34 protein-coding genes (2 of these 34 running past the window's edge) are annotated in these 57671 nt (G+C 66.7%); 15 read left to right on the forward strand and 19 right to left on the reverse strand.

All coding sequences use genetic code 11. From position 1 onward, the window contains the following. The 4 genes from A0J57_RS03330 to A0J57_RS03350 all read left to right on the forward strand — a co-directional run. Positions 1-677, forward strand: the 3' portion of a protein-coding gene (locus tag A0J57_RS03330; RefSeq protein ID WP_061936695.1) for an SDR family oxidoreductase. The gene continues 130 nt to the left of window position 1, outside the view; 677 of the gene's 807 nt are visible here — the last part of the coding sequence; its start codon lies off the left edge, out of view; it ends in the stop codon at positions 675-677. A 135-nt stretch (positions 678-812) separates the two neighbouring features. Then, positions 813-1421 carry an autotransporter outer membrane beta-barrel domain-containing protein gene (locus A0J57_RS25165; RefSeq protein ID WP_235600783.1) on the forward strand — a complete coding sequence of 203 codons (609 nt, stop codon included), beginning with the start codon at positions 813-815 and terminating at the stop codon, positions 1419-1421. 164 nt (positions 1422-1585) lie between these two features. Next, positions 1586-2389, forward strand: a complete 804-nt coding sequence (gene xth, locus A0J57_RS03345) for an exodeoxyribonuclease III (protein WP_048576207.1) — start codon at positions 1586-1588, stop codon at positions 2387-2389. Then, on the forward strand, positions 2386-2856 hold the full coding sequence (locus A0J57_RS03350; RefSeq protein WP_201030919.1) for a GFA family protein: 471 nt from the start codon (positions 2386-2388) through the stop codon (positions 2854-2856). Before xth ends, A0J57_RS03350 begins: the two co-directional genes overlap by 4 nt. Positions 2857-2969: 113 nt before the next feature. Here A0J57_RS03350 and A0J57_RS03355 read toward each other — a convergent pair whose 3' ends face one another. From A0J57_RS03355 to A0J57_RS03365, 3 genes are read right to left on the reverse strand one after another with little or no spacing between them, the layout of a single operon-like run. Beyond that, positions 2970-4520 carry a sulfatase gene (locus A0J57_RS03355; protein WP_082718679.1) on the reverse strand — a complete coding sequence of 517 codons (1551 nt, stop codon included), beginning with the start codon at positions 4518-4520 and terminating at the stop codon, positions 2970-2972. After that, positions 4520-5938: a sulfatase-like hydrolase/transferase gene (locus A0J57_RS03360; protein ID WP_061936704.1), complete on the reverse strand. Its 1419-nt coding sequence runs from the start codon at positions 5936-5938 to the stop codon at positions 4520-4522. The genes A0J57_RS03355 and A0J57_RS03360 overlap by 1 nt, the downstream gene beginning before the upstream one ends. A gap of 6 nt (positions 5939-5944) precedes the next feature. Further along, a complete protein-coding gene (locus A0J57_RS03365) occupies positions 5945-8389 on the reverse strand; it encodes a TonB-dependent receptor (RefSeq protein WP_064232582.1) in 2445 nt (814 codons plus the stop codon). Between the two features lie 259 nt (positions 8390-8648). Here A0J57_RS03365 and treF point away from each other — a divergent pair, with 259 nt between their 5' ends. The 7 genes from treF (at position 8649) to A0J57_RS03400 (ending at position 18936) form a co-directional block, all read left to right on the forward strand. Further along, a complete protein-coding gene (gene treF, locus A0J57_RS03370) occupies positions 8649-10229 on the forward strand; it encodes an alpha,alpha-trehalase TreF (RefSeq protein ID WP_076605712.1) in 1581 nt (526 codons plus the stop codon). Positions 10230-10356: 127 nt separating this feature from the next. Next, positions 10357-10569: a DUF2934 domain-containing protein gene (locus A0J57_RS03375; protein WP_025550207.1), complete on the forward strand. Its 213-nt coding sequence runs from the start codon at positions 10357-10359 to the stop codon at positions 10567-10569. Between the two features lie 30 nt (positions 10570-10599). Beyond that, on the forward strand, positions 10600-12705 hold the full coding sequence (glgX, locus tag A0J57_RS03380) for a glycogen debranching protein GlgX (protein ID WP_061936706.1): 2106 nt from the start codon (positions 10600-10602) through the stop codon (positions 12703-12705). After that, positions 12702-14408, forward strand: coding sequence for a malto-oligosyltrehalose trehalohydrolase (gene treZ / locus A0J57_RS03385; RefSeq protein ID WP_061936709.1), 1707 nt, complete (start codon positions 12702-12704; stop codon positions 14406-14408). Before glgX ends, treZ begins: the two co-directional genes overlap by 4 nt. Further along, on the forward strand, positions 14405-16120 hold the full coding sequence (malQ, locus tag A0J57_RS03390) for a 4-alpha-glucanotransferase (protein ID WP_061936712.1): 1716 nt from the start codon (positions 14405-14407) through the stop codon (positions 16118-16120). Before treZ ends, malQ begins: the two co-directional genes overlap by 4 nt. After that, positions 16117-18534 carry a malto-oligosyltrehalose synthase gene (gene treY, locus A0J57_RS03395; RefSeq protein ID WP_061936715.1) on the forward strand — a complete coding sequence of 806 codons (2418 nt, stop codon included), beginning with the start codon at positions 16117-16119 and terminating at the stop codon, positions 18532-18534. The genes malQ and treY overlap by 4 nt, the downstream gene beginning before the upstream one ends. Positions 18535-18624: 90 nt before the next feature. Then, complete coding sequence (locus tag A0J57_RS03400; RefSeq protein ID WP_061936718.1) at positions 18625-18936, forward strand: hypothetical protein; 312 nt, start codon at positions 18625-18627, stop codon at positions 18934-18936. Between the two features lie 36 nt (positions 18937-18972). Here the strand turns inward: A0J57_RS03400 and A0J57_RS03405 are convergent, their stop codons facing one another. The 5 genes from A0J57_RS03405 to A0J57_RS03425 all read right to left on the reverse strand — a co-directional run bounded on the left by A0J57_RS03405 (position 18973) and on the right by A0J57_RS03425 (position 26038). After that, positions 18973-19740 carry an SDR family NAD(P)-dependent oxidoreductase gene (locus A0J57_RS03405; protein ID WP_061936721.1) on the reverse strand — a complete coding sequence of 256 codons (768 nt, stop codon included), beginning with the start codon at positions 19738-19740 and terminating at the stop codon, positions 18973-18975. A gap of 126 nt (positions 19741-19866) precedes the next feature. Then, positions 19867-20712, reverse strand: coding sequence for a metallophosphoesterase (locus tag A0J57_RS03410; protein ID WP_061936724.1), 846 nt, complete (start codon positions 20710-20712; stop codon positions 19867-19869). An 82-nt stretch (positions 20713-20794) separates the two neighbouring features. Further along, on the reverse strand, positions 20795-22639 hold the full coding sequence (locus A0J57_RS03415) for a cytochrome c3 family protein (protein ID WP_061936727.1): 1845 nt from the start codon (positions 22637-22639) through the stop codon (positions 20795-20797). Between the two features lie 7 nt (positions 22640-22646). Then, on the reverse strand, positions 22647-23525 hold the full coding sequence (locus A0J57_RS03420; protein WP_061936730.1) for a hypothetical protein: 879 nt from the start codon (positions 23523-23525) through the stop codon (positions 22647-22649). Next, positions 23525-26038 (reverse strand): cyclic nucleotide-binding domain-containing protein, encoded by a 2514-nt coding sequence (locus A0J57_RS03425; protein ID WP_061936789.1) that lies wholly within the window; start codon positions 26036-26038, stop codon positions 23525-23527. Before A0J57_RS03425 ends, A0J57_RS03420 begins: the two co-directional genes overlap by 1 nt. A 138-nt stretch (positions 26039-26176) precedes the next feature. Here A0J57_RS03425 and A0J57_RS03430 point away from each other — a divergent pair, with 138 nt between their 5' ends. Further along, positions 26177-27112, forward strand: coding sequence for a tetratricopeptide repeat protein (locus tag A0J57_RS03430; protein WP_235600773.1), 936 nt, complete (start codon positions 26177-26179; stop codon positions 27110-27112). A gap of 8 nt (positions 27113-27120) precedes the next feature. Here the strand turns inward: A0J57_RS03430 and A0J57_RS03435 are convergent, their stop codons facing one another. From A0J57_RS03435 to A0J57_RS03475, 9 genes are all read right to left on the reverse strand, one after another. Beyond that, complete coding sequence (locus A0J57_RS03435) at positions 27121-31098, reverse strand: LVIVD repeat-containing protein (RefSeq protein ID WP_061936736.1); 3978 nt, start codon at positions 31096-31098, stop codon at positions 27121-27123. Between the two features lie 104 nt (positions 31099-31202). After that, positions 31203-33026, reverse strand: a complete 1824-nt coding sequence (locus A0J57_RS03440; protein WP_061936739.1) for a hypothetical protein — start codon at positions 33024-33026, stop codon at positions 31203-31205. Positions 33027-33029: 3 nt separating this feature from the next. Beyond that, a complete protein-coding gene (locus A0J57_RS03445; protein ID WP_061936742.1) occupies positions 33030-35003 on the reverse strand; it encodes a heme-binding protein in 1974 nt (657 codons plus the stop codon). Then, a complete protein-coding gene (locus tag A0J57_RS03450; protein ID WP_061936745.1) occupies positions 35000-36391 on the reverse strand; it encodes a multiheme c-type cytochrome in 1392 nt (463 codons plus the stop codon). Before A0J57_RS03450 ends, A0J57_RS03445 begins: the two co-directional genes overlap by 4 nt. 111 nt (positions 36392-36502) lie before the next feature. Then, the gene (locus tag A0J57_RS03455) at positions 36503-43618 is read right to left on the reverse strand and encodes a hypothetical protein (protein WP_062017019.1); all 7116 of its coding nucleotides are present in this window, start codon (positions 43616-43618) and stop codon (positions 36503-36505) included. Next, complete coding sequence (locus A0J57_RS03460; protein ID WP_061933836.1) at positions 43618-45423, reverse strand: ShlB/FhaC/HecB family hemolysin secretion/activation protein; 1806 nt, start codon at positions 45421-45423, stop codon at positions 43618-43620. Before A0J57_RS03460 ends, A0J57_RS03455 begins: the two co-directional genes overlap by 1 nt. A gap of 232 nt (positions 45424-45655) precedes the next feature. Beyond that, complete coding sequence (locus A0J57_RS03465) at positions 45656-46405, reverse strand: hypothetical protein (protein ID WP_061933838.1); 750 nt, start codon at positions 46403-46405, stop codon at positions 45656-45658. Continuing rightward, entirely contained in the window at positions 46392-48431 is a 2040-nt protein-coding gene (locus A0J57_RS03470; protein ID WP_061933840.1) for an adenylate/guanylate cyclase domain-containing protein, read from the reverse strand. Before A0J57_RS03470 ends, A0J57_RS03465 begins: the two co-directional genes overlap by 14 nt. A 5-nt stretch (positions 48432-48436) precedes the next feature. Further along, complete coding sequence (locus tag A0J57_RS03475; RefSeq protein WP_061934118.1) at positions 48437-51508, reverse strand: CHAT domain-containing tetratricopeptide repeat protein; 3072 nt, start codon at positions 51506-51508, stop codon at positions 48437-48439. A 361-nt stretch (positions 51509-51869) separates the two neighbouring features. Here A0J57_RS03475 and A0J57_RS03480 point away from each other — a divergent pair, with 361 nt between their 5' ends. The 3 genes from A0J57_RS03480 to A0J57_RS03490 all read left to right on the forward strand — a co-directional run bounded on the left by A0J57_RS03480 (position 51870) and on the right by A0J57_RS03490 (position 55617). After that, on the forward strand, positions 51870-54299 hold the full coding sequence (locus A0J57_RS03480) for a TonB-dependent receptor (protein WP_061933842.1): 2430 nt from the start codon (positions 51870-51872) through the stop codon (positions 54297-54299). A 127-nt stretch (positions 54300-54426) separates the two neighbouring features. Continuing rightward, positions 54427-55350, forward strand: coding sequence for a formylglycine-generating enzyme family protein (locus tag A0J57_RS03485; RefSeq protein ID WP_061933844.1), 924 nt, complete (start codon positions 54427-54429; stop codon positions 55348-55350). A gap of 24 nt (positions 55351-55374) precedes the next feature. Next, the gene (locus A0J57_RS03490) at positions 55375-55617 is read left to right on the forward strand and encodes a hypothetical protein (protein WP_025546665.1); all 243 of its coding nucleotides are present in this window, start codon (positions 55375-55377) and stop codon (positions 55615-55617) included. A gap of 65 nt (positions 55618-55682) precedes the next feature. Here A0J57_RS03490 and A0J57_RS03495 read toward each other — a convergent pair whose 3' ends face one another. Together A0J57_RS03495 and A0J57_RS03500 are read right to left on the reverse strand one after the other, a co-directional pair. Beyond that, positions 55683-57077 carry an efflux transporter outer membrane subunit gene (locus A0J57_RS03495; protein WP_061933846.1) on the reverse strand — a complete coding sequence of 465 codons (1395 nt, stop codon included), beginning with the start codon at positions 57075-57077 and terminating at the stop codon, positions 55683-55685. After that, a protein-coding gene (locus A0J57_RS03500; protein ID WP_061933848.1) for an efflux RND transporter periplasmic adaptor subunit crosses the window boundary here: on the reverse strand, positions 57067-57671 show its 3' portion. 589 nt of this gene lie beyond the right edge of the window; the window shows 605 of its 1194 coding nt (coding positions 590-1194); its start codon lies beyond the right edge, outside the window; the stop codon is at positions 57067-57069. Before A0J57_RS03500 ends, A0J57_RS03495 begins: the two co-directional genes overlap by 11 nt.

The following is a 57671-nucleotide window of genomic DNA, read 5'->3' on the forward strand; positions in this document are numbered from 1 at the left end:
ATGCGCTGGCCGAAAGGCTGCGCGGCGAAGCGGGCGTGGACGTGGAGGTCATCGCGGCGGACCTGACCGCCGAGGGCGACCTGCAACGGATCGAGGAGCGTCTGGCCGCAGGCGACGTCACCATGCTCGTCAACAATGCGGGCATGTCGCTGAACGGCGGCATATTGGACAATGACACGCCGCAATTGTCGCGGATCATCGCCCTCAACGTGACGGCGCCGACCCGGCTCGCCTCCGCGGCGGGCAAGGCCTTCGTCGCAGCGGGCCGTGGCGCGATCGTCAACCTGTCCTCCGTGCTCGCCCTCGCGCCCGAGATGTTCGATGGGGTGTATAGCGGAACCAAGGCCTTCATCCTGAACCTCAGCCAGTCGATGGCCACACAATTGCGCGACAAGGGCGTCCGCGTGCAGGCCGTCCTTCCGGGCGCCACGCGAACCGAAATCTGGGCGCGGTCGGGCAAGGATGTCGATGCCTTTCCCGCAGGCTTCGTGATGGAAGCGGGCGATATGGTGGATGCCGCCCTGCTCGGCTTCCACAGGGGGGAGACCGTCACCATTCCGCCGCTGTCCGACGAACAGCAATGGCTGACCTTGCAGGAGGCGCGCCTCGCCATGGGGCCGAATCTGTCCAAGAGCGATGTCGCGCCCCGTTATCGGGACGCCCTTCTTACCGCCTGAACGGGCCGCCGATGAGGGAAGCGGCTTCCCTTTGCTTCAGCCGTCCCGATCCTTGGCCGGCACCAGTATCAGCTCGCGTCCTTCCACCCGCCAGGACGCGAGCTGCGTCAGAAAGTTCATGCCCAATATGTCGACATTTCCCAGCGCCGGGGAAATGATCACCTTGAGGTTGCGGGCTTCCATTCCGCCGACCTTCAGACGCGCGACGGTGCCGGTGCACGCCGCTCGGTCGCCTTCGCCGGGTTCGCGGATAGCCTCAGCACCCGGTACCGCGCCACGACGACCCAGGCCTTTGCCGAGGCGGCCCATCGCTTCGCCCTGTCCGCCGGAGCGCTGGAACCCTTCATCAGCATGGCGCATGTGCAGCTTCGCGTCGGAAAAGGGCAGGAAAGCGGCGGCAGCGCGGCGCTGGCATTGGGCGGGGATTCGATGCGGACCAGCTTCGCGACCGCCGGTCTGCGCGGCGACACCCGGCTGCAATGGGGCGCTTCATCGCTGACCCTGCGCGCATCGGCCGGTTGGCAGCATGCTTTCGGAGATCAGCTTCCGGTGGTGGGAGTCGCTCTGGGCGGCCAGCGTTTCCATGTGACGGGCCTGCCGATCGCCCGCGACACGCTGGTCAGCGAGATCGGGCTGGAAGCGGCGGTGGGATCGAACATGCGGATCAATCTCGGCTACAGCGGCGCGCTCTCGCCGGCCAGTCAGAACCATGCCGCGCGGGCGGGGCTGCTATGGCAATTCTGACGAAGAAAGCCGCGCCGCATGGATAATGGCCGAAGAAGCGACATGAGGGCGGAACGAGTCCCGCGGACGGGCGTCTCCTGAATCACCATGAAGACAGGCGACGATATTTTGGCGCGAGATGCGGCGGTCATGGCCCATGACGCCCGCCGGCAGCCGCCCGGGCCGTGAAGGTCGCGACCTACAATGTGAACGGGGTCAACGGCCGGCTCCCTGTCCTGCTTCGCTGGCTGGCCGAGGCGCGGCCTGACATCGTCTGCCTTCAGGAACTCAAGGCGCCCGACGAGAAGTTTCCGGAAGGGCCGATCCGTGACCTTGGATATGATGCGGTCTGGCATGGCCAGAAAAGCTGGAACGGCGTGGCGATCCTCAGCCGCGTCGGCGAAATCCACGAAACCCGCCGCGGCCTGCCCGGCGATCCCGACGACAGCCACAGCCGCTATATCGAGGCGGCGGTGAACGGCATCCTCATAGGCGGCCTCTATCTTCCCAACGGCAATCCCCGCCCCGGCCCCAAGTTCGACTATAAGCTCCGCTGGTTCGACCGGCTGATCGACCATGCCGCCGGGTTAATCGACCAGCGGCTGCCGGTCGTGCTCGCCGGCGACTTCAACGTCATGCCCACGGACCTCGACGTCTATAAGCCGGAACGCTGGCGCGACGACGCGCTGTTCGCGCCGGAGGTCAGGGCGGCCTATTTCCGCCTGCTCGACCAAGGCTGGACGGATAGCCTCCGCACGCTTCATCCCGATGAAACCATCTATACCTTCTGGGATTATTTCCGGAACGCCCATGCGCGCAATGCGGGGCTCAGGATCGATCACCTGCTGCTCAGCCCGGCCCTTTCGAACCGGCTCGTCGCCGCCGAAGTGGATCGCGACGTGCGCGGCTGGGAAAAGACCAGCGACCATGCGCCGGTCTGGATCGAACTGGCGGATTCGCCGCCGCCGCGCGCCAGGGAGAAGGGATGATGAACGCCTCTGCCATGCTTTCCGGCGGCTGCGCCTGCGGCGCGGTGCGTTATGCGCTTCATTCCCCGCCCTTCGATGCAGGTTATTGCCACTGCCGGCTATGCCAGTTGACGAGCGGCGCGCCGGTCATGGCGTTCGCCACGGTTCCGGTCGGGGACTTTCGCATCGTCGCGGGCGAACGCGCCGTCCGCCGGTCCTCCGACTTTGGCGAGCGCGGTTTTTGCGCCGCGTGCGGAACGCCTCTCACCATGCAGGTCGATCACCAGCCCGACACGATCGACTTCACGATTGCCACGCTTGACGATCCCTCCGCCCTTGCCCCTCAATTCCATATCTGGGATGCCAGCCGCATTGCCTGGTTCGAAATGGCCGATGCCTTGCCGCGCCATGCCGGTTTCCGACCCGATACGGTGGGACTGGACGATGGCGTTTCCGGCAGCGATTCCTCCGCTGGCAGAGGTGCATAGCTGTCGTCGAGCGCAACGAGTTCGGGCGCGCGGTGATGGAGGCGTCGGCAAAGGTTCGATGACCAATTTCATCTTCCGGTCTCTTCCGTCCGCCCTGCCGTATCTTCGCGTCGCTATCTTCCCGATGGTCGATAGAAGCGCGGCGGGAAAGGGGCGGCCGGCGAGCCTTTGGGATCGCGCAGTTCGTTCCGCTCCCCGGCATCCGGGCTGAGCGGAATCTGCATGCCGCCCGTTTCCTCCAGCATCCGGAACAGCTTCGCGCTCATCCGTTCGGCCAGTTGCTCATGCCCCGGCCTGGCCAGCAGATTGTCGCTCTCCTGCGGATCGGCCGCCAGGTCGTACAGTTCGTCCACGTCCCAGATGCCGTGGAAATGGATATATTTATACCGATCCTCGCGCAGGGCATGGACAGTCGGCGTCTGCGGGAAGTTGCGTTCCCAATAATATTCATAAACCAGATCCTTGCGCCACGGGACCGCCCGTCCCTGCGCCAGCGGCAACATGTCCATGCCAGCAAGCCCATCCGGCGCCTCCAGCCCCGCGGCGGCGAGCATGGTGGGCGCAACGTCGAGATTGGCGACGATGTCCTCCACCGTCCGCGGGCCGAAGAGGGAGGGGCAACGCATCAGCATCGGCACGCGCATCGATTCCTCATAGGCGGCGCGCTTGTCGATCAGCCCATGTTCCCCGAACATGAACCCGTTGTCGCCCATATAGAGGATCAGCGTGTCGTCCAGATCGCCCCTTCGTTCCAGCAGGTCCATGATACGCGCCAGTCCTTCGTCGACGGCCAGCAATGTTTCCATATAGCGCTTGTAATAGTCGGCGATGTCGAGCTTGCCGTGATAGGCATAGTCGACGCCGTGCCAACTGTTGCGCTGGTTTTCGACCCACATCGGCCGGCCCGGAACATCTGGCTTCATCGTGTCCGGATAGCGGAACGTCTCCCCGGAATAGCGCCCTGCATGCCGCTCGGCCGGAATGAACTCCGAATGGACGGCCTTGTGCGCCAGATGCATCATCCACGGGCGCTTGCCGTCGCGCTTGCCGATCCAGTCCATCGCATAGTCGGTCAGTTCGTCGGTGATATAGCCCCTTTGCGGCACCTTGCGGCCATTGACGTTCAGGCCATCCTCGCCCGGCAGATAGGTGCCCTGCCCCTTGAAGCTGACCCAATGGTCGAAGCCGGGCTGGGGCTGGTCCGTTTCCTGCCCCATGTGCCATTTGCCGATGAAGGCGGTCTCATAGCCCGCCTGCTGGAGATATTCAGGATAGTAGATGAGGCCGGCCGGTATCGGATGATTATTGTCCACCACCCTGTGCTGATGCGCATAGAGCCCGGTGAAGATCGTGGCGCGACTGGGCGAACACAGGGCGGTGGTGACGAAGGCGTTCCTGAAATGCACCCCCTCCCGCGCCAGCCGGTCCAGCGTCGGCGTCTCCCCGAAGGATTGCGCCTTCATGAAGCCGATCGCGTCGTAGCGATGATCGTCGGTGAGGACGACCAGGATATTCTTCGGCCTGGTCCCTGCGCGGCGGCGCAGCTTCAACCGCTTCTTTTTGGCCGGAACGGCCGCGGCATCCGCCGCCGTCCAACTGTAAAGGCCGAACGCCCCCGCGCTGCCGGCCAGCAACAGGCCGCGCCGGTCCAGCTCGTCCGCCATCACGGCCGTCCCATATGCGAATAGGGATTGGTCTGTCCGGCCAGCCAGGGGTCTTTGGTCGCCGCCCGCATGGCATGCAGACGTTCGGCCAGCATCCGCTTCACCCCGGCATAGGCGGGATCGGCGGCGACGTTCCCCAGCTCATCCGGATCGCGCGTCAGGTCGTAAAGCTCCTCCGCGTCCCGCTTGAGATAGGCTGCCTGCGTCCTCTTCCCCAGGCGGATGGCGGGATCGGCGCTGATCGCCTTCCACGCCGGAGAACCCGCCACGTCTCCGGCGATGGGATAGTCCAGCGGGGAGGCGAGGTTGAGAATATAGCTGTGCGTCCGCGTGCGGATGGCCCGCATGGGATAATATTGGTTGATCTCATGAAAGTCGTGGCTGGCGAACACGGCGTCGCGTTGCGGATCGGCGCGACGGCCCAGCAGCGGCAGCAGCGAACGGCCGGAAAGCGCATAGGCGGTCGGCGCGGCGACGCCGGTCCATTCCAATATGGTCGGCGCGATGTCGACCCAGCTCACCATCGCATCGTTGACCGCGGTCGCGCTTCCCGGGGCGCGGATGATCAGCGGCAGGTGCAGTCCGGCGTCGTAGAGATTGGTCTTCGCGCCGGGAAAGGGCCGCCCATTGTCGCTGAGGAAGATCACCAGCGTATCGTCGGCGCGGCCGGTCGCGGCAAGATCGTCCAGGACCATGCCGACCCCGCTGTCCAGGCGGCTGACGGACTCATAATATTCCGCCAGGTCGGCTCTGACGGCCGGCAGATCGGGCAGATGGGACGGAACGGGCACTTTGCGCGGATCGTAGCGGGCCGGCTTCACGCCCGGCCACGGCCGGTCATTGCCATAATCGACGGCGGCGCGATGCGGATCGCTATAGGCGATGGTGACGAAGAAAGGCCGATCGTCCGTGGAGCGGATGAAGCTGGAGGCCGCAATCGCCAGTTCGCGGACATCGCGGATGCCCGACCGTTCGGGCACAAGTTCCGCCTCATAGGGAAAGGCCGAGTCCGGCCCCACATGCTTCTTGCCCACAAGCGCCGTCGCATAGCCCGCCCGCCGCAGGAGCGAGGGCAGCGTTTCTATTCCCGGCAGCAACGACTGGTGATGGATGTCGTGCTGGAGCCCGTACATGCCGTTCTGGTGCGTGTAGAGCCCGCTATTGATCACCGCCCGGCTGGGACTGCAGGAGGATACGGCGGCAAAGCCCTGGGTGAAGCGCGTCCCCTCCCCCGCCAGCCGATCGATGCGCGGGGTGCGGATCGGCACGCCATAGCAGCCGAGGTCCAGGCCCTGATCGTCGGAAATCAGCAGCAGCACGTTGCGCGCCCTGCCCCGCCGCGTCTGGGACAGGCCGGCCGGGGCGACGGACGCTGCCGCCGCCCCGGCCATTCCCTTCAGAAGGTCGCGCCGGTCCATCAGCGGTCAGAAATTGACCGCGGCGCTGAACCGGAAGGATCGGCCCAGGATCGGGCGCGCCAGGATCGGGCCGGAGCCTTGCCCGCCGATGATGCGCGGATTGCCCTCCGTCAATCCGATCTCGTCGGTCAGGTTGTTGCCCGTGACGGCCAGGCGGATGCGGTCGTTGACGGTAACGGCCACGCCCGCGTCGAGCTGGTAGAAATTCGGCAGCAACTGGTTGTTCTCCGGATCGGAGAAGCGGTCCCCGGTATATTGCAGCGTCGCGAAGACGGAGGGTTTGAGGCTGCCCACCGTCACTTCATAGGCAGGGGTGACGCGCCAGACCCATTTGGGCTGCCGCTGCACGCGGTTGCCGGTGTTGTCGATCGTGCCGCCGCCGCTGAAAAAGCCGCGATAGGTGGCGTCCAGCCAGGTCAGCGCGCCGGAAATGCTGAACCCCTCGAACGGCCGCAGCGCGCCTTCCAGTTCCACGCCCGTCGCCTTCGCGCCGCCATTCGAACTGATCGGCACATTGTTGATCAGCGTCGTGGTGGCAAGACCATCGAACTTGTTGTGGAACACCGTCGCATAGAGATTGGCGAAGGCAGTCGATATTTTCACGCCCGCCTCATAGGTATCCACCTCGGCAACGGCGGCAAGGCCGGTCTTGTCTGCAATATTGGTGGCGGACGCCTCGCGCAGATTGTCGAATTGCGGGAAGCTGTTGCCCCGGCTGTACCGGGCGAACACACCGATCTCCCGGCTGAAATCGTAATTCGCGCCGACGGTCCACGACCAGGCCGAGTCCCGGTAACGGATTGAGCGCGGCGGCCCCAGCCGAGTAATCGCATTGTCGTACAATGTGTTGGGATTGCCGTCCAGATTGAACGAACCGCCATCGGCCGATGTGCTGAGCGTCGCATCGACCACATGGCGCTGCCACCGCACGCCGCCATCCACGCGCAGTTCGGGCGTGATCTGCAATTCATCCACCGCGTAGAAGGCATAGTCCTTGCCCTCATAATTGCCGCGCACCTGGAAGGCGGGCCCGCTGGAGAAACCGTTGAGCGTCGCTGCCTGCAACACCCCGGCTCCACTGGTCAGCGTCATGTCGAGCCGCCGCGCATTGGGTTCCGCCTGCAACAGCACCTGATTGCCCAGCACCCATTGGTCGCGGGTGGTGTAGTCCGCGAAATAATAGCCGCCGGTCAGCTTGTTGTTGCCCGATGCCCATTCCAGCGCGCTGTCCGCGACGAAGGAGGAGATCTTCTTGCGCACTTCCCAGATGCCGGCGCGCAGCACCTGCGTATTGGCTCCCGTCGGAACCACGCCACCGCCATTGGCATAGGTGAGCGAGGCCAGCGTCGCGCCCGTTCCGCCCAGCGTCTGCGCCATGGCGGAAGCGGCCACCGGCGCCGCCACCGGCACCAGCCCCACCGTGTCGGCGCGCCCGCCCAGGAAGCTCATGCGCTCGCGGAAACGCAGCCCGTCGACCAGTTCGTAGTCGAAGGTGATGCCGGTGTTGATCACCTTGGCCCCGCGTCCGTCGGCCAGATCGACGGCGCGCCCGACCAGATTGGCGACGCGGCGCGTATCCGGACCGTTCAGCGTGTCCGTCCCCGCATCGAAGCCGGGATAGGCGCTGATCTTGCCGCCGTTCGAGACGACGGGGATCGGCAGCAGCCACTGGCCGTGATCGTTGAGATAGCGGGCATATACCTCCACGGAACCGCGGCCGCCAAAGTCATGATGGATGTTCGCGGTGATCTGGCCGCCCTTTTCCGCCCGATAGCGCGGATCGCGAATGCCGTTGCCCTGCGCGTAGAAGCCGCCGACCATGAAACCCGTGTCGGGACCGAGCGGGCCGGAGACCCAGGCGTCGCCGCGAATCTCGTCATAATCGGTATAGGAAATCTTGGCGGAACCCTTGAAATCCGCCCCGCCGATCCGCGGCACGACGTTTACGGTCAGGCCCGGCTGACCGCTGGAGAAGAGGGAGCCGGTGCCGCCGCGCACCGCTTCGACGCGCTGCACCGTCTCGTCCAGCCGGATGAGTTGCGAGTTTTCCAGGAAGGACAATGTCGGCGGCGGAAAGATCGGCACGCCGGCAAGCTGGAAGGTCACGAACTGCGCGTCGCCACCCGACGGATAGCCGCGCACGAAGATATTGGCGCCGTTCTGGCCACCGGAGCTTTCCGCCATGACGCCCGGCACGGTGCGCAGCAGGTCGGCGGTGCTGTTGGGCGCCGCCCGCGTGATCGCTTCGCTATTGAGCGAGGTGACGGCGAAGGACGCATCCTGCCGCCGCGTGCCCGCGCCGGCGGTGCCGACGACCACGATCTCGACGTCGCTGGCTTCTTCCGGCGGAGCGGCGCTGCTGCCTGCAACCTGGGCCAGGGCGGGAAAGGCGGTGAAAAAGGCGCTGACGGTAACACCCGCCATCAGGCGGCGTTGAAGGCTTTTCGGCATGACTTCCTCCCTCATCCGAAGTCGGCGCGATCGATGCCCCGCCGATCTGCCGCTGACATACTGCATCTGTTTTCGATGACGGAATGGAAAGTGCATCCACAGCCGCTATGCTCTTCTTTTTTCCGCGCAATCGTTGCATTAATGTCTCAATGGAGAGAGGTTTTCCTTTGATCCCTCCGGTGAAGAGAGCGAGAAGAAGCCGGTCCGCGCGGCACGGGGGCGCATCATAATAAAGTCTTCGGTCAAGGAGAGAGGAACCATGCACGTCCGATCGGCCATGAAGTCGTCGCCCTGGCGGCGTATCGTCATGCTGGCTGCAATATTGACGCTGCCGGCGTCGATTTCGGCCCAAACCTCCCCGGCGGAGATTTATGGCGACCTGTTTCGGGCCGTGCAGACGCAGCGGCTGTTCCCCGACGGCAAGACCTTCGTCGACGCAGTGCCCCGGCGCGCGCCGGAAGCGATCATGGCCGATTTCCGAAGCAGCAGGCCGCAGGACAAGGAAGCGCTGCGCAGTTTCGTCCTCGCCAATTTCGCCGTGCCGGGCGTCAATGACCGTAACGCCGGCACCCTGCGCCGGCACATCCGGACGCTCTGGCCCACGCTGGTGCGCGAGCCCGAAGCGGTTGCGCCGGGCAGTTCCGCCCTGCCGATGGAGGCGCCCTATGTCGTGCCGGGCGGCCGCTTCCGCGAAATCTATTATTGGGACAGCTATTTCACTATGCTCGGCCTGGCCGTCGACGGGCAGCAGCCGCTGATCGAATCCATGCTGACGGATTTCACGGCGGCCATCGAGCGCTATGGCCATATTCCCAACGGCATGCGCAGCTATTATCTGGGCCGGTCGCAGCCGCCCTTTTTCGCGCTGATGCTGGGCCTGTCGAAACAGGGCGATCATGCGGTCGACGCCCGACGGCTTGCCGCGTTGCGCCGCGAATATGATTATTGGATGACGGGCGCCAGCTGTGTCGACGCCGGCGGCGCATGCGCGCGGGTCGTCAAAATGCCGGACGGCACGCTGCTCAACCGCTATTGGGACGATGTTCCGCAGCCCCGCGACGAATCCTATGCCGAAGATGTGGCGACGGCGGCAGAGGATCGGACGCGCCCCGCCCAGGCGCTCTACCGCCATCTGCGCGCCGGGGCGGAAAGCGGATGGGACTTCAGCAGCCGCTGGCTGGCGGACCCGCGCCGGCTTTCATCGATCCGCACTGCCGACATCGTGCCCGTCGACCTCAACAGCCTGATGCTGATCGTGGAGGAGACCATCGCCCGCCGTTGCGGCGAAGCGCGGGACGGCGCCTGCGCCGATCGCTTCACCCGTCTGGCAAGGCAGAGGCGCGGAGCGCTGGACCGCTATTTCTGGGTAGCGCGCGAGGGCCGCTACGCCGATTGGGACCGCACTGCCCGCAAGCCGACGCCGGTTCTGTCGGCCGCCACGCTCTACCCGCTGTTCGCCGGCGCCGCTTCGCCCGCCCAGGCGAAGGCGGTCGGCGCGACCGTGCGGAGCCGGTTGCTGGCGGCCGGTGGGCTGCGCACAACGACGCTGCGCACCGGCCAGCAATGGGATACGCCCAATGGCTGGGCGCCGCTGCAATGGATCGCGATTGCGGGACTTGAGCGGTCGGGCGAAGCCGCGCTGGCGCGCGAAATCGCCAGGCGCTGGCTGGGCACGGTGACGGCCGCCTATGTCGAGACCGGCCGGATGCTGGAAAAATATGATGTGGAGGAACGCAAGCCCGGCGGCGGCGGCGAATATCCGACACAGGACGGCTTCGGTTGGACCAATGGCGTGACCAGCGCGATCATGGAGAAATATCCCGAACTTACGCCGGAATGAAGCGCACTGGCGCTGGGCGGGGCTGACGTCCGGGCTGAAATTTTACTGATCCAGATCAGACCGCGCATCCTATTCGCGTCCCGCGCATTTGACCGAGGCAGCCATCAGGGCCGCCGAGGGAGGCTCCATGCCGGACGATACCGAAGACAGAATTCGAGAGCGCGCCTATGCCATATGGGAGGCGCAGGGCCACCCCGAAGGATTGGCCGAGGATCATTGGCGGCAGGCCGAGGCGGAGATCGGCGGACTTCCGGAGGACAGCACCCTCCCCAATCCGCTGGCGACCGGTGCCGCCGCCGAGCTGCTCTCCAGGCCCGCCTCCCGAACGAAATCGGCCTGATCCGTCCATTCCAGCATAGCCGGAGCCCGCTTGAGCCAATATCCCGACCGCCTTGAGGGCGGATCACCCTACCCCCTGGGCGCCACCTTCGACGGGTTGGGCGTCAATTTCGCCATTTTCTCCGCCAATGCAGACCGGGTCGACCTTTGCCTGTTCGATCCGAAAGGCCGCAAGGAAATCGCCCGCCTGACCCTGCCGGAATGCACGGATGAGGTCTGGCACGGCTATTTGCCCGATGCGCGGCCCGGCCTGCTCTATGGCTATCGCGTGCACGGGCCCTATGCGCCGGAACAGGGGCATCGCTTCAACCCGAACAAGCTGCTGCTCGACCCCTATGCCCGGCGCCTGTCGGGCAGCCTGCGATGGAACGATGTGCTGCACGGCTATCCGGTACGGGGGCGACGCGCGGATCTGGGCTTCGACCGGCGGGACAGCGCGGCGGCCATGCCCAAGGCGGTGGTGACTCATGACAGTTTCGACTGGTCCCGCGACGTGCGGCCCAACGTGCCCTGGTCGGAAACCGTCATCTACGAAGCCCATGCGAAGGGACTGACCAAATTGCTGGAGGCCGCGCCGCCGCAGGAACGGGGCACCTTCGCCGCGCTCGCCCACCCCAGGGTCATCGACCATATGAAGCGGCTGGGCGTCACGACGCTGGAGCTGATGCCGATCCACGCCTTCGTGCAGGACCGCTTCCTTCAGGAAAAGGGGCTGCGCAACTATTGGGGCTATAACACGCTCAGCTTCTTCGCGCCGGAGCCCAGCTATTTCGCCGGGGATACGCATGATGAACTGCGTGTCGCCGTGCGCCGGCTGCATGCCGCGGGGATCGAGGTCATTCTCGACGTCGTCTATAATCATAGCTGCGAAGGGAGCGAACTGGGGCCGACCCTGTCCTGGCGCGGTATCGACAATGCGACCTATTACAGGCTGGTGCCGGGCGAGCCGCGCTATTGCCTGAACGACACCGGCACCGGCAACACCTTCAAGCTGACCCATGCCCGCGTGATCCAGATGGTGGCGGATTCGCTGCGTTACTGGGCGACCAGCTTCGGCGTCGACGGTTTCCGCTTCGACCTGGGGCTGACGCTGGGGCGCACCGACCATGGGTTCGATCCCAATGCCGGGCTGTTCGACGTGCTGCGGCAGGACCCGATATTGGGCCGGCTGAAGCTGATCGCGGAACCGTGGGACGTCGGCATGGGCGGATACCAGCTCGGCAATTTCCCGCCGGGCTTTGCCGAATGGAACGACCGCTTCCGCGACACCACCCGCCGCTTCTGGCGCGGCGATCCGGGGCAGCGCGCCGATCTCGCGGCGCGGCTTTCCGGGTCCGGCGACCTGTTCGACCGCCGCGCCCGCCGGCCCTGGGCCAGCGTCAATTTCCTCACCAGCCATGACGGCTACACGCTGGCCGACCTCATTTCCTATGAGGAGCGGCATAATGAGGCCAATGGAGAGGATAATCGCGACGGGCATGACAATAATCTCTCGCGCAACTGGGGCGCGGAGGGACCGACGGACGATCCCGCGATCAACGACACGCGCAACCGGGTGCGGCGGGCCATGCTGACGACGCTGCTCGCCTCGCTCGGCACGCCGATGCTGGTGGCGGGGGACGAGTTCGGGCGGACCCAGGGCGGCAACAACAATGCCTATTGCCAGGATAATGAGATAAGCTGGCTCGACTGGTCGATGATGGAGGGTGAGGCCGGCCAGGCCTTGTTCGACTTCACCGCCCGGCTGATCGCCCTGCGCAGGAGCCATCCCGTGCTGCGCGCATCGACCTTCCTCTACGGCCAGGACGGCCCGGGCTCCGGTGTGGGCGACATCGAATGGTGGGACGAGCGCGGGAACCCGCTGAGCGAGGAGGACTGGAACAATCCGGAGGGGCGCGCGCTGGCGATGCGCCGCGCGCACCGATTGGAGGACGGGCGGGTAGAGGCCCTTTCGTTGCTGTTGAACGCCAGCGATGCGCCCATCGACTTCCACCTGTCGGCGCCCTCCGCTTCGCATGAAGTGCTGATCGACAGCGCCCAGCCCGAGCGGGAGCCGTTCGAGATCGCCGGCGATTATGGCGTGCAGGCCCATTCGGCCGTGCTGGTGCGCTGGGTGGGCGAGAAGCCGGACGCATGACGCTCTGGGGCCCTGTCGAACTGGAAGAAGGCCGCTGGCGCTTCCGCCTCTGGTCACCGGACCGGGATGCGGTGACGCTGGAGATCGAAGACGCGGCGCCGATCGCCATGGCCGCGCAGGCGGACGGATGGTTCCTTGCCGAAGCGCCCGCCGGGCCCGGAACGCGCTACCGCTTCCGCCTCGATCCGGAACGGGCGGTGCCCGACCCCGCCTCCCGACGGCAATCCGGCGGAGTCCATGGGTGGAGCGTCATCACGGCGCTCGACCCGCCGGCCGAAAACTGGCGCGGCCGTCCCTGGACCGAAACAGTCATCTATGAAATCCATGCCGGTCTTGCAGGGGGCTTCGCTGGAGTCCGGGCCCGGTTGCCGGAACTTGCGGAACTGGGCGTGACGGCGATCGAACTGATGCCGGTCAATGCCTTCAGCGGGGCACGGAACTGGGGTTATGACGGTGTCCTGCCCTTCGCCCCGGCCGAAGCCTATGGCTCGCCGGAAGACCTGCGCGCGCTGGTCGATGCCGCCCATGGCCATGGCCTCATGATCTTCATGGACGTGGTCTATAATCATTTCGGGCCGGACGGAAATTATCTCGGCGCCTATGCCTCGCCCTTCTTCCATGCGGAGCGGCATACGCCGTGGGGTGGCGCGGTCGCCGTGGACCGTCCTCCGGTCGCCGCCTTCTTCCGCGAAAACGCGCTGATGTGGCTCAACGACTATGGCTTCGACGGTCTGCGCTTCGATGCCGTCCATGCCATAGGCGACGACCGGTTCCTCGACTGGCTGGCGGGTGAAATCCGCGGCGGCATCGGCCCCGAACGCCATGTCCACCTGATGCTGGAAAATGAACGCAACGATCCCGACCGGCTTATGCCCGGCCGCTATGACGCGCAATGGAACGACGATTTCCACAATGTCCTGCATGTGCTGCTGACCGGCGAGCGGGACGCCTATTATGCCGACTTCGCCCGGCAGCCTGCGGAAAAGCTCGCCCGCTGCCTCGAACAGGGCTTCATCTATCAGGGCGAAGCCTCGCCGCACCAGCAGGGCAGGACGCGGGGCGCACCCAGCGGGCATCTGCCGCCGACGGCCTTCATCGCCTTCCTCCAGAATCACGATCAGGTCGGCAATCGGGCGATGGGCGAGCGGATCATCGACCTGACCGATCCGGCGCGGCTCAGGGCGGCGACGGCGCTGTTGCTGCTGATGCCGCAAATCCCGATGCTGTTCATGGGGGAGGAGGTGGGGGCGCGCAGCCCGTTCCTCTTCTTCACCGATTTCCATGACGAACTGGCCGATGCCGTGCGCGAGGGGCGGCGGCGTGAATTCGCCGGTTTTGCTAGCTTTTCCAGCGCGGAAGCCCGCGCGCGCATTCCCGACCCCAATGCCATTGAGACTTTCGGGCAATCCCGCATCGCCGCGGGCGAGGACGCGGAGGAATGGCGCACCCTCTACTGCAATCTGCTTGCCCTGCGCCACGCCTATGTCGTGCCCGGTCTGGAAGGATGCCGCGCAATCGGCGCCCGGGCGCTGTCCCCGAACTGCGTCAGCGCCCGGTGGCGGCTGGGAACAGGCCGCCATCTTTCCATTCTGCTCAATCTGGGCGACGCACCCGTCGATCCGATCCTGGCCGATCCACCCCTGTTCGCCACCAATTCCCCCGGCGCCCCTGCCAGCTTCGCCGCCTGGATCGAGGAGCCATGAGCGACCTTCATCGCCTTGCCGCCGAAGCCGGGCTGATGCGATGCTGGACCGATGCCGATGGCGCGGGGCAGGAGGTCAGCGACGGCAGCCTGCGCGCCATATTGACGGCGCTGGACCTGCCGGCTGGGACGCCGGAGGAGATCGCCAGAAGCAGGGCCTCGCTCCGCCACCGGCTGGATCGCCTGCCGGCCATGATCACGGCGGACCGGAACAAGCCCATCCCCCTGCCCGACCGGCTGCACAACGCGCAATTGCTGGACGAAGCAGGCCATGCCGTCGACATCGGCATGGACAGCCTGCGTCGATCCGGCTTGGCGGAACCGGGCTATTACCGCCTGGAATCCGCACAGGGCAGCATCCGCATCGCCATCGCGCCGGATTGCTGCCCGCCGATAGGCCGCCGTTGCTGGGGTGTCGCCATCCAGATCCCGTCCCTTCGCGGCTCCGGCGATTTCGGGGATTTCGGCACGCTGTGCGAGGCGGTGCGGCTGCTGGGCGCGAAGGGCGCCGATGCCGTGGCGATCAGCCCGGTCCATGCGCTGGACGACCCTGCCCGCTTCGCGCCCTATTCCCCTTCCAGCCGCCTTGCCCTCAACATCCTTTTCGGGGAAGCCGAGCCCATAGCCGCAGCGGATGGATCGGACCTGATCGACTGGAGCAAGGCCGGCCCGGCCAAATTGGCGGCGCTCCGCCAGACTGTCGGCGGTGACGACGCCGGCTTGTTGCAATCCCATGCCCGGCGTGGATTGGATGCCGTCCAGCAGGCGGCGCGGGAGGCGGGCATGGCCATCGGCCTCATCGCCGATCTTGCCGTCGGCGTCGATCCCGGCGGCAGCGACGCCCGATCCGATCCCGCCGCCTTTCTTCAGGGATTGCGGATCGGCGCGCCGCCCGACCCGCTCGGCCCCCGGGGGCAGGATTGGGGGCTGACGGGCTATAGCCCGCTGGAGCTGGTCGAACGGGGTTTCGAACCCTTCATCGCCATGTTGCGCGCCAATATGCCCGCGGGCGGCGGCATCCGCATCGACCACGGCTTTGGCCTGCAACGGCTCTGGGTCGTGCCGGAGGGACGGGCGGCGAGCGAAGGCGCCTATCTCCGCTATCCGTTCGACGATCTGCTGCGGCTGGTGAAGCTGGAGGCGTGGCGCGCCCGCGCCATCGTGATCGCGGAAGATCTGGGCACCCGGCCTGCGGGCTTCAGCGCCGCGCTGGAGGCGGCGGGCATCCATGGCATGGCGGTGCTGCCCTTCTCGCGCGATGAGGCTGGCGAATTCCTGCCCGCCGCCGCCTATCCGGCGCGATCGGTGGCGATGAGCGGGACGCATGACACGCCGACGCTGGCGGGCTGGTGGACCGGACGCGATCTTGAGTGGAGCCGCCTGCTGGATCGCGGCGGGGAAAGCGGGGCGGAGCGGGACCAGAACCGCAAGGCGCTGTGGCGCGCCATCGGTGAAGCAACGCCCATGCCCGCGAAGGACGATCCGGACATGGTGATCGACCGGGCGCTCGCCTTTCTGGCCGGGACGCCTTCGTCCCTGCTTCTTGTCCCGATGGAGGATATGGTCGGCATGATCGAACAGCCCAATCTGCCGGGCACCGTCGACACGCATCCCAATTGGCGGCGGCGCCTGCCCGACAGGATGGAAAAGCTGCTCGACCGGCCGGATGTGTCCCGCCGCATCGACCGGCTGAACCGGGAGCGGGGCGCATGATCCCGCGCGCCACCTACCGCCTGCAACTGACCCGCGACTTCCCCTTCGCGGCGGCGGAGGACATCGTTCCCTATCTGGCGGCGCTGGGGGTGAGCCATGTCTATGCATCCCCGATCACGATGGCGCGCAGCGGATCGACCCATGGCTATGACGTGATCGATCCGACCCGCATCAATCCCGAACTGGGGGGCGAAAGCGGCTTCCGCAGCCTCGTCGCCGCGCTTCGCGCGCGGGGCATGGGCATCATCATCGACATCGTGCCCAATCACATGGGCGTGGCCGGCGGCGAAAACCCTTATTGGAACGACGTTCTTCGCCTTGGGCCGGATAGCCCCTATGCCGGCTGGTTCGACATCGACTGGCAGAGCGGTCCGCTGGTGCTGCCGCTGCTGGGCGCGACCCTGACCCAAGCGATCGAGAACGGCGACATCAGGCTTTCAGCCGGAAACGATCCGCACCTGCTGCTCTATGGCGACCAACGGCTGCCGCTAAAGCCCGGATCGCTGGAACAGGAACCTGACGAGCTGCGCCGCCTGCTGGACATGCAGCATTACCGGCTGGTCCACTGGCGCGCCGCCAATGACCTGCTGAACTGGCGGCGCTTTTTCTCGATCAACGATCTGGCGGGCCTGCGGATCGAGGACGCCGCCATATTCCATGCCACGCACCGGCTATATTTCGACCTGTTCGGGGAGGGGCTGATCGACGGCGTGCGGGTCGACCATGTCGATGGCCTGTCCGACCCCGCCACCTATTGCCGGTCCCTGCGCGCCGCATTCGATGCGATCCGTTCCGGACCGGATCGCGCCTATATCGTGGTGGAGAAGATCCTGGCCGCGCACGAGCCGCTTTCGCCCGATTGGGGAGTCGACGGCACCAGCGGCTATGATTTCATGAGCGACATGACGGCGCTTCTCCACGATCCGTCCGGTGAAGCGCCGCTCCGGGCATTGTGGCAGAACCTCGATCCCGATCATGGCGATCCGGCCAGGGTGGTGCTGGAGGCGCGCCGCGACATGCTGTCCTGGCAGTTCGAAGGCCAGCTTGCCGCCTGCGCCGCTGCGTTCGCTGCCCTTGCCGGTTCGGCGCGGACCGCCGACGCCGCACTGGAAGCCGTCACCCCCGCAATGATCCGCAGGGCGATCGAACGGCTGCTCTGGGTCTTTCCCGTCTATCGCACCTATGGCGACGGCCGCGCTGCGCCGATGAGCGACGCGACGGTCCGTGAACGGGCCTGGAACGCCGTTCAGCCGCACCTCCCACCCGGCGAGGCAGAGGTGGCAAGGCATATCCTTGACTGGTTGGGAGGCACTGGTCCGGGCGATGCCGATTGTGCTGCGGAGGCCGTGCGGCGCTTCCAGCAGCTTTCCGCACCCATCGCCGCCAAGGGCGTGGAGGACACCGCCTTCTACCGCTACGCCCCGCTGCTATCCGCCAATGACGTGGGCGCCGATCCGGAACGGTTCGCTCTTTCTCCGGAGGAATTTCACCGAAGGGTGCAGGCCCGTGCAGAGGTCTTTCCCCATGCCATGCTCGCGACGGCGACCCACGACCATAAGCGCGGGGAGGATGTTCGTGCCCGGCTTGCGGTGCTGAGCGCCGTCCCGCGACTGTGGGAGGAGGCGATCGGCCGATGGTCGCGCATGGCGGACGAATGCGGCGCGGACGTTCATCCCGCTGATCGTTACCAACTCTTTCAGACGCTTTTCGGCGCATGGCCGGCATCGGCCGATCAGGCTTTGCCGGAGGATTTTCCCGGCCGTATTTCCGGCTGGCTTGAAAAGTCCCTCCGCGAAGCGCGGCTGCGATCGAGCTGGGAACAACCCGAAGCGGGCTATGAGGCGGACGCCCGTAAGCTGCTGCATCACCTTCTGGCAAAACCGGAATTCACGCAGGACATGGGGGCCTTCGTGGCGCGGCTCCTCCCCGCGGCGCGCGCCGACAGCCTGGTCCAGACCGCCCTCAAATTCACCCTGCCCGGCGTGCCCGACATCTATCAGGGTAGCGAACTGGAAGACCTGAGCCTCGTCGATCCCGACAACCGGCGGCCCGTCGACTATGCACGCCGGCTCCGCCTGTTGGACGAGGGCGATGTGGCAGAGGGGGAGAAGATGGCCCTCATCCAGCGCCTGCTCCGCTACCGGAAGGATCATCCCGACCTGTTCGCGCGGGGCAGCTATCGTCCGCTTTGCCCGGCTGGCCCCAGGGCGGCGCATATGTTCGCATTCGAACGCCGTCATGCGGGCGTGCGCCTTTGCTGCGCCGTCATGATCCGCTGCGGACGGATTTTGACCGAACAGGGCACCCTGCCCCCGGCCCAATGGTGGAGCAACAGCCGGTTGGAGGGTGAGGTCGATCCGCTGGCAGCCGAAATGTTCGCCAGCACCCCCTATTTCATTAACCTGAGTGAATAAGGAGAAATGTCGAGGAACATAAGCAGGTTCCGCGAGTATACGCCAGAAGCGGCGATCTGTGTACCGGCCGCGTCATGCAAAGCAGGCCCGATGATCGACAGCAATATTCTTCCATGGTTGGCAGCCAACAGCGAAAATATCCATTTGCACTTCAACGCGCATCTTGAAAGCCACACAACGGTTGCGCGTCATCTTCTGCACCGCGAGCGGCTCGGCGACGTGCTGCATTTCGCCGGTCAGGACGCTCGCGCCGCCTGCATCGACAGCGGAACGCTCTGGGAATTGAGCATCCGGCATTGGGACGGCAGCGACACGCATCTGGCCGGGCCGTCGCTCGAACAATGTCTGGCGCTGGCTGAGGCGCTTCTGATCTCCTCGACGCGGGGTGCGCTCGCCGCCTGATCGCGGCGGCAGGTCATGTCCGGCAGGCTGGCGCAATCAGGGCAGGCCTATGCCCGTTATCTCCTCCAGCCTCTGAAGCAACCTGTCCTGAAAGCCGGTGTCGGTCACTTCGCCGGCCGGCTCCTCCATCTGAAGATCGTGCCAATAGCGACCGCTGACCAGCGCCGCCGGGTCGGTGCTGGCGGCAAGCCAAACCTGAGTCCTGCGGCCTGTGTCTATGTCGACGGGCGCGCTGGCCCCGCCCATGCGCGTGCGCACCCATCCGGGGTCGACGGCGCTGCAGACGACATCCGGCCAGCGGCGCGACAATGCGGCGGCAAGGGCAGCGACATGCAGCTTGGTCTCCGCATAGGCCTTGCCCGCGTCCCATTCGCGCTTTTCCCAGTCGAGATCGTCAAGGGAGCCCTCGCCGCCCCGATGCAGGCTGCTGCTGAGATAGACGAGGCGTGACGGCCGATCGATTAGGGCGGTGAGCATATAGGGCGCCAGGCTGTTCACGGCGAAGATCGTCGCATGTCCCGCTGCAGCCGGTCCCCGGTCCGCCGTGCTGTAGATCCCGGCATTGTGGATGATGGCGTCCATCCTGCCCAGGGCATTGACCTGATCGGCCACGTCGCGTGTTTCGGCGGCGCTGCCGAGATCGCCCACGACAAGCCCGCCGGACCGCTTTCCCAGCCCGTCCAGTGCCGCGGCCCGCTCCGGCGAACGCGCATGCAGGATCACCTCATGCCCATCGTCCATCAGCGCTTCGGCGGCGGCACGTCCCAGGCCTTCGGTGCTGCCGGTTATGAAAATGCGCGACATATCGGCTCCTTCCTTTTGCCGGCTTTGCCCCGGCCATATCCAATTGTGAACAAGGATAACGCATGCCGAGACATCCGGCAGCAGCCCGGAACGGCCAAACCGGTCCGGCAATGCACAACCCTTGCCTCAGGGCCGCTCGTTCATCAGCGTCCGGACCAGAAGCTGCATGCTGCCGTCGAATTTCGCGAGCATCACATGATCGTCCGCGGTTTCGAAATGGGTGATCAGCCCCTCTTCGGTCCATCGGTGGAGTGCATAGGCCGGCGGATCGGCAACGATCATCGGGCGGTTGTCCGGAGCGTCCGGGTCCATCGGCCGCATGTCGAGGGCAAGCTGCGGCGCGGTCGACGAGCAGATCGCAATGGTCGTGCCTTTCCACGGCGCCACTGCGGATCGGTGAATATGACCGCAGAGGATCGCTTGCAGATTGGGGCGACCGGCGATCGTCGCAGCGAATCGCCGGACCCAGGGTTCTTCGGGATGGGTGTTCATCCAGTCGATGCCGACCTCCACCGGGGGATGGTGCATGACGATCAGCGTCGGAGTGATGCTGTCCTCGTCCAGTCGCGCGGCGAGCCATTGCGCGCGCCGCTCGCAGAAGGCGCCGCCATGACGCCCCGGCTCCAGCGTGTCGAGCATGATGATCCGCCGCCCATCCTGCGCGATCGCATAATGGACGAAGCCATCCTCCTGGGGAATGTGAGGGAAATGCGCGGCGAAATGCGCCCGGTCGTCATGATTGCCCATGCAGGGCCACACCGGGAAATCGCACTGGCTGAAGGCGTTGGCGAGGCGGCGGTAGCTGTCCGCATCGCCCCGGTCGGTCAGGTCGCCGGTCGCCAGCAACAGATCGGGCCGGTTGGGACCATCATTCAGGGCACGCAGGACCTGGTCCAGCCGCTTGCGGTTGAACTCGGCGGGATTGTCCGGATCGAACCCCAGATGGATGTCCGTGACCTGCGCGATCAGCATTGGTCCTTGCTCCCCTTATTCGTGTCCTCGGCCACTCTTCGGCGCCATCCGCTCCTGCAAAGGCTATGCCGGTTCCGCCGTTTCAACCGGGCTCCCGCCCGCGCAGCAGCACGGGATAGGCTGATGTGCTCAGCGCCTTCCGCCTGTCGGCCGCATCTTTCCCGATCGAACGGCTGGCGGGGACCCATGGCGCGTCATCGCCGGCATGATAGCTGTGACACATGGCGCAACCCGATGGCACGTCCGCCTTGGCCTTTTCCCCGCCATGACAGGTGCGGCAACTGTCGATGCCGGGCAGCAGCAGCTGCTTGGCATCGTGCGATTTGGGCGCGGCATGGCAGCTTTCGCATTTCTCGGTCCGGTGTGCGGCATGGTCGAACCAGCCGTTCATCATATAGCGCATCGGCTGATGCACCGGCAGCACCCGCCAACCCGCATTGCCGTTCGTGCCCGGCGGCGTGACGGTATGGCAGTCGGAGCAGGCGCCGCCCCTGGAGAAGACTGCCCTGACGGCATCTTCCGCGCGCGACGGACGTGCCGCCGCCGCCCCGAAATAGGCATGGTAGAGCCGCCCCTGCGCATAATCGCCGGGCCGCCGCCGCGCCGTTCCGGCCAAGGCCATCGGCTGGGCCGGGCCGGTCGAACGGAAATAGGCCCGCAGGTCCGCGACCACCTGATCCGGCTGGCCGTGGCGCAGCGTGTGGACGGTGCCGCCGATCGTCTCGAAGGCGAGGCTGTGGCACATCTGGCAGTCGCGCTCCATGTCCACCGGCAGGAAGCGCACGCCGTCGGCGGTCGGCTTGTGGCAATCCTTGCAGGCAAGCGTGTCGCCAAAGCCATATTGCGCCTTCATCGTCCGCGCCATTTTCGCGACGCCGCCCCTCGCGGACAGGTGGATGTCGTGCGGGAATTTGAGGCCGCTATCGTCCATCGGCCTGCTGTCGAGCGATGCGCGGGAGAAGCGGGGATGCTGGCCCGGCCGCGCCTGCACCAGCGCGGAAAATTGCGGATGGCTGGTGCCGAAATCGGCGGCGTTGCCCAGTTTCGTGTCCTTCAGCCGGTCCTTCAGCGTACCGTGGCAGTCGGTGCAGAAGGCCTGCGCCGTCGGCTGCATCGGACCTGCGCCCTCATGTTCGCGGTGGCAGTCGACGCAGGCGCCCTCAGGCGGCTTGCCGAAGGCGGCGGCCACTCCCGCCAGCAGCTTGTCGCCCAGTCCCCCTTCAGCCCGTGCCATGGCGATGCGGGCGGCCGGTGCATGGTCGTGCGCATCCCTGTGGCATGTCTGGCAGGCGCTGTCGCGGACCGAGACGAACGCCTTTTGATGGCAGGTTTCGCAGCGGCCTTCGAGGGCGTGGTGGGCCTTGCTGAGCGGACCGGATGACCAGGCCTTGTCGCCTACCATCTTGTAGATGTTGCGCGTGTCGTCCGCGGGACGACCGGCATAGCTCCAGATCGGAATGGCGAGGAAGCCGATCAGGATCGCCAGCGCCAGCGCCCAGGCCATCAGCCGCTTGCCGGGCAGCAGGCCGCGCAGGGAGAAGACCTTCGTCTCCTCCTTTTCCTCCGAGGCTTCGGACACGGCGTCGACGCGGCGGATGGAGAGAATGGTCGCGCCGTCGTCGCCCCGCGACAGGGTGACGCGATGACCGCCGAAGCGCAGTTCCGCGCCCTTGGCTGGGTCGATCTCGGCACGCAGCACCGTGCGGCCCTCCAGCTCGAAGCCCAAGGTGCCGGTGGCGCGCACGCGGATGGTGCGTTCGTCGACCTGCTCGATCCGGGCATGGTCGGGCTCCAGCGCCAGGTCGGGCAAGTGGATGTCGCTTTCCGCCGCTCGTCCAAGGGAGAGTTGCGCCTGGGCGATGGTGGCGGCGCGAACGATCTCACGGCCATCGGCGGTGAGGCTGATCTGGCGGACTAGAAAGCTCATCTCAGGCTCACCAGTAGAAGAAGACGCTGACGACATGCGCGGTCAGCGCGGCCAGCAGGGCGAAGGTGGCAGGCACATGGACGTAGAGCCAGATTTCCAGCAGCGCCTTCAGCTTCAGGTGGCGGCGCAGACGGGCCAGCATGGCCTGCTTGCGCTCCAGCAGGGCGTCGATCCTCTCCAGCGGGTCGTTGCCGGTATCGGGCGTCTCGCCCGTCCAGCGGCGCAGCGCAGCCTGCGCCCTCGCCGTGGCGCAGCGGGGATAGCGGCCCGACAGGCGGGCGATCAGGCCGCCGCCGAAGGGATCATCCTCCAGCGACCGGCGCACCAGCGCGGCCTGTTCATGGGTCAATGGCTGCGCGGCATCATGCAGTTGCCGGTCGATGGCGCGCACCGCGTCGAGCATCTGCACCTGCGTCATTTCGGCGCGGTTGTTGCTGAGCGCGGCGGGCAGGGTCGCATAGACGGCGATGCCGAACAGACCCGACAGGATCACCAGCATCATCAGCGCATAGGCGAGGGTATGGACATTCCATCCGAGCTGGAAGCCGGTGTGCAGCGTGGCGATGACGATCAGGCTAAGGCCGAGATAGACATGGGCGGAGGTCCAGGCCTTGAGCGACCAGCGTCCCCGCGTCATCGCCCGCTTGCGCAGGCCGAGCAGGGTCAGCCAAAGGATCAGCAGCACGCCGATCATGCCCATGACATAGCCGTACCAGCTCCCGCCATTATGACGCGGCGTGACGTCGACCAGCATGTAGCTGGCGATCGACAGGACGCAGATCAGCGTCGCGATCTTCAGCCAGCGGAAACCGGCGTGACGAAGAAAGCCGTCATGCAGCACTTCACCCTTGGCGCGGCGAATGGGGCTGGCGGCTCCGGCAGCCATCAGCGCGCCTCCCCGCCCAGCCGGGCGACCGTCAGGAAATCCTCCGGCGCGACACGGATGGCCGCGCCGGTGGGGCAGGCGCGGACGCAGGCCGGGCCGCCCTCAATGCCGGAGCACATGTCGCATTTGATGGCCTTCTTCGGCTTTTCGACGCCGGTCTCCGCATTTTTGGCGCGCCATTTCTTCGATGGTTCGCCGGGGCCGGGGCCTGCGCCGAAGAACATCCAGTTCAGCAGGCCCGGCTTCCTGGGCGGCACGCTGTCCATGCGGATCACGCCATAGGGGCAGTTGCGCTGGCAATTGCCGCAGCCGATGCAGGTCTCGTCGATGAAGACCTCTCCATCGGGGCCGCGATGGATGGCGTTGGGCGGGCAGTCGGCCATGCAGTGCGGATGCTCGCAATGGCGGCAGCTCGTCGGCACATGCAGATGGGCATAGGTCCGGCCCGCCTCCCGATCGAGGCGGGAGAGGCCGTCGTGACTGTCCGCGCAGGCCTTTTCGCAATTGTCGCAGCCGACGCAGAGATGTTCGTCGATCAGCAGCACGTCCGTCGCTTCGCCGATGCCGTTGTCGACCAGGAACTTCGCCGTTTCCGAATACATGTCGACAACGGTGGAGAAGCTGTCCTTGCGGCTTTCGATGAAGGCGTTGACGTCCTGCCGCGCCGCCATGTCGCGGCGGGCGCGTTCCAGCAGGGCGGGCTTGGCGGCCATCAGCCGGGCGAAGGCGTCGCCATTCAGCCTGATGACCTCCGACTTGACCGTCGCCTTGACCGTGGCCGTGCGCGGCCCGCCCGCGATCAGCGCCATTTCCCCCACATAGCTGCCGGCGGGAAGATAGGAGAGGAAGACGTTTTTCCCGCCGATCTTCTTCTCCACGATCATGGAGCCGACCCGGATCACATAGATGTCATTGCCAAGGTCGCCTTCGCTGAGGATCGCTTCCCCCGCCTTCACGGTCCGGATTTCCGCCGTGTCGAGAATGTCGGCAAGATCCGCCGGGGTCAGGCCGGCGCCGAACATCTGGAGCAGTTGCCGTTCGGTCGAGATGCGGGTGATGGCGCGCTTGGCCGGCGGGTTGGAGGACATGAGCTTGAGCGCCGCCGTGCGCGACACCTCCACCATGATCGAGTCCGCGCCCGCCCGCACGGTCGCGCCGCGGCGGCGGCCGGAAATGAGGCCGACTTCTCCGAAGATCGATCCCTGGTCGATGGGTATGTCGACGCCCGGCGCGACCTCAACCAGCGCCTGCCCCCGCGCGATGCCGAAGAGCGAGGAGCCGGGATCGAACTTCTCGAAGATCACATCGTCCCTGCGATAGGCGCGCACTTCGCTGTCCAGCATGAATTCGCGCATCTGGAGGGGAGAAAGGCCCTCCAGGATGGCGACGTTGGCGCGCAGATGCTCCAGCCAGTCCGCGACGCTCTTCTTTTCCGGCAAACCCGCGAATTTGGCGGCGAGTATGGGTTCGTCGGCGGGCTTCAGATCGCGATTGCCGTTGATATATTCGACGACGTCATAACCCTGGTTCATGCAATGCTTGATCAGCGGATAACCCGCCAGCGCGCCGATCACGAAAATGCCGGGGGCGGTGCTTTCGAATACCGGCGACAATTTCGGGAAGGCCAGGCGGTCGCCGCTGGTGAACTCAATGCCGCAACTCTCCACAAAGGCGCGCGGCGGGGCGGAACCCATGCGGGCGATGATGCGGTCGCATTTCAGCTTCACCTCGCCGTCGCGGCTGTCGAGCGTGATGAAACCGGGTTCGACCTTCGCCGTGGTGGTTTCGGTCATGATGGCAAGGCGTCCCGCTTCAGCGGCGGCCATCAGCGCCTTGACATTCGCGGCCTTGGCGCTGGCGAACTCGGTCGAGCGGTTGAGGATGGTGACGGCATTGCCCTGCGCCTCGTCGGCGGCGAGGCCCAAGGCGTTTTCTATGCCCGCATCGCCCGTGCCGACGACGAAGATATGCTCGTCATTATATTCCCCCGGATCGTCCAGCTGATATTGGACATGGGGCAGGTCGGCGCCCGGCACACGCATCACATTGGGATTGCCCTGCGTGCCGATGGCCATGACGACCGCATCGGCAATCACATCCCGCCCGTCGCTCAGGGTCAGTCGATAGGGCGGAGCGAGCCGCTGGATTTCCTTCGTTTCGGTCGTGCCGTCGCGCCTGCGCTCGACGATCTTCTGGATGCTGCCGGGGATGGGATCGCCGATGCCGACAATCGCCTTCACCTCCGCATTATAGGCGACATTGACGCCTTGGTCCGCCGCCTGCGCGTTCCAGCGGTCGAGAATCGCTTCGCGCTTGCCCGCCTCGAAATCGCAGTCGGACCGCAGCACGAGCTGGCTGGGCGTCGCCATCACATGCTTGCCCTTCTGATATTTGAAGATGGTGTCGGACAGATGGTCCGTCTTCTCGATCAGCAGGTGCGAAAGCCCCAATGCAGCGGCGCGCGCGGCCGCACTCAGCCCCGCCGGCCCCGATCCGACGATCGCGATACGCACGCGGTCAGTCAATGATTATCCCCCAATATGCCCCTGCGTTCCGGCTGTTACCGGATGCCTGTCCCGGGCGGCACTCTATCATTTCCGCAGCGTCACGCTAGAGAAGATCGCGGGGAACAGCCGGGGAGTGGAAGAATAATGGGTTGGAACTGGAGGCGCGTGGTCCTGATGGGCGCGGTCGGCATCGCCGCCGTATCGATCGGCTATAATCTGACGCACGCGCCGGAGGAGACGAAAGCACCCGTCCTGCCCTCGCCGCTGAGGAACGAAGGGCCGAGCGACCCGGAAGCGGCGATCCGCGCGCTACAGGACCGGGTGGGGGCCAATCCCAACGATGCGGAGGGCTGGCAGAGGCTGGGCTGGGCCTATTTCGAGAGCGGCCGCCATGCCGATGCGGTGCGCGCCTATCGCCATGCGACGAAGCTGGCGCCGGGGAACGCCACCTTCTGGTCCTCGCTCGGCGAAGCGGCAGTGATGGCGAGCGAGCGCGATCCCATGCCGAAGGAGGCGGCCGACGCCTTCGACAAGGCGATCTCGCTCGACCCCAAGGACCCCAGGGCACGTTATTTCCTGGCGGTGCGCAAGGATCTGGCTAAGGATCATGACGGCGCGATCCGCGACTGGCTGGCCCTGCTGGGCGACACGCCGCCGGGCGCGCCATGGGAAGCCGATCTGCGCCGGACGATAGAGCAGGTGGGAAAGATCAACGGCATCAATGTCGCGGAGCGGCTGGCGGCGGTGAAGCCGACCGCGCCGCATCCTCCCATGGGCGCGGGCATGTCCGTGGCGGCAGCGGCGATACCGGGTCCAAGCCGCGAGCAGATGCAGGCCGCGGCGCAGCTTCCCAAGGGGCAGCAGGATGCGATGGTCGAGGGGATGGTGGCCAGCCTGGAGGCCAGGCTGAAGGCCAATCCGGGCAATGTCGACGGCTGGATCATGCTGATGCGCAGCCGCATGAAGCTGGGCGAGACGGGCAAGGCGGCGGCGGCCTATGCGCAGGCGCGGTCGGCCAATCCGGCGCAGGCGGGACGGATCAGGGGTGAGGCGCGGATATTGGGCGTGCCGGGCGTCTGAAACCCGGCTCAGCGCAGCAGAGGCGGTCGCCAGCCCTTCATATCCACCTCGTCGCTGACCTTATAGGGAATCCCCCTGGAGTTCAGGAACAGTCGCTCCATTTCCGGGCGGGTGAAGGGCCGCGAGCCAAGGCGTCCGAACACTGCGATCTGCCCGCCCGTTTCATCGACCGCCCGGTCGCGGTCCAGCCCCTTGGACAGCGCCAAAGCCGGCGAAGGCGTCCTTGCCCAGGCAATCAGTTCCGGCTTGGGCGCGGGTGAAAAGCCATAGAAATTCGGCTGGCTGGCCGGACTGGTGAGCTGGATCACCTTGAGCCCGTTCCGGCCGTCCGCGACATAGGCGAACAGCGACGCATTGGTGGTGCCGACGATCACATCCTCCACATCGGTCATCTGCCCGCCGAACGTCTCCTTCGCATAGACGACCGGCCGCAACGGGTTGGTGATGTTGACGATCGCCAGCCCTTCGGACTTGGCCGCGACATAGGCATAGGTCCGGGCGAGATAGATGCGGCGCGCATCGGCCAGCGGCACGGTGGCGGACGGCATCGCCACCGGATCGGTGAGCTTCGTCACGTCGAAGAGCTTCAGGCCCTCCGCATCCGTGACCCACAGATAGCGGAACTGGATCGCGCTTGCCCGCGCGTCCTTCATCGGGCGGACGGCGGCGAGGCGGGGATGGAGCGGATCGCTGAGGTCCACCACCACCAATCCGGCGTCGGCGGTGATATAGGCGACCTGCCCCGCCAACTGGATGTGCCGCGCTCCGTTCAGCACGCCATCGGGATTCCAGGTGACGGCCCGCTTCAGGAAATTGTTGCGGAACTCGCCATCGGCCATGGTCTCGATATTGACCATGATCAGCCCCTCGACGCTGTCCGTCACCGCCGCATAGCTGTAGATCGGCAGGAAAGCCTGCTCCTGATTGATCCGGCGCAGTTCCGGCGTGTTGCGCAGCGGATTGACCGGCTGGTTGGTGGCCAGCGCCATGCAGGTCGCGTTCTTCGTGCGAATGCCCGCATCATGGCCAAGCTTCGAGAAAGGCCCGCTCACTATCGGCTCGGAAAAGCCCTTGTTGGCGATGGACGCCACGTCATAGACGCGGAAACCGCCCTTCCCTTCGGCGACATACATATATTCGCCGCGCAGTTGCAGGCATCCGACGCGGCCCGCCGTGCCCTTCACGACATTGCGGAATTCCTCCACGGCCTGGGTCTCGCCCGACGCCTTCTTGTCGAAATATTTGCCGCGCACCCAATCCTTGAGTTCCCGCTTGTTCTGCTCGACATGCAGCTTCCAATAGTCGGGATAGGCATATTTCTGGAGATAGCTGCCGATCACCGCCTGCGGCTCGTCCCATTCGGTGACGCGGATCGCCTCGAACCCACCCTCCAGCCCCATCCAGGCATTCAACCCCACGAAGTTCACGAAATTGGTGCCGAGCAGCAGCAATTGCGACATGATGGCGTTGTTGTCGTCCTTGGCCGACAAATGGCAGTCAGTGCAGGTCTTCGTCTCCGTCCGGCGCACCGTATGCGGGAAATGGGGTGCGAAGGCCTGCGACGAGAAGCCGATGCCGGATATGGGCGGCTGCTGGATATAGATGCGCTCGCGATTGATGTTGGTGGACGACAGGACCAGCGCCGACGTCGAGCGAACCGGGGCGGTTTCATTGCCCTTGGTGGTCATGTGCTTGCCAAGCTGGAACATCTCGTCGCGCGCCACCTGGGGATTGTAAGTGGCGAAGTTGCGCGTCTCCTCCCCGTCATAATGGTGGAGCGACGTCTTCCAGTTCGCCTCGATGGGCAGGTGACAGCCGCCGCAACTGGTGGTCCAGCTCAGATGGCAGGTGAAGCAGGCCATGTTGTCGTCACCATGCGCCCGGTCTTCCTTCGCGACGCCGGGACCGAAGGCGAAGCTGCCATCCTCCGCGCCCGAACGGCTCATCAGCTTGGCGCGGGCGGCCTTGGCGTTGAAGTGCGGATTGGCGGGGTCGACCGAATCCTTCACCAGGCTCACTTCCCACTCCAGTTTCGGATCGACGATCGACCGCTGGATCAGCCGTTGCCGCCCGCTGGCATCGAAATACCATTCGAAGCGCCGCTTGCCGTCCGGATTGCGCAGTAGGGCGAGATTGGTGCCCTTGGGCGGCGCGGCCGGACCGGAGGTCAGCAACGTCGGATAGGCGTCCGCCGTGCCATGGCAGTCCTTGCACCCGATCTCGATGGCGTTCGCCACTTCGCCATAGATGAAGCCGTTGCCGTGGCTGTCCTGCGCGAAATGGCAGTCGGCGCATTGCAGGCCCTTTTCGGCATGAATGTCCATCAGGTGCACGGACTTGCCGGGATTGGTGCCGACGGGGACGAACTTGTCCTCCCCCTTCCTGCGCCATTTTTCCGGATCGTCGGGCGACACGATATTGCCGTCCGCGTCGAGCAGATTGCCCTCCCGGTCGCGCTTGAACACGCCGCGGAAATTCCAGCCATGGCCGTGATAGTCCGCGAACTGCGTATCCTTCGCCTTGTCGTTCAGGTCGTAGACGTTGCGCAGAAATTCCAGGTCCGCCCATTTGCCGCGTGGGGAAGCCCCTTCCGGATTGCGCTCCAGCGTCTCATGCACTTGCGCGGCGGTCGGATATTTCTGCTTTTCCGGCCACATCAACGGCGCGTCGGACTCATAGTCCCACATGGTGTAGCCCAGATAGCTGTTCAGGAAGATATTGGGCTGGTGCATGTGGCAGTTCATGCACTGGGCAGTCGGGATGGCGCGGGTGAAGGCGTGGCGGATCGGATGGCCGCTTTCCTTGACGGCGCCGACAGGGTGTTCGGGGCTGGCCGGATGATCCGGCTTGACGGTCTCGCCATGCGGGCCTTTCAACCCGCCATGGCTCGTCTTGGCCGCGATGGTGGGATCGACCGTGGCGGTCTGCCCGTCGCGGCCATATTGGGCGTAGATCAGGCTGTGGCGCGGCTCGCGGTCGTTGGCGTAGACGACATGGCACCCCGAACAGCCCGAATGGCGATAATCGCCCGGCTGGTCGTTGGTCCCCATGAACCACATATAGGGATCGTTGAGGCGGGTCTTGTGGATGTTGAGCGCCGGAATCGCCACGCGCAAACCCGTTCCGGGGCCGCGATTGGATTGTTTGAGGTCGGGCCGCCCCGGCTCCTCCAGCCGCTGGATCGATCCGGTGGGATTGGGCAGGCCGATTTCGGGAAATTGCGTGCCGATATTGCGCCCACCGCGTTCGAATACGCGGAAGACGTCGCCGGGCGGGATCACCTGCCATGTCGGCAGCGGATAAAGTTCCGCCAGAGCGCCGCGCGCCTTCTGTTCGGCGGTCAGCGTGCCGGGCGGGCTGCCGGGCGAGACGATCTTCGCAGGTTTCCCATCCTTGGTATAGGCCTCGCCGAAGATGTAGTTCTTGAACGGCACGATCCCATTATTATAGGCCGCCCCGCCCCACAGCATCGCGCCCGACGCCATCAGCGAACGCTCCGCCGCCTCGATGACCTGCATATGGCATGACCCGCAGGCGTCCCGCGCCACCCGATAGTCGCTGGGATTGACGAAGCGCACAAACTCCGGCGCCTCCCGGTTCAGCAACGTGTAAGTCCGCTGCGGATTGGCCGAGGAGGGATAATGCCAGCTTTTGGGATAGCGCGGCAGCACATGCGCCTTCTCCCGCGCCGCGACATAGGCGGGGTCTTCGAAGCCCAATGCGGGATCGCCCCGCACCGCCGCATTGCCGCCATGGCAGTCGGTGCAGCCCAGCATGACCGCCGGGGTGGCATGCATGGACGGCTCGTCGGTCTTGCTGTGGCAGCTATAGCAGCCGTCCGATTTCGCCGCGACCTGTTCAGCGGTCTGGCTCATCGGCGCGGGCGGCGCGGGAGCATAGCGGCGCTCCACCGGCTTTTCGGCGTCGGATGCGTGGAGGATAGCCACGGGAAGGAGCAACGCCGCAAGTACCACCACCACCGTCATTCCCGCGGAGGCGGGAATCCATCTCCCACCCCGTCGTCTGGACGCAGCGCCGGAGATGGATTCCCGCCTTCGCGGGAATGACAGAGGGGAAAAAGGCCAACGCATCAGTAACTCAAGATCAAATTGGCGAGCACGGAATAATAGTTCCGGTTGCGCTCGCTATTGGTGAAGAGGTCGCGAAATCCCGCGCCCGGCAACAGGGTCGCGCCCGACAGGCGGAAGACGATGTTCTGCGTCGCCCTGGGTCGCCAGATCGCCGCCGTCGACAGGTCCCAGCCAATGGCCCTGGGAATGCTGCCCTCATTGCGCAGCACCTGAAGCGTGGCCGTATTCTGGAACCAGAGATGATTGGCATTGGCTGAAACCCGCAGTTCCGGCATCAGGTCGAAATCCGCCCCCGCCCCCAGCAGCATCGTGCCCGGATTGTTGAAGTTCGACTGCCCCTGCTCCTTCGATGAACGCAGCGAGTTCAGGATGCCGTTGCGCCCATTGATCCCGATCACGCGCCCGCCGCCCGCAAAGGGAATGGTCTGCCTGATCCAATAGCTGGTGTCCGCGCCGGCAAAGACGGGATTCTCGAAAATCGCATCGAACCCGTTTTCGCGATTGTCGTGGGGATCGCCGTCGCCGCTGGCATAGAGGCCGGAAATGCGGAACCGCATCCAGTCCTTGTCGACGCTCGCTTCGGCGGCGGCGAAAAAAGCCCGAATCCGCGCAGGTTTCGACGTGAAGAAACTGTTCCGATCCTCCCCCAGCGCGCCATAAAGCGACGCCGTCAGGTTCACCCGCCCGATCCGCCCATCGGCATTATAGCCCAGATAGACGACATCATATTCCCGCCCCCGCAAGTCGCCGAGCAACGCCGGACGCACCGGAAAACCATTATCGTCAATCTCCACGTCCCGCTTCTCACGGTTCATATTGTAGACGGCGGTGATCTGGCTGGTGAGACCGAGGACCAGAAAGTCCTGCCGATACAGATTGGCGACAAAAACCCAATCGTTGCGCGGCGACTGCACGACGGAATTCAGCCCACTATTCGTATCCTTCTCCAACCGCCAGAAAGCCGCCAGATTGAACTGAAAGCGATTATTGTCGCGATTGCCGAACAGCCTTATTCCCAACTGCTGATCATTGAACAGGAAGCCGCGAAAATCCGACTGGAACGGCTGAATACCCACACGCACCGACCGGAAATCATAACGATCCGACGTATTGGCCAGATGATAGTCGACAAAGGCTTCCTGCACCCCCAGAAAATGGTCGGTGCGATGCGACGGCCTGGAAGGCTGCACGAACAGCACGCGCCGTTCGGGCACGTTCACATGATTGACGTTGAGCGCCAGCGTCAGCCGATATTCGATCTCCGGCGGCTTGAAGGCGGTCGCGCCCTTGATGAGCGCCACGCCGCCGATGAAGGTCTGGCTGAACACATAGCTCGCATCCTTGCCGAAGACATCGATGCTGCCCGGCCGCTCCGTCGTCTGCACGCCCACCGGAATCGGGAAGGTCCGTGGTTCCAGCACGCTATCGCTCACCGCATTGGCGACGAAGAACCAGTCGTCGCCCCTGATCGGCAGCCACTTCGCCTTTTCCCGGTCGATGGGCCGGTCGCCCTTCAGCGTGTTCTGGTGATAGGGATCGAACCAGCGCTCCTTCACCACGCCCAGACTCTCGATCAATCGCCAGCGGTCGGGGATCGGCACCTGATCGGTCGGAAAAGCCTCCGGCGGCGGCGCCCGCACCGCGCCGTTGTTGTCCTGCGTCACCGCGTCGGGCAGCGGCGCTTCATAGCCCGGACGACGGCGGCCTTCGATGGACTGCCCGTCCGCGTCCAAAATCTCCCGCCAGTTTTCCGGCGGAGGCGGCGGCACCGGCTCGCCGGGCTGAGCCAGCGCGAACAATGGCAAAAGCGCGGTCAGCCCCATACCCTACAGCCCCACCGGACAGGCATCATTGGTGCTGCTGTCGAGAAAAGGCGCGATCGGACATTGAACATAGCGCAGCCGCACATTCGCATTGCCCAGGTCCACCACGATCTGATCCGACCGGATCGCGGCGGGCGCATTGCCGAACCCGCCCACGCGCGCCCCGGCATTGTGGAGGCCAAGGAAGCCGATCATATCGTCCTGATCGATGCCGTCGCCCGACACGCCAATCGCGCCGACCAGCACATTGCCGCGATAGATGGGCACGGAACCGGGAAAGATCTGAATGCCGTTCTGCACCCGGTTCTGGCCGGAGACGGTCGGCACCGCCGAGCAACGCTGCGGCGTATCGCTTGCGCTCGCGCCCGTTACAAAGGCCAGATGCGCGGCCAGATCGCCCACCACCAACGCCGATTGCAGCCCGGTGGAGAAGGGATTGAACTGCGCGATGGGCCGGGAAAATGGCCCATTAGGCCGCCCCACCTCGCCATCCGGGAAATAGGGCCGGGACAGATTGCCGTTGGCGCGGTCGGTGAAGGCATATCGGCCGGTCAACGCGGACGGATCGTTAAGGAAGGTCCGCGCCTTCCCCACGAAGGCCGCCACATCGGCGCTGCTGCTGCCCAGCAGGTCCGCCGCCGCGTGGGAACCGGAGAAGAAGGCCGCCGTCCGCGCCTTCTGCAAACTCACATCCGTGCCGAATATCGGCGCGTCGGGCGACCGGACGATGCCCAGCGCCTGCCCGCGCGTATCGACCAGACTGATCGTCACCTGCGCCCGGCTGTCCAGCGGCTGGCGGATCTGCGCCCGCGCCCGGCTCATGACGGTGAAGGCTTCTTCGAGGATCGCGGTCACTTCCGCCGTCGTGAGCGGCTGCGCCACATCGCCGGCGTCGGTTCCGGCGCGGATGGGGAAGCGGTCATTGCCTGACCCGTCGGTCAGGACGAAGGCGTCGGTCTTGGAAAATTCGGCGGACCTAGCCCGCCGGACGCCCGACGCCTCTGTACCATAAGCGACACCCGCCAGGATCATCGGCGCGGGATCGCCATAATAGCCGCGCACCGCGACCAGCGCGCCTTCGCTTCCGTTGATCGCGGCGAAGCTCACCGCACCCGTCGCGATCAGCCCGGAATAGGCCGCATCGGAATAGCGCAGCGAGGTGCCGTCCACCGTGATGCGATCAGCGCGGACAGTCTCGGGCGCCTCGAACCCCAGGGTTCCCGCCAGCGCGATATATTCTTCCGGATCATTGTCGTCGTCCAGCACATTGCCGTCGGAGCCATAGACGCCGTCCGCCATGACGCCGATGCCGCCGACCACCACGCCATTCTTGTAGAGCGGGAAGCCCCCCGGATCGGCCGCAAGCCCCAAGGGCGACCGCTTCGGCCCGATCATCGCCTGCGCGCCCGAGGAGACGAAGCGCGCCGAAAGGTCGGAACAGGGCAATTGGCTGAACTGCACGCCGAACAGCGGCCCGCTTTCCAGCCCGGCCGTGGTCGGCGCGGGCGGAAAATGCTGCTGCACGATCATGCTCGCCGTGCGGGTCGAAAAGGCGTTGCCGCCGCTCGACAGATAGGCGCCGGTGATCGCCTTGGCGATGGCGCCGGCCTCTGCGGGAACGGTCAGGTTCTGCGCGTCGATATTGTCGCCATTGGGTGCGGCGCTGGTGGTGGCGCCTGCCCGCGCGCCGGTCATGCGGAAGACCGCGAGCACATTGCCCACCCGGTCGGTCACGGCGATCAAGGCGGGCAGGTTGCGCGCCCTTGCCTCCGCCACGGCATGCGCCACCACGGTTTCGACATCCGCGACCGTCAGCGATTCCTGCGCGGGCGTCCCATAGAGGCTGGCCGGCGTTGGCGTCGGGGTGGGCGCTGGCGTCGGCGTGCCGCTGCCGCCGCCGCCTCCCCCGCCGCAGGAGGAGAGGATCAACGCTGCGCTCGCGGCGAGTGCGCTCAGCCGATGGTGCTGCGCCCTCATTGCAGCGCCCCGATGCTGCGCGCCGCGCTGCCCAGTGCGGCGCGGAAATCGCCGGGGCGATAGCCGTTCGGCTCCCTGACGGCTGCATAGGCGCGGTTGACGTCCGCCCGGATGCCCGCCGCCGCGCCGATGGTGACGCGCCCGGATTTCACCAGACCGTTGAGCAGCGTGTCGACCGCCATCACCGCCTGCACCGACCCCTCATAATCGGTGAAGCGCGGCGAAATGGCGCTGCCCGCAATCTCGCGCACGATGGCGAAGGCCATGTCGCCCTGCATCCCGCCAGCCGCAAAGGCATCCGCCAGCGCTCGCGCGCTGCCCGCCAGCCTGCCCGCCGCCGCGACCGCCCCGGCCCGATCCCGCGCAATCGCAGCATGGAAGGCGCGGCTGTCCGCATCGAAGCGCCCGGCCAGTCCCGGCGCGGCCACACGCGCCGCCGCGGACAGCAGGATCATGTTCTCGTCATTGAAGGGCGGCATGCCCGCTGGAATCGGCCGGCCCGGATTGGCTTCCCAGGTCTTGCTGCGCTCGGCCTGGTCGTAGATGCGGCGGTGGCAGCTCTGGCAATCGAAGAAATAGAATTCGGGGAAGGTCCCCTCCGTCCCCTTTGCCCCGGCATAGAGGGTCAGCGCCCGTTCCACCGCCATCGCCTGCCCCACGGCCCAGAGCTTCAGGCTGTCTGTCCGCCCCTTGCGCCGCGCATAGTCGCCATCCTCGTCATGATGCGCCTGCATGGAGGAGAAGAGGTCGAGTTCGAAGGAGATGCGCGGATGACCCGCCGCCATGATGCGGTGCGTGACGAACTGATCGTCCCGCGCGCTGCCGAAATGGCAATCGAGGCAGACCGATGCCCGTGCCTGCGGCCGGTCGAGCGGCGTCATGCCCGCCGCGACATTGGCGGCATGGCTCGCGCCCACGGCATAGTGGGAGGCGATCCAGCCGCTCGCCGGGCCATGGCAGGCCTCGCAGCCGACGCCATCCTGCGTCAGGAAACGCGCGCCGCGCGCCGCCGCCGGGGTGGAATGGCAGCCAAGACAGGCCGGCGCGGAGGCGGCGTCGCCCAGCCCCAATGTCGCCGCGATCTGCTGGCCGCGCGTGCCGTTCAGCACGGCATGGGCGCGGCTGTGGGCGCCGCCCGGCGTCGACGGCTCCTGCCACCGCATCAGTTCGTCCTGACGCACGACCTTGCCGTCGCCCTCCATCCGGCCATGGCAGGTGGACCCCGCGCAGGAGGCTACGCCAGTGTAGGCGCGTGCCGCCGGCGCGGCATCCGCCACGCCCCATTCGCCACCGGGCAGGCCCGACAGCAGCAGCCATCCCAGCAGCATGACGCCCAGCGCCATGCCGCCCAAGGACCTGCCTATCACCCTGCGCTTACCGCCCCCCATTCGTCACGCCCCCGTGCCGGCTGATTCGGATGCTTTCCCCTGCGTCCGCCGTGCATTTCTCTCTACGGGTTCAACCCGTTGTTTCAATCCCGTTTTACCTTTGTCCGCCGATCATCGCGCGCCGCCTTCCCCGCAGTCCGGTTCATCCGGTCCGCCGCAGGAGCGTTCCCACAGATCCTCATTGCCAGCGCCCGTCACCGGCTCGTCGATCAGCGGCGGATAGCCCTGCGCCACGATGTCGCGCAATTCGATGAGGGAGAGGGTGAAGATGCGGCTGACCGACACCGAAGGATCGAGCACGCCGTTCCAGGTATCCCTGCTGTCGAAGCCGGTGCCGGTACAGGCGGCGGGATTGCCGATGAGACAGCCGTTGACCTTCGACCCCAGGGCGTAGGAACCATTGACGGCGACCAGGGGAACCGTCTCCAGCCCCTGCGCGAAACCGCCCATGGGCAGGGCAAGCCGCCCGTTGATGGCGATCTGCAACGCGGAGCCGCCCGAGCCGATCAGCAGCGCATTGGCCGTGAAGCCGCGCCGGTCCGGGATCGTGCTGGAGAGGCCGCTATTCTGGATGAAGAAGGTCTGGCTCGCATTCGCCAGGATCGTCCCTGCGCGCAGGATGCCCGTATCGTTCACCAGCCCATCATTCTGCGCCAGCCGCAATTCCCTGGCGATGAGCGAGCCTGTCGAAGCGACATCCGCCATGGCCGACAGGGACGCGGCGATGATGTTCGGGCTGTCCAGTGTCAAAACGCCGCCCAATCCGCCATTGCCGTCGCTGATGTCGATGGAGCCGGGACCGGCGACGATGTCCAGCATCTGCCCCGCCGACAGGACCAGCCCGCCCTGCCCCGAGCGTCCGGTCAGCCGTACCGCCCCTTCGACGCGCAGATGCCCGCCGGCGCCGATCGTCAGCAGGCCGCCACCCGGCAGATTGGCGGTGCCAAGGGTCAGATCCCGCACGACGATGTCGGGCGATCCCGCAACGCCCCGCGCGGGCGCGCCGATGGCGATGTCCGCCGCCGCTACCCGCGCCAGTTCCGCCGCCGACAGGCTGTAGGTTCCGGCGACGTCGCTGCCGCCGACATAAGCGGGCTGTTGCAGGTTCACCGCGTTGAAGACGATGCGGCTCGTTCCGCTCAGGCTGCCGATCCGCGCTGCCCCGCCAAGGACGATGTCGCCGGACGCCATCGTGATCGTCCGTGCGCCGACGGAAGCTGTCAGGCTCAGCAACCCTCCCGCGTTAAACAGGATGCCGCCCGTTTGCGACGTCACATTGCCGAAACTCGCGGCGCCCGAGGCGGTGGCCGTCAGCGATCCCGCGGCGTCAAGCGCGGTCGCATCGATCGATCCGCCGGTGAGCGTCATATTGCCCCCCGCACTCGCATCGACAATGGAAAGAGCGCCGCCAGCGTTCAACAGCAACGCGCCTGCCGATGCCGTGGCCTGCGCTACGGCCATGTTGCCGGTCGCGCCGAGACTCACCACGCCTCCGCTGGCCGTTATCGCTCCAGCCGATGCGATGTCGCCCACCATCAGGCTGCCGGCGCCCGCGTTCAGCAGGCTCTGGCCGCCCGCGCTTAGGCTGGCGGCGTCGATCCCCTGCCCGGACAGGGCCAGACTGCCGCCTGCTGCTGCGTTGCCGATGGTCAGGCGATTGGCGGCGGCCATGACGATCGCGCCTGAGGCACGGGCATCCGTTATGTTCAGGCCGGTTGAGGATTGGAGCAACAGGTCGCCATTGCGCGCCGTCAGGCCGCTGCTGACGATGGCGCCCGCGGCGATGTCGATCGCGCCCGCCGCCACTGCGCCGCCAAGCTGCGCAAGGCCTAACGGCCCCGGCGCGCGCACCTGGAGGAGTCCTGCAATATCGGCATTGCCCAGCAGCAGGCTGGAATTGACGATCAGATCGCCGCTCATCAGCGCATTGCCGATGCGGACCGGAGCGCCGGACGCCGCCAATCGCTGGGTATCGGCGGACAGCGTCCCGATGTCGATATTGGCGGCGGACAGGGTGCCGGTGCCCGCGCCAATGTCCAGCCGGCCGGAGACGGCGAAGTCGCCCCCGATCGCAATGCCGCCCGTCCCCAACGGATTGCCGGCGGAATCGACCTGATCGAGCAATGTGCCTGACGCCAGATCACCCAGCACTATGTCGCCCGCCCCGCCCAGGCCGATGGCTGCCGTGCCGCCCGCCCTGGCGGCAGCGCCCGTGCCGTTGACGCTGCCCTGCGCGAACAGCCGCAGGTCGCCGCCCGCCGTCAGGGCGCTGCCGCTGGCGAGGCCGATATTGCCCCCCGTGGCGAGGATCGTCAGACCTGCCACCGCGCGCAGGCTGCCCGCCGTCAACAGGGTGACATCGCCGGGAGTCGTGAACAGGATGCTGTTCGCAAACAGGCTGTCGCTGCCCAGTGGCCGCGCGGCATGGCTCAGGTCGATGCGCGTGCCCGAAGTTCCGGTGAGGGCGCCGGTCGCGGCCAGCCCCCCCGACCCTGTGAAGGCGAAGGAAAGTGGTCCATCGCTCGTGAAGCCGGCATTCCCACCCACCTGCACGGCATTGCTCGCCGCAAAGGAGATCCCGGAAAATCCGGCGACCGGAACACCTAGGCTGGAAAGCGCGAGCGATCCGTTGACGCGCAGCCCACCGTTGGCGGCGGTGCTGCTGTCGGTGAAGCGGACCAGCCCGCTCATGTCGCCGTTCGCGCTCATGAACAATGCGTCGATCAGCCGCTGCGCGCCCGGTGACAGCAGGCCGCCATCGCCATTGGCAAGACTGGCGGTGCCGCCGCTGCCCAGGCCTGCCGCGCCCCCGGCCGATGCGCCCGCCGGCCCGGCGCCGCCGATTCCGCCAGGCCCGCCCAATCCATCCGCGCGCAGGGTGAGGCCGCCCAGCACATAATCGCCATTACCCGCGTCGAACGCCGCAAGGCCGCCGGTGCCGTTCCCGCCGCTACCACCCAGGCCGCCGGTGAGGCCCGCATTGCTGCCCGCGCTGCCATCGGCTCCGTTGCCACCCAGGCCGACCGCCGTGATGCTGTAGGCCGGCATCTGGGGCAAAGCGCTGCCAGTCGTCATGCGCGCATCCGCAATATGCAAGATGGCAGAGCCAGCGAACCCATTGCCGCCCGCACCGCCATTGCCGCCAACCGGCCCGGCCGTACCGATGGCTCCATCGCCACCCGTGGCATTGCCGCTGATACGCAGCGCGAGCCCCGTTATCGCCGCCGCTCCAGCATTGAGATCGAGCAGCGCCGTGCCGCCGGTCGCGTCGCCGCCATCCGCCCCGGCAAGGCCTGCGCCGCTGCGCACGCCGCTCTGGCCGCCCGCCCCGCCTAGCGCCTCGGCCAGCACGCCGATGTCACCGGCATCCAGCAGGGTGGACGATCCGGTCAGGCCGAACGTCGCGCTACCGCCAAAGGCATCGCCGCCGCGCCCGCCGCTGCCGTCATGGCCCGTGCCGCCAGCACCGCCCAGGCCGGCGGCGGTGACGCGCAGCGCGCCGCTCACCGTCGTCGTGCCGAACGCCAGATCGAGCGTCGCAACGCCGCCCGTCCCCGTACCGCCGGCGCCGCCGATCCCCCCGCCGCCGCCCATGCTGCCGATGCCGTCGGCGCTGACGGTCAGGCTGGCGAAAAGCGGATCGACGTCGACCAGCATGGCGGCGATGCCGCCCGTTCCCCGGCCGCCGGCTCCACCCGCCGCGGCGCCATAGAAAAATGTCGGATTGCCGTTATTGTCGAAACTTAAGAAGCCGCTATTGCCGGCCCCCCCACCCTGCCCGTCGGCCTTCACCGTGACCGTGCCGATCGCATGGCCTTCGTTCAGATAGGAGAAGCGCGCGGTGCCGCCCAAGCCATCGCCCGCTGCCGCGCCCGGCCCGTCGCTGCCGTTATTGCCGCCCGCCCCGCCAAGGCCCTCCGCCGAGATCAGAAGAGAAGGCGCGGTCAGCATGCCGCCTGCCAGCGTGACATCCGCGACGCCGCCCGTTCCACTGCCGCCGGAACCGGCGCGATAATTGCCGGGACCGTCGGAGCGCGTCTCCGCTCCATCGCCGCCCTGGCCCGATGCGCGGACGACGGCCGCGCCGCTGATCGTGACCTGCCCGCCGCTCCCGGCGGTCATCAGCAGACCCGCAGTACCGCCCGTGCCGGTTCCGCCATCCGCCCCGTCGGCCTGAAAGACCGGATAGCCGAGACCGCCCGTGCCGCTGGCATCGATGCCGAGCGTCGCCAGTTCCAGCGTGCCGCCCCGCGATTCGAGCAGTGCATTGCCGCCCAGGCCGGCACCGGCAATGGCTGCCGCCGACGACGGGCCGTTCGCGCCGTCCGCTTCGCCGCCGGTGCCGTGAGCGCCCAGCGTCAGCGTGCCGATGGCCGCCGCGCCGCCGGAGATCAGGAAGCCGGCCGAGCCGCCCTGCCCGCTGCCCGCAAGGAACGCCGTAGTGCCCCCGCCTTCGCAGCTAAGGCAGTTCTCGCCCGCCGCGCCGCCGAAGCCGCTCGCCTGCGCATCCAGGAGATCGGCGGTCAGGCTGCCGCCCGATATGTTGATGTTGACCGTTCCGCCCGTGCCGTTGCCGGCATCGCCGCCATTGAAGGACATGCCGTCGCTGGAGGGCGCCGAGGCACCTTCCGCCGACAGGAACAGACTGCCGAAGCTGAGGTCGCCGGTGCCGGCAAGACCGAGGCGGCTTTCCACGAGGATGCTGCCGCCCAGCCCATCGCCCCCGCGACCGGCAACGCCGTCGGACGCCGCGCCGCCGCCCACGCCTTGGGCTTGCAGCGTCAGTTCGCCAGGCACCGAGAAATCGGCATCGCTGGCATGGAGCAGGATGGACCCGCCCGTTCCGTTCGATCCGTCGGCGCCCGCCGCGCCCCAGCCATCGGCAGAGACGCGGCAAAAATAGCTGGCGCAGTCGCTGAGCGAAAAACTGCCGCGCTGCCCGCCGGAAGCACTGGCGAACAGGGTCACGCCGCCGCCCGTGCCGTTCCCCGCCACGCCCGGCGCGTCGCCTGCAAAGCCTCCGGCGCTGGCATAAAGCCCCGCCGCACCGAAGCTGCCGCCCGCCGCGCCGATGCTGATGGTCCCGCCAAAGGCGTCGGCCGTTCGGGGCGTCAGGAAGGTCGATCCCGGAAAAGCGGGGAAGCTGGACGCATTGGCGGTGGCGAACAGGTCCTCCGCAATCGCGAAGCTGCCCCCGTCATGCGCGGAGATGTTGATCCGCCCGGCCCGCAGCGCGCCGCCAGACGCGCCCCCGCCAAAGGCCTGCGCATCCGCATAGAGCGAAACGGATGTCAGGATATTGAGGTTGCCCGTGCCGCCGACGTCGATGTCGATCCCGGTGGCGCCGGGGATGGCCGCGCCATAGCTGCCGCCCTCCGTCGCATAGCCCGGCGCGGTGCTGGTGTCGGCGTTCAGGCTGGTCCATTCATGCGTGCCGCTGGAAATGGCGACACGGATGTCGCCGCCGGTCGCGTTGCCCGCCGCGCCCGTGCTGGCGATGCCGCCGGTCGCCTGCGCCCTGGCGCTGACGGTCCCGAGATCGAGGCCGCCTGTTATGAAACTGCCGGACGTGCCATTGAGCGCAACGCTGCCGCCCATGGCGCTGCCGCCATCGACCGGCGGCACCGAAACCTGGAAAGCCGTGCCCGCGGAGGCGTCAAGCGCCGTGCTGCCGAAGCGCAGGCTCCCTCCCTCGGCGCCGGAGGGTCCGGCGGCGGTCAGCGCGGAGAGGGTGATCGCCCCACCCGTCGCATTGCCGGACCTGTCGCTGCCATAGCCCGCATAGCCCACGGCATTGGCGATCAGGCTGGCCGCCGCGATCGATCCGCCCGTGGCGATCAGGTTGATCGTCCCGCCAATCGCGTCCCCGCCGATCAGGGGCGGCGCGCTGACGCCCGCATCGCCATCGCCGCTGGCGTTCAGCATCAGATTGCCGGTGACGTCGATCTGTCCGTTGGTCAGGGCCGCGCCGCTGCCGCCGAAGGCGAGCAGGTCGATGCGGCCGCCCGTGGCGCCGCTTCCGGCGGTGAGGATCATGTCCCTGTCCGCGGCGATCGCGCCGGACTGATCGGCCCGCAGGGTGATGCCGCGTTCGGCGGACAGCGCGACATTTCCCAGGAAATGCGTTGTCGCGGCGGGACGTATGACGATGTCACCGGTCGCCGTGCCGGTCAGGTCGTTCCGCCAGTCGCCCGATCCGATGCTGAAACCCGCCTCCACCGTCGCCGTGGCGTTGCGCGTGGCGATGAGGTTCCCGTCGACGTCATGGGCGATGTCGGAACCCGCCGAGAGCACAAGGGCGCTCCCGTCCGGGGTGACCGCCGTCGCTGGCGTGTAGCCGACATTGCCCGACAGCAGCATGGTGAGTGCGTTGTTCTTCGGCACCGCGACCATGAAGATGCGCTGCGGGTCGGCGCTGCCCGCCGATTGAGGGCCGTTCGTCGTGCCGCTGTGCACCACGCCATTGGCGTCCGTGGTGCCGGCCGTGATGGCGATGTCGAACAGGCCGTTGTTGATCCGGATGTCGGCCGCTTCGGCCCCGACATAGACGGTCGATCCGTTGACCGTGACCGTGCCGCCCTGCACCACGCGCGGCGCGACCAGGGCGACATAGCTGCCCGCCGAAAGCGCGTTGATCTGCGCGCCCGGAAGCAGTTCGACGGACGATGTGCTGCCCGCCGGGCCTGCGAAGCGGATATTGTTCCTGTCGAGGCCGTTGCTGATGTCGATGGCGTTGGTGGTCAGCACCAGCGATCCGACGTTGAAGACGCTGTTCGCGCCCGCGATGATGCCGCCGGGCGAATAGAACCACACCGCTCCGCCGGTGCTTGGCGGGCTGCCGCTGACCTGGCTCTGCACCGTGCCGTTGAACGCGATCGCCCGCGATACGGGCAGTCCGTTGCCGTCCAGCGGAAGGATGCGATTCAGCACCGTGAAGTCGCTGAACGAGCTGAACGTGACCGTGTTGCCCTGGGGCAGGAAGTCGATCGTGCCGGCACTGGCCGGCCCGCGATCGTCGGGCGTCCAGTCGATCACCGCCTGGGTCGAGTTCAGCGAGACGCTGTCCGTGCTCGGCGGGATATAGGCGTCGCCCGAAACTATGGATGGCGTGCCCTGAAACGCCTTCTGGCCAATGGCGGCGCCGGCCCCGAGCCCGACCGCCAGCGCCACGGCGCTTGTGCGGCCCAGCAGGGTCCAGAGCGAGAATGTGCCATGCTTCCTGGTCATCAACGCCTCCACGGCAAGATTTGCGTGGTCAGGGAAAGGAGCAGCCGCGTGTCGCCCCTTTCGGTCTGGAAACCGGCCTTGCGCAGGGGGGTCGCCAGTGTCAGGTCGAGCCGGGCATGATTGTCCCACGTGGCGCGCAGGCCGCCGCCCGCCGAATAGAGCTTCTGCGGGTCGAGCCCGGCGAAATTGGCGCTGTGATGCCACATCCAGGCCGCGTCGAAGAAGATGAAGGGCTGGAACGCGATGGCGCCGGGCGCCCGCGGCGTGATCCGTCCGTAACGCAGCTCCGCCCCAATGCCGACGCCGCTGTCGCCGGTGATGATGCCGGGATCGTAGCCGCGCCCGACAGTGTAGTTGCCCGCGCTCATCTGCTCGTAGGAAAGGAGCACGTCCGGGCTATATTGCGCCCTTGGCGACAGGGTGAAGGTCAGCTTCGGGGTCGGCCGATATTCCGCCTGGACACTCGCCCGCAGCACGAATGCGGAAGGATCGCCGTCCAACTGGCTGATCGGCGTCCTTGGGAAAGCGCAGTTGACGAGAGCCGCGCCGCACGCATCGCTCGCGCCCAGCCCTTTCAGGCCCTGGCGCGCCTCCATCATGCCGCCCAGCCGCCATTTCGGCTCTATTCCCGAATAGCCGAGGGTGCTGACGATGCTGTCGGGATCGATCAGCTCGCCTTCCAGCCGCAGGAACAGCACGCGCAGCCGGTCGCGCGACAGCGGCACCTTGGGCGTGGCGGTGCCGAAGCGCAGGTCCTGGTTGACGATGTCCAGCCCGCCCGTCGCCAGCAGCGTATGCACCTGCCTCCGCGCCAGCGGATAGGCGAGCGCCGCCGTCGCGATCATCGTTTCGGACGATAGCGGTATGCCGTCGATCCCCGGCTTGCTCCAGGCATAGGTGAGGTCGCCCGACAGGCGCAGCCCGTCGTTGCCCAGCGCCATGCTGTGGCCGACCTGAAGCACCGTCTGCTCGCTCGGCTGGGCGGTGTTGAAGATGCTGAACAGCGTGCTGTCGCCCAGGCCGGTCATGTCGTTGAACCGCACGCGCGCCAGCCCGCCGAAGCGGCCGACCGCGTTGCTGCCGTAATTCTGGATGTTGACGTCCAGTTCGACGCGCTGGCGCACCACCTGCACCTCGCCCACCACTTCGCCGGGCGCCGTTCCCGCCGGGCGCAGCGCCAGCCGCACGTCATAGCCCGGCAGGTCGCGCGCCAGCAGCAGATGCCGTTCCGCATCGCGCACGTTGAACACCGGCTGGCCCTTCAGCGCCTCCATATGCGCGGCGATCAGCCTTTCCCCGTTGCCGGCGTCGCCCCGCACCTCGATCGCCACCAGCCGCGCCATGAAGATGTCGAAGCGGACCGTGCCGCCCTTCTCGATACGCTGGGGCGGAACCTGCACCGCCGCCAGATAGCCCATTTGCCGCAGCATGGTCGCGGCCCGGTCGCGCACTTCGCAAAGGGTGGCGATGGGCACCTCGCGCCCCGCATATTCGCGCCAGCTATCCTCCAGCGCCGCCGGATCGACGACACGCAGCCCTTCGAACCGCACATCGGCAAAATCGACCGCCACGCCGGCGTAGCGCGGATCGGCCAGCGGACAGGGTGCGCGCTCGACGCCGCCCACGACCGTCAGGCGGCTGCCCTGCGCTGACGCCTCCCCTGTCAGTTGCCCGCGCGTCAATTCCTCGCGCGTCGGTGCGCGCGGCGCGACCTGCGCCGTCGCCGCCACGGGCAGCAGCATCGCCAGCGCCATGGCCGCCGAACCTCCCAAAGCGGAAGCCCGCTTGTGCCCCTTCTTCCCCATAGACGTCCCCAAAGCGTCAAAGGCAGCCCTTTCCCTCATGGCTGCCCCACCCCTGTCTTCAGGCGCAGGCTTTTTGCCCGTCACCCCTTTCCCGCGACCAGAGCGTTTCCCAGGCAGGCGAAACCTGCTGACCCGGAAAACGCTGCGAAGCTAATCTGGAGCAGCCGAACCGATGCCACCGGACCGGAATGCGCTCCAGCCGCCGGTTAACAGCGGCCGCGCCCCGCGACAATCAATTCCGCGCAGCGCCGTCCGACAGCGCCGCCGTCTCCACCAGCAGGTCGAGCTGCGCCGTGCATTGATGCGCGATCAGGCCCGATGCCATGCCGTCCAGCCCCGAAGATGCAGGATCGAGCAGCGCGAAGCGGACATCGGCGGCGCGGGAGCCGTCGGTCAGGCGATAGGCCGCGCCGTCCCGCACCGGCGCGGCGACCGGCCAGGGGGCGACCGATTCGCCCGCCCCGAAACTCGCCGTCGCCTGCACGCCCTCGCCGCTGATGCGCACGGTCGCGGGCCTTGCCGCGTCCACGCGCCACAGGCGCACGGCGGCGGGATCGGCGATGCAGAGCGTTCCGGACTGCGCGATGTCCACCATCCAGAGATTGGGCCGACGGGGCGGCGTGGCCGGCGCTTCACCGACGCCGCCGCGCACCGCCCCGGTTCGCGCCCGCCGCACCCGCTTCGTATCCAGCAGGGCGGAGAGCATCACGCCATTGGCCGGCGCTGCGCTGGCAGCGGCGGCCGCATGGAAGCTTCCCGGCCCGCGCAGCGTCCGCGTGCCCCTTGCGTCCAGCAGCGTCACCACATCGCCCGCCTTCAGCACCAGCGACCCGCCATCGGCCAGCTTGCTTCCCGGCCTGTAGGTCGCGGCCGATGGACCGGTAGCGCGGACCACCATGGTCTCCGCCGCGGCCTGCGCACCCAGCCCGGCGGCGACACATCCGGCCAATGCGCATTGCGCGGCAAGCTTACCCCAGACCATAGCTTCCTCCTTCCCCGACATATTCATAACGATATAGCAGATTGGCGATGGCCGCATCATCGGGATGATGGTTAACCATCGCTTTGAGACGTTCTCGCGCGGCGCTTTGCGCTACGGCATCCTCGCCGTCGAACGCCGCCAGTATCTCGGCCAACGCCGCCCGGTCCTCCACCGGAAATTCAGGCGCGGGCTCGAACAGGTCGACGGGGGTCGAGCGTCCGCGCAGCCGCACCCGTCCCATCGGCCGCCACCAGTCCAGCCCCGACAGCAACATCGCGTCCCGGCTTACCAGCACAGTGGTTTCCAGCGCCTTGTTCGCCGCTTCCAGCCGGGACGCCGTGTTCATGCTGTCGCCCAGTGCAGTATATTGGATGCGCCCCTCACCCCCGAAATTGCCGACGATCGCCTCGCCATGGTGCAGCCCGACGCGGGTTCGCCCGATCGGCGGCACGCCCGGCGGCAGGTCACGGCGAAAAGCCTCCCCCGCCTGCCACATCGCATAGGCGGCGAGCGCGGCGTTGCGCCCGTCGTCGGGCCGCGCGATGGGCGCGCCCCAAAAGGCCACCACCGCGTCGCCGACGAATTTGTCGATGGTCCCGCCATGGGCCAGCACAACGTCGCTCAGCATGTCGAGATAGCGGTTCAGCAATTGGGCGACCATTTCCGGCGCGATGGCGTGGCTGAGCTTGGTGAAGCCCTCCAGATCGGTGAACAGGGTGAAGATCTGCCGCTTTTCACCATGTAGCGCGAGCTTCTCCGGCTCCGCCAATATCTGCGCGGCGATGTCGCGGGGCAGATATTTGCCGAGCGCAGCCTGGGCGAAGCGCCGCTGTTGCGAGGTGACGGCCCGCGCCGCCACTCCAATGGCGGTGAAGGCCAGCACCCATCCCAGCACCCAGCCGACGGCCGGCAGTCCCTTGGTGTCCCACCCCCGCGCCTGCAACCAGAGCGGCACACCCGCAATCGCTCCCGCCTGCACCCCCAGCGCGGGAACCAGCGCGAACCAGCGCAATTCCGCCAGGCTGGTGAGCCCCGCCGCACAGATCACCAGCAGCGCGGCCAGCCAGCGCCACCCCTCCGGCACCGCGACCAAGCGCGCGCCATCCAGCAATTGCGCCAACATCGTCGCGTGCACTTCCAGCCCGATCATGGTCGACCGGGCTTGCCGCCCCGACAATGGCGTCTCGAACTGGTCGATGTCGACAATGTCGCCGCCGATCAGCACATGCCGTCCGCGCACCATGGCGGCAAGCGCCGGGGCCATGGCGGGATCGGCCAGGGTGTCGATCTGGAGGCTGGGGATCACCGGCTCCTCCGATCCGTCCGCCTGCCTGACCGGCAAACGGAATCGGATCGCGCCGCGATAGTCGCGAAAGGATGGCGAGGGCTGCATCGCCAGCGTCAGCAGGGGCGGTTGGCCCGGCGTGGGGGCGGGCCAGCTTCGCGCCACATTGTCGGCATCGGTCTCCAGCCGGATGCTGGCCGGGCGGACTTTCGCCGTCCGCGCCGCCCGCACGAAGCGATCCAGAAATTGCTGTTGCTCGAAGATGATCTGTTCCTGATTGTCGCCCATATTGGCGTAGCCCAGCCAGACAGGCGTGTGCATGGACCGCAGGACGGAAAGCAGTTCGCCATCCTCGTCCTGCGGCTGGTCGAACAGGATGTCGATGCCGATCGATTTGGCTCCCATGGCATCCATGTTGCGGAGCGCCTGCGCCAGCAGACCCCGGTCCAGCGGCGACCGCTTGCGCGTGGCGATCAGCGTCTGGTCGTCATAGACCACCATCAGGATGCGCTGGTCCTGCGCGACCCGCGGTGCGAAGGTGGCGGCTCGCCAGTCGTAAAGGCCCCTTTCCGCGTCGGCGGTCGGTATTTCCCGCGCCGCGCCGCTGCCGAGCGGCCTGTTCCAGTCCCAACCGGCCAGGAACAGCGCCAGCAGCAGCAGCGCGCCGGTCGCCACCAGCCGCCAGCGGCCCGTGTCCCGCACCAGTCGCGCACCGCGGCGCAGCAGGCCCCGCGTCGGCATGGCGATCAGCGGCGCGCGATCAGCGAACGCGCGCCGTCACCGATGATGGCAAAGCCGGACCAGTAGAAAGGATGCGACGTCTCCGGATCGTCCATCAGCCTGATCTGCGCCGCCCGCAGCGCGTCGGCCACAGGCTGGTCCGCCCCGGCCGCGAACAGGCCGCCCATCAGCCTTTCGGTCGCGCGATAATCCTCCGGCGCCGGCCAGTGGCTGGCGATGACGGCGCGGCTCCCCGCGCCGATGAAGGCGCGCACCAGCCCGTCCAGCGCCCCGCCGCCGCCGGAAAGCCCGGCCGCCCGCGTCGTTTCCACCCCCGCCGCGCCTGCCGTGTCGCAAGCGGACAGCACGACCAGATCGGCATTCAGCCGCAGGTCGAAAATTTCGCTGAACTGCAACAGCCCGTCCGATTTGCCGTCCGGCGCGAAACTGGTGAGCAGGGCGGGCCGGGCCGGGCATCCCGGATGGGGCGGCGTCACCAGCCCATGTGTCGCGAAGTGCAGGATGCGAAAGCGGTCGAGATCGCCGCGCGCCATCACCGCTTCGTCAGTGAAGGCCGCGCCGGTGATCAGTTCGCTGCCCTGCCCGCCAATGGCTTGCGCCGCTTCCCGCAACTCGGTGGCCGGAATCGGCCGGTTCCACTGCTGTGGCGACCAACCGCAATCGTCGCCCGTCCCGTTGGACAGGCTCCCGCGGCTGGAGGCGGCCAGCACCGGCCCTGCCAGCGGCGCATTGTCGCCAAAGCCGATATAGTTCTGCGCCGCGCCGGAGGGCGCAGCCGCCCGCGCATCGCGAAAGGCGCGGGCCGACAGGGCCGTGCTCACCGCATGGTCGCGCCCCAGCCAGTCGACGCCGCGAAAGTCGAACTCGTCGCCCCCCTGGGCCACCCGCGCTTCATAGGCATCGACCCCCGCCTGTCCCGCGACCAGCAGATTGACCGGCAGTTGCAGCATCGCTCCGTCCGGTTCGAAGATCAGGTGCCGCGCCGCCGCCAGCCGCTGCTCCACCGGCCCGAACAGGTCGAGATAGAGGCTGCGCGCCACCGGCAGGTCCAGCGCATAGGTGGTCTGTGCGCCGTTCACGTCGATGGAGATCGTCTCGCGCAGCGCCGCCACCTTGCGCGCCACGTCCGTCGCGCTGGCCGTCAGCCGGTATCCGGTCGCTCCCGCGCCGTCGATCCACAGTGCGTAGAGCGCGTCGCCCAGTTGCGCCAGCTTGTAATAGCCTTCCCCAGGCTTCAGCGTCGCCTGCATTTCGGCCAGCGTCAGCCCCTGCGGGCTGAGGGCGCGATATTGGGGATAAGCTGCCAGCGCGGACAGCGTATTGGCCTGATCGGCCGCGAGTTGGTCGATGTCGGCCTGCGCCCGCGCCATGTCGGGCAGCAGCGCCTCCTGCCGCTCCGCCGCCTGCCGCAATTGCGCAAGCGCGATCCGTCCGCGCTCTATGTCGCGGGAGAGGGAGACCGACTGCCGGAACAGCCGCGCCGCCTCTCCATCCCCGGCGGACAGCTCGCGGCTCAATTGCTCCAGCGTATCGGCAGCGCCGGGCCGCAGCAGCATCTGCGACGCCGCGAACAGATCGGCGGTCAGTTCCGGTCGCGTGGGAATTTCCTGCGTCAACAGGTTGAAATAAGGCTGAAGCTGGTTCGCCATGCCGGTCAGCGTGGCGCGATTCTCCATGGTGGAGGCGACGATGCCGCGATAGATTGTCAGCGCATCCTCATTGCGGCCACGCCGGATGAGGAATGCCCCCAGCCGCGCCCTTGCGCCGTTCAGCGCCACCGTTTCGGGATATTGCGCGCCCAGCAGGGTCAGCGCCTGATACAACTGACGCTCAGCCTGCCCATAATCCCCCTGCGCTTCGTAGGTCAGTGCGATCTCGCCCAGAAGCTGGGCGCGCAGGCGCGTGATCGACGTGACCCGCCCGTCGCGGATCGCAACCGCGCGCTCCATCGCCTTCGACAGCACGTCCCGCGCGGGTCCCGGCTGGCCCGACAGGCGCAGGATCGTGCCGCGCAACTGCTGCGCCTGCGCGTCGATGATCGCCGCCCGCTCGACCGGGGTCAGCATATTGTCCTGCCGCACGCCCAGCACGCGGGCCTGCGTCGCCCCGCTGCTCATTTCGGCGGCTACCTCGGGCGGCACGGAAACCCCGCCGTCTCCGTCTGCCGCCACGGTCGCAACGCTGCCAGCCAGGGGACGGTCCAGTATCGCCAACGCGCCGGCTGTATCCTGCCGGTTGATATGGTGCATGGCCTCGAAATTGCGGCGCAGGCGGACTTGCACCGCATCGGCGGTCGTGATCCCGCGGGCTTCCGCGAAGGCCGCGTCGGCCTGATCGAACAGCCCCAGATTGGACAATTGCAGGCCGCGATTGACCAGATATTCATGCGCCCGGTTCGCCCGCTCCGCCGGCGTCAGCTTCGCCGCATCGGGATCACGCGCCAGCCGGTCGGTCAGGCTGTCGAAAAACTCCGCCGCTTCGGCATAATTGCCCGACGCATTGCGCCGGTAGCCCTCGGCCAGCACGGTCTGCGGGTCCAGCGTCGCGGCCTGCAAGCGGGCGTAACCCGCATCGTTCGTCCCCACCGTCGCAATGTCCACCTTGCCCGGCACGATCCGCCCTGCCATGACGGAGCGCAGCCCCAGGTCAAGGGCGCTTGCATAGGCCGCATAGCCCTGGGCGACATAGACCGTCTTGCCGCGCTCGACAGTCAATATGCGATAGGTGCCGACCGCGCCCGTGCAGTTGCGCATGAGCGCCGCCCCCAGGCCGGGCAGGCTGACGCCGCCGGGCGCATTGCACTCGACCGCCATCTTGCGCGACGACGCCAGCCGGTCCAGCAAGCTTGCGTCGCCATCGCCCGCACCCCGCCGCAGCGCATATATCTGTCCCACCGGGCGCGCAGCATCCTGGCACACCAGCGTCCATGCGCGATCGAACATGGTTCGCGCGGCGGGATCGCCGGTGGCGCTCTGCGCCTGGCACAGCGCGCCGCCCTCGCTGCCGATGCGGAAGCTGTCCCTCAACAGCGGACGGTCGCCCGCCGCCTGGGCATGTGCCGCCACAGACAGACTCAAGGCGGCCCACATGGCAGGCCCGCGAACCAACTTCCCCAAAGCGCTCAAAGGCTTGTCCCCCAAACCCCGCCGGATATGTCCGTGCAAGGCCCCCCTTAGCATGATCGGGCCGTCATAACGCCGCCCGATGGTGCGCCGCAAGGCGAAAGGCACCGGGCAAGGCCCTGTTCGCCGCCTCGTTCCAAGGAGTGAGGCAGGGATGTGACAGTTGAGCAAGAATCAATCTTTCCAGCGCAATTTTCATTGCATCATGGGAAAGGCCTGATCTAGATTGTCTCAACCCAATATTCATGGATGATCGAAGTTGAACAGCCGGCGTCCACAATAACCATAATTGCATGTTCACTACAGGGAGGATGATATGACAAGATTTCCCCGCCATGAATCCGTATTGCGTTTGTCCGCATCATGCCTTGTTCTGGCCCTGTCAGGCCTTTTTACTGCCGCGCTTGCGCAAGCGACCGACAGTTCGTCCGACTGGTCGGGCAATGAGATCATCGTCACTGCGACCAAACGCAATGAATCGATCCAGAATGTTCCCTTTTCCATCAACGCGCAGACCGCCGAAGCCATGCAGCGCATGGGCGCCACCTCGATCGAGGATGTGTCGCGGAGCGTCGCGGGGCTGACCGTCCAGAATCTCGGGCCCGGCCAGAGCCAGGTGTCGGTGCGCGGCGTATCGGCGGGCCAGGTGGTCCGCGACCAGCCGGGCGTCAAGGAACAGGTCGGCGTCTATCTGGACGAATCCGTAATCTCCATGTCGCTGTTCACGCCTGATTTCGACCTGTTCGACCTTGATCGCGTGGAAACGCTGCGCGGACCGCAGGGCACGCTGTTCGGATCGGGCTCGGAGGGCGGCACCGTCCGCTACATCACCAAGCAGCCGAAACTCGGCCAGACCGAAGGGACGGTGGAGGGCGGCGTCAATGTCCTGAAGGGCGGCGATGTCGGCTATTCGGGCAAGGGCGCGATCAATCTGCCCCTGGGGGAGACGGCGGCGATCCGCGCGGTGGGCTATGCGGAACATTATGCGGGCTTCATCGACGCGATCGGCCCGGCCGCGGGCAAGAACGTCAATGACGGGCGCCGTTATGGCGGGCGTCTCAGCCTGCTCTGGGAACCCGCGCCGGGCATCAAGCTGACGCCGCGCATCATCTATCAGGACATCAAGACCAACGGCTTCAACCGGGAGGACAGCTATCATCTCTATTATAACGAGCTGATCAGTCCGCTCGACATCCTGCCCGAGCGCACCCAATATCTGAAGCTGCGCGAGGAGTTCCGCGACAAGACCACGCTGGCGGACCTGACGGCGAACATCGATGTGGGATCGGACATCGCGCTGACCTCGATCACCACCTATATCCATCGCGACATCCTCGTCAGCCGCGATGCGTCGGCGCTGACCGGATCGGTGTCCGTCACGCCCTTCGTCCAGTCGCTGGGAGTCGCGCCTGTTCTCGCCAATCTGCCCTCCAATCTGCGCGACACGACCAAACTCAAGCAATGGACGCAGGAACTGCGCCTTGCCTCAACGGGCGACAGTCCGTTCCAATGGGTATTGGGCGGCTTCTACAGCCATGTGGACCGGACATATGAGCAACGCCTGCCGACGCCCGGCTATGACGCCATCGTCGATGCCACTCTGGGCGCGGGAACTTCGGCTGGAGCCGCGAACGGTTTCCCGCTCAATTCTCCCTATAACGCCGACATCCCATACATCATCAAGCAATATGCCGCCTTTGGCGAGGCGAGCTACAAGATCGGCCAGTTCAAGCTGACGGCAGGCGGCCGCTATTACGACTTCAAGGAAACGCGTGACTTCAAGACCGGCGGCCTGTTCTCCAATGGCGACAACCGCATAGACGACAAGACCGGATCGACGGGTTTCTCGCCGCGCTTCATCGCCAGCTATGAGGCCAATCGCGACCTGACCTTCAACGTCCAGGCGTCGAAGGGCTTCCGTCTGGGCGGCGTCAACGACCCATTGAACCTGCCACTTTGCAGCGGCGGCGCGACCGGGCCGGATGCGGCCACCTACGGCAACCGGCCGACCTTCGACGACGAAACGCTGTGGAACTATGAAGCCGGGGTGAAGGCGTCGGGCGGCGGCGTCACCTTCAACGCGGCGGTGTTCTACAACGACATCAAGAATCTTCAGGTCACGGCGGATGCGGGAAGCTGCTCCTCGCGCATCCTCTTCAACGTGCCGAAGGCGCATACGGCGGGCCTGGAAGCGGAACTGAGCGCCCGCGTCTCCCCCAATCTCGACCTGTCGCTGAGCGGCAGCTACATCGACTCGGAAATCGACAGCAACGTCACCGACGCGGGCGGCGCGATCATCGCCGGCATCCGCAAGGGCAACCGCCTGCCCACCGTGCCGAAGTTCCAGATGGCGGCGGCGGCAACCTATACGGCGGAAGTCGCGCCGGAAACCGACTGGTCCTTCACCGCCAGCTTCCAGCATGTGGGCGACCGCTATACCCAGCTTGCCGATCAGGAACCGGGCGCGGGCAGCTTCCCCAATTCCATCTATTATGATCCGGCCACAGGCGCCTATGGCACAGGCGCCTTCGACTTCGGCTCGTACAAGCTCGGCGCCTATAATCTGGTCAACCTGTCGACCGGCATTAGCTGGAACAGCGGCCTGTCGGTCACGCTCTACGTCAACAATCTGTTCGACGAGAATGCGCTTTATTCGCTGGACCGGGAGCGCGGCGGCCGGGGACGGCTGGGCTATAATATCGGCACCCCGCGCAAGATCGGCGTGACTGTCCGCAAGGACTTCTAGAACCGCCTCCGCCCGGGACGCCGGAAGCGAAGCCGCTTCCGGCGTCCTTGTTTTTGGGCGATACAGCCGGCCGATCCGCCGCTATGGTCGCCGGGTGATCGAGACCGGGACTGTCGTTGCGCAGGGAATGCGCTTTATCGAGGGCGGCGCCTTCGCCATGGGCTCGGACCGTTTCTATCCGGAGGAAGCGCCGGTCCGGCAGGTCCGCGTGGACGGCTTCTGGATCGACGAGACGCCCGTCACCAACCGGCAGTTCGCGCGGTTCGTGGAAGCCACCGGCTATCGCACCGTTGCGGAGACCGCGCCGGACCCCAGGGATTATCCCGGCATGACGCCTGAAATGGCGCGCGCCGGATCGCTGCTGTTCCAGCGCACGGCGACGCCGGTGGACCTGGGCGACTTCAGCCAATGGTGGCAGTTCAGCTTCGGCACCGACTGGCGTCACCCCCATGGCCCTGACAGCAATCTGGACGAGCTTTGGGATCATCCGGTCGTCCACATCGTCTTCCAGGATGCGGAGGCCTATGCCCGCTGGGCAGGCAAGGCGCTGCCGACCGAGGCGGAATGGGAATTCGCGGCGCGCGGCGGGCTGGACGGCGCGGACTATGGCTGGGGCGACGAGCTTGCGCCGGGCGGAGCGATGCTGGCCAATTACTGGCAGGGCATGTTCCCCTACAGCAATCTGCTGGAGGACGGCTATGAACGGACCTCCCCGGTCCGGACCTATGCGCCCAATGGCTATGGGCTCTACGACATGATCGGCAATGTCTGGGAATGGACCGCCGACTGGTATGCCCCGCCCAGGGTCGAGCGCAAGGCGAAGGGAAGTTGTTGCGTTCCGGCGAACCCGCGCGGCGGCACGAAGCGGGAAAGCCTGGACCCCGCCAATCCGCATGTGCCGATCCCGCGAAAAGTGCTGAAGGGCGGTTCCCATCTCTGCGCGCCCAGCTATTGCCAGCGCTATCGCCCCGCCGCCCGACACCCTCAGGCGGTGGACAGTTCCACCAGCCATATCGGCTTTCGCTGCATCGTCCGCGAGCCGCGGCCCTGATTATCCAAGAACGGAAAAGACGTCATGCTCAACATGCCCTGGGACCAGCCCGCCACCATGATCGACCTGGACGGCAAGGCGCCGATCATCGGCACGATCCGCGATTGCGCCCAGCATTTCGCGATCTTCAAACCCCATGCGAAGGAACAGGCGCGCATCCTGCTGACCCAGCCCGTCCATCGCGAAGGCCGCAAGACGCGGACCTGGGTGCTGGAGCCCTGGGAGATCGAAAAGCTGGTCGAGCGGATGAAGGCGGAGGTGCATTGAATTTGCGCTGGATTTGATAAGGACCATGCTCCTGCGCAGGCGGGAGCATCCAGCGTTTCCGGGATTCAGACCGCGCCGCCCAATGCCTTGACCAACGCAACGCTCGCCCGCATCCGCTGCGTCTCCACCGACAGCAGCGCGCGCTGCGCCTCCAGCGCGTCGGTCTGCGCCGTCACCACCTCCAGATAGTCCGACGCCCCATCCCGATAGCGGGTCAGCGCCAGCTCACTCGTCCGCCCTGCCGCCGCGGCCGCGCTGCGCTGGTTCACCGCCTGATCGGCCAGATGCCGGTTCGCGGCGATCGCATCCTCTACCTGCCGGAACGCCCCCAGCACCGTCTCCCGATAGCCCGCGCTCACCTCTTCATATTCCGCGCGGGACATCTTCACCCCAGCCCTCCGCCGACCGCCGTCGAACAGCGCCAGCACCGCCGAAGCCGGTCCTAACCCCCAGAAACTGCTGGGCTTGCTGAACAACTCGCCATGCGTCGTTTGATACCCGCCGGACAGCCCCAGGGTCAGCGTCGGGAAAAAGGCCGCCCTCGCCACGCCGATCCGCGCATTGGCCGCAAACATCCGCCGCTCCGCCGCCGCAATATCCGGCCGCCGCTGCAACAGCTCCGAAGGCGCGCCCGCCGGCAATGGAGGCGCGCCGAGAGGCTGCACCCGCACCGGGACGGAGAAGTCGGACGCCACCGCCCCGACCAGCGCAGCGATTTCGTGCTCGGTCGCCGCCCGCTCGTTGGCGACGGCGGAAATCTGAGCCTGCGCATTATCCAGCACGGTCTTGGCGCGGTTGACGTCGATCCCGGAGGCGATGCCGCCATCATGCCGCGTTGCCGTCAGTCGATAGGCCTTGCCGAATGCCTCCACCGTCTGGCGCAGCAATTCCGCCTCTGCGTCCAGCCCGCGCAACCGCGCATAGGCGTCCGCCACCGCCGCCTGAAGGCTGAGCCGCGCGGAGGCCAGATCGGCCTCGCTGGCCTGCGCATCCGCCCGCGCCGCCCTCACGCCGTTGCGGATGCGGCCCCAGAGGTCGAGTTCATAGTCCAGCGTGGCCCCCACGGAAAAATCATCATAGGTCGGCGCCGTTCCATTGCCGCCGAAACGCCTTCCGGACAGCCTCTGACGGCTGGCATCGCCCCCTGCATTCACCTGCGGGAACAGGTCCGCCCTCTCGATCCGCGCCGCCGCCAGCGCCTGGTCATAGCGCGCAAGGGCGGCCGCCAGCGTCGGACTGGCCTGCTCCGCCCGCGCCTCCAGATCGTTCAGCACGGGATCGCCAAAGGCCTCCCACCATTTGCCGCGCGACGCCTGATCCATCGGCGTCGCTGCCGTCCAACCCTCAGCTTCCTTGAACGCCTGCGGCACGGCGGTTGCAGGCGGCCGGTAGGCTGGCGCCATCGAGCATCCCGCCAGCCCTGCCAGCAACAGGGCCGCCGCCCGGCGATCAACCCCCATGGGCAGCACCCTTGGCGGCGGCCTGGACATGCACCTTGTCGCCGCTGCGGATCGCATCGGGCGGCGTGTCGATGACCCGGTCGGTCGGCAGGACGCCACCCGACAGCAGCACGACATTGCCTTCGTCCCGCGCGATCGTGACGGGCTTGACGGTCACGCGGCCGTCCCGGCCCACCACCGCCACGGTCGGCCCGTCATTGCCGTAGAGGATTGCGCTGCCCGGCAGGGTCGCGCCATTGCCCGATCCCGCCGGCACCTTGAAGCGGACCTGCGCATAGGCGCCCGGCTTCAGCGCCCCGTCGCGATTGTCCGCCTGCAATTGCACCAGCACCGCGCCCGACTGGGCATCGACGGCGCCCGAACTGCTGGTCAGGGTCGCGTCGAAGCTGCGCCCGGGATATTCCGGCAGGGTCAGCGTCGCCGCCATTCCCGGCCTGATGGCCGCCGAATAGCCTTGCGGCACCCGCACATAGATACGCATGCGATGCGTGTCGGACACGGTGAACAAGGGCTGGGCCGCCGCATTGCCCGCCACCACCAGAGCGCCGATCTGCGCCGACCGGCTCGTCACGACACCGCTGAACGGCGCGGACA

The sequence above is a fragment of the Sphingobium sp. 22B genome (genome assembly GCF_001580035.1).
Lineage (GTDB): Bacteria > Pseudomonadota > Alphaproteobacteria > Sphingomonadales > Sphingomonadaceae > Sphingobium > Sphingobium fuliginis.

Coding starts and splice junctions, on each gene's coding strand:
- A0J57_RS03350 (WP_201030919.1), top strand. CDS start 2,386: ATGATGAACGCCTCTGCCATGCTTTCCGGCGGCTGCGCCTGCGGCGCG.
- A0J57_RS03355 (WP_082718679.1), bottom strand. CDS start 4,520: ATGGCGGACGAGCTGGACCGGCGCGGCCTGTTGCTGGCCGGCAGCGCG.
- A0J57_RS03360 (WP_061936704.1), bottom strand. CDS start 5,938: ATGGACCGGCGCGACCTTCTGAAGGGAATGGCCGGGGCGGCGGCAGCG.
- A0J57_RS03365 (WP_064232582.1), bottom strand. CDS start 8,389: ATGCCGAAAAGCCTTCAACGCCGCCTGATGGCGGGTGTTACCGTCAGC.
- treF (WP_076605712.1), top strand. CDS start 8,649: ATGCACGTCCGATCGGCCATGAAGTCGTCGCCCTGGCGGCGTATCGTC.
- A0J57_RS03375 (WP_025550207.1), top strand. CDS start 10,357: ATGCCGGACGATACCGAAGACAGAATTCGAGAGCGCGCCTATGCCATA.
- treZ (WP_061936709.1), top strand. CDS start 12,702: ATGACGCTCTGGGGCCCTGTCGAACTGGAAGAAGGCCGCTGGCGCTTC.
- malQ (WP_061936712.1), top strand. CDS start 14,405: ATGAGCGACCTTCATCGCCTTGCCGCCGAAGCCGGGCTGATGCGATGC.
- treY (WP_061936715.1), top strand. CDS start 16,117: ATGATCCCGCGCGCCACCTACCGCCTGCAACTGACCCGCGACTTCCCC.
- A0J57_RS03400 (WP_061936718.1), top strand. CDS start 18,625: ATGATCGACAGCAATATTCTTCCATGGTTGGCAGCCAACAGCGAAAAT.
- A0J57_RS03405 (WP_061936721.1), bottom strand. CDS start 19,740: ATGTCGCGCATTTTCATAACCGGCAGCACCGAAGGCCTGGGACGTGCC.
- A0J57_RS03410 (WP_061936724.1), bottom strand. CDS start 20,712: ATGCTGATCGCGCAGGTCACGGACATCCATCTGGGGTTCGATCCGGAC.
- A0J57_RS03415 (WP_061936727.1), bottom strand. CDS start 22,639: ATGAGCTTTCTAGTCCGCCAGATCAGCCTCACCGCCGATGGCCGTGAG.
- A0J57_RS03420 (WP_061936730.1), bottom strand. CDS start 23,525: ATGGCTGCCGGAGCCGCCAGCCCCATTCGCCGCGCCAAGGGTGAAGTG.
- A0J57_RS03430 (WP_235600773.1), top strand. CDS start 26,177: ATGGGTTGGAACTGGAGGCGCGTGGTCCTGATGGGCGCGGTCGGCATC.
- A0J57_RS03435 (WP_061936736.1), bottom strand. CDS start 31,098: ATGACGGTGGTGGTGGTACTTGCGGCGTTGCTCCTTCCCGTGGCTATC.
- A0J57_RS03440 (WP_061936739.1), bottom strand. CDS start 33,026: ATGGGGCTGACCGCGCTTTTGCCATTGTTCGCGCTGGCTCAGCCCGGC.
- A0J57_RS03445 (WP_061936742.1), bottom strand. CDS start 35,003: ATGAGGGCGCAGCACCATCGGCTGAGCGCACTCGCCGCGAGCGCAGCG.
- A0J57_RS03450 (WP_061936745.1), bottom strand. CDS start 36,391: ATGGGGGGCGGTAAGCGCAGGGTGATAGGCAGGTCCTTGGGCGGCATG.
- A0J57_RS03455 (WP_062017019.1), bottom strand. CDS start 43,618: ATGACCAGGAAGCATGGCACATTCTCGCTCTGGACCCTGCTGGGCCGC.
- A0J57_RS03460 (WP_061933836.1), bottom strand. CDS start 45,423: ATGGGGAAGAAGGGGCACAAGCGGGCTTCCGCTTTGGGAGGTTCGGCG.
- A0J57_RS03465 (WP_061933838.1), bottom strand. CDS start 46,405: ATGGTCTGGGGTAAGCTTGCCGCGCAATGCGCATTGGCCGGATGTGTC.
- A0J57_RS03470 (WP_061933840.1), bottom strand. CDS start 48,431: ATGCCGACGCGGGGCCTGCTGCGCCGCGGTGCGCGACTGGTGCGGGAC.
- A0J57_RS03480 (WP_061933842.1), top strand. CDS start 51,870: ATGACAAGATTTCCCCGCCATGAATCCGTATTGCGTTTGTCCGCATCA.
- A0J57_RS03485 (WP_061933844.1), top strand. CDS start 54,427: ATGCGCTTTATCGAGGGCGGCGCCTTCGCCATGGGCTCGGACCGTTTC.
- A0J57_RS03490 (WP_025546665.1), top strand. CDS start 55,375: ATGCTCAACATGCCCTGGGACCAGCCCGCCACCATGATCGACCTGGAC.
- A0J57_RS03495 (WP_061933846.1), bottom strand. CDS start 57,077: ATGGGGGTTGATCGCCGGGCGGCGGCCCTGTTGCTGGCAGGGCTGGCG.